The sequence below is a fragment of the Microbacterium jejuense genome (assembly GCF_019511665.1).
In the GTDB taxonomy this organism is placed as follows: domain Bacteria; phylum Actinomycetota; class Actinomycetes; order Actinomycetales; family Microbacteriaceae; genus Microbacterium; species Microbacterium jejuense_A.
On sequence record NZ_JAEUAW010000006.1, the window covers coordinates 1 to 55,435 of the forward strand.

General features: G+C 71.3%; 59 protein-coding genes and 1 tRNA gene (1 of these 60 cut by a window edge). 21 read left to right on the forward strand and 39 right to left on the reverse strand.

What is annotated here, in order from left to right:
• The coding region (locus tag JNB62_RS19180) for a DUF885 domain-containing protein (RefSeq protein ID WP_223231060.1) at positions 1-101 on the forward strand (101 nt) is incomplete at its 5' end.
• Positions 102-110: 9 nt separating this feature from the next.
• Here JNB62_RS19180 and JNB62_RS09185 read toward each other — a convergent pair.
• Positions 111-746, reverse strand: coding sequence for a phosphoribosyltransferase (locus tag JNB62_RS09185; protein WP_220300586.1), 636 nt, complete (start codon positions 744-746; stop codon positions 111-113).
• 61 nt (positions 747-807) lie between these two features.
• Here JNB62_RS09185 and JNB62_RS09190 point away from each other — a divergent pair, with 61 nt between their 5' ends.
• On the forward strand, positions 808-1,569 hold the full coding sequence (locus JNB62_RS09190; RefSeq protein ID WP_220300587.1) for an SGNH/GDSL hydrolase family protein: 762 nt from the start codon (positions 808-810) through the stop codon (positions 1,567-1,569).
• Between the two features lie 13 nt (positions 1,570-1,582).
• On the opposite strand, the gene JNB62_RS09195 is transcribed toward JNB62_RS09190, so the two are convergent.
• Positions 1,583-2,155 (reverse strand): dihydrofolate reductase family protein, encoded by a 573-nt coding sequence (locus tag JNB62_RS09195; protein WP_220300588.1) that lies wholly within the window; start codon positions 2,153-2,155, stop codon positions 1,583-1,585.
• Positions 2,156-2,256: 101 nt separating this feature from the next.
• Here JNB62_RS09195 and JNB62_RS09200 point away from each other — a divergent pair, with 101 nt between their 5' ends.
• Both JNB62_RS09200 and JNB62_RS09205 read left to right on the forward strand, forming a co-directional pair.
• A complete protein-coding gene (locus JNB62_RS09200) occupies positions 2,257-2,637 on the forward strand; it encodes an ArsR/SmtB family transcription factor (RefSeq protein ID WP_220300589.1) in 381 nt (126 codons plus the stop codon).
• Positions 2,630-3,073: an SRPBCC family protein gene (locus tag JNB62_RS09205; protein ID WP_220300590.1), complete on the forward strand. Its 444-nt coding sequence runs from the start codon at positions 2,630-2,632 to the stop codon at positions 3,071-3,073. The genes JNB62_RS09200 and JNB62_RS09205 overlap by 8 nt, the downstream gene beginning before the upstream one ends.
• 9 nt (positions 3,074-3,082) lie before the next feature.
• Here JNB62_RS09205 and JNB62_RS09210 read toward each other — a convergent pair whose 3' ends face one another.
• Genes JNB62_RS09210 through JNB62_RS09220 form a run of 3 tightly spaced genes read right to left on the reverse strand, consistent with a single transcriptional unit; the run spans position 3,083 to position 6,149 of the window.
• The gene (locus tag JNB62_RS09210; protein WP_220300591.1) at positions 3,083-3,919 is read right to left on the reverse strand and encodes a carbohydrate kinase family protein; all 837 of its coding nucleotides are present in this window, start codon (positions 3,917-3,919) and stop codon (positions 3,083-3,085) included.
• A complete protein-coding gene (locus JNB62_RS09215; RefSeq protein WP_220300592.1) occupies positions 3,919-4,830 on the reverse strand; it encodes a pseudouridine-5'-phosphate glycosidase in 912 nt (303 codons plus the stop codon). The genes JNB62_RS09210 and JNB62_RS09215 overlap by 1 nt, the downstream gene beginning before the upstream one ends.
• Before the next feature lie 17 nt (positions 4,831-4,847).
• Positions 4,848-6,149, reverse strand: a complete 1,302-nt coding sequence (locus JNB62_RS09220; RefSeq protein WP_220300593.1) for an MFS transporter — start codon at positions 6,147-6,149, stop codon at positions 4,848-4,850.
• Positions 6,150-6,340: 191 nt separating this feature from the next.
• On the opposite strand from JNB62_RS09220, the gene JNB62_RS09225 reads away from it, so the two are divergent.
• The gene (locus JNB62_RS09225; protein WP_141894593.1) at positions 6,341-6,604 is read left to right on the forward strand and encodes a DUF6458 family protein; all 264 of its coding nucleotides are present in this window, start codon (positions 6,341-6,343) and stop codon (positions 6,602-6,604) included.
• A gap of 50 nt (positions 6,605-6,654) precedes the next feature.
• Here JNB62_RS09225 and JNB62_RS09230 read toward each other — a convergent pair whose 3' ends face one another.
• Both JNB62_RS09230 and JNB62_RS09235 read right to left on the reverse strand, forming a co-directional pair.
• The gene (locus tag JNB62_RS09230) at positions 6,655-7,332 is read right to left on the reverse strand and encodes a GNAT family N-acetyltransferase (RefSeq protein WP_220300594.1); all 678 of its coding nucleotides are present in this window, start codon (positions 7,330-7,332) and stop codon (positions 6,655-6,657) included.
• A gap of 39 nt (positions 7,333-7,371) precedes the next feature.
• Positions 7,372-8,178 (reverse strand): class I SAM-dependent methyltransferase, encoded by an 807-nt coding sequence (locus JNB62_RS09235; RefSeq protein WP_220300595.1) that lies wholly within the window; start codon positions 8,176-8,178, stop codon positions 7,372-7,374.
• Between the two features lie 45 nt (positions 8,179-8,223).
• On the opposite strand from JNB62_RS09235, the gene JNB62_RS09240 reads away from it, so the two are divergent.
• From JNB62_RS09240 to JNB62_RS09250, 3 genes are read left to right on the forward strand one after another with little or no spacing between them, the layout of a single operon-like run.
• A complete protein-coding gene (locus tag JNB62_RS09240; protein ID WP_220300596.1) occupies positions 8,224-8,793 on the forward strand; it encodes a TetR/AcrR family transcriptional regulator in 570 nt (189 codons plus the stop codon).
• 25 nt (positions 8,794-8,818) lie between these two features.
• Positions 8,819-9,691, forward strand: a complete 873-nt coding sequence (locus JNB62_RS09245) for a serine hydrolase domain-containing protein (protein WP_308291766.1) — start codon at positions 8,819-8,821, stop codon at positions 9,689-9,691.
• An 11-nt stretch (positions 9,692-9,702) separates the two neighbouring features.
• Positions 9,703-10,308, forward strand: coding sequence for a class I SAM-dependent methyltransferase (locus JNB62_RS09250; RefSeq protein WP_220300598.1), 606 nt, complete (start codon positions 9,703-9,705; stop codon positions 10,306-10,308).
• A 134-nt stretch (positions 10,309-10,442) separates the two neighbouring features.
• Here the strand turns inward: JNB62_RS09250 and JNB62_RS09255 are convergent, their stop codons facing one another.
• From JNB62_RS09255 to JNB62_RS09275, 5 genes are all read right to left on the reverse strand, one after another.
• Positions 10,443-11,177, reverse strand: a complete 735-nt coding sequence (locus JNB62_RS09255) for a class I SAM-dependent methyltransferase (RefSeq protein ID WP_220300599.1) — start codon at positions 11,175-11,177, stop codon at positions 10,443-10,445.
• A 25-nt stretch (positions 11,178-11,202) separates the two neighbouring features.
• Positions 11,203-11,703 carry a 2'-5' RNA ligase family protein gene (locus JNB62_RS09260; protein WP_220300600.1) on the reverse strand — a complete coding sequence of 167 codons (501 nt, stop codon included), beginning with the start codon at positions 11,701-11,703 and terminating at the stop codon, positions 11,203-11,205.
• A gap of 20 nt (positions 11,704-11,723) precedes the next feature.
• Complete coding sequence (locus tag JNB62_RS09265) at positions 11,724-12,653, reverse strand: NAD-dependent epimerase/dehydratase family protein (RefSeq protein WP_220300601.1); 930 nt, start codon at positions 12,651-12,653, stop codon at positions 11,724-11,726.
• 84 nt (positions 12,654-12,737) lie between these two features.
• The gene (locus JNB62_RS09270) at positions 12,738-14,108 is read right to left on the reverse strand and encodes an HNH endonuclease signature motif containing protein (protein WP_220300602.1); all 1,371 of its coding nucleotides are present in this window, start codon (positions 14,106-14,108) and stop codon (positions 12,738-12,740) included.
• Positions 14,109-14,749: 641 nt separating this feature from the next.
• Positions 14,750-15,199 carry a pyridoxamine 5'-phosphate oxidase family protein gene (locus JNB62_RS09275; protein ID WP_220300603.1) on the reverse strand — a complete coding sequence of 150 codons (450 nt, stop codon included), beginning with the start codon at positions 15,197-15,199 and terminating at the stop codon, positions 14,750-14,752.
• A gap of 106 nt (positions 15,200-15,305) precedes the next feature.
• On the opposite strand from JNB62_RS09275, the gene JNB62_RS09280 reads away from it, so the two are divergent.
• Complete coding sequence (locus tag JNB62_RS09280; RefSeq protein ID WP_220300604.1) at positions 15,306-16,226, forward strand: AEC family transporter; 921 nt, start codon at positions 15,306-15,308, stop codon at positions 16,224-16,226.
• 15 nt (positions 16,227-16,241) lie between these two features.
• Here JNB62_RS09280 and JNB62_RS09285 read toward each other — a convergent pair whose 3' ends face one another.
• Genes JNB62_RS09285 through JNB62_RS09295 form a run of 3 tightly spaced genes read right to left on the reverse strand, consistent with a single transcriptional unit; the run spans position 16,242 to position 17,826 of the window.
• Positions 16,242-16,514, reverse strand: coding sequence for a DUF6510 family protein (locus tag JNB62_RS09285; protein WP_223231051.1), 273 nt, complete (start codon positions 16,512-16,514; stop codon positions 16,242-16,244).
• A complete protein-coding gene (locus tag JNB62_RS09290; RefSeq protein ID WP_220300605.1) occupies positions 16,511-17,236 on the reverse strand; it encodes a ferredoxin reductase in 726 nt (241 codons plus the stop codon). Before JNB62_RS09290 ends, JNB62_RS09285 begins: the two co-directional genes overlap by 4 nt.
• The gene (locus tag JNB62_RS09295) at positions 17,233-17,826 is read right to left on the reverse strand and encodes a sulfite oxidase-like oxidoreductase (RefSeq protein ID WP_220300606.1); all 594 of its coding nucleotides are present in this window, start codon (positions 17,824-17,826) and stop codon (positions 17,233-17,235) included. Before JNB62_RS09295 ends, JNB62_RS09290 begins: the two co-directional genes overlap by 4 nt.
• A 104-nt stretch (positions 17,827-17,930) precedes the next feature.
• Here JNB62_RS09295 and JNB62_RS09300 point away from each other — a divergent pair, with 104 nt between their 5' ends.
• The gene (locus tag JNB62_RS09300; RefSeq protein WP_220300607.1) at positions 17,931-18,488 is read left to right on the forward strand and encodes an HdeD family acid-resistance protein; all 558 of its coding nucleotides are present in this window, start codon (positions 17,931-17,933) and stop codon (positions 18,486-18,488) included.
• A 63-nt stretch (positions 18,489-18,551) separates the two neighbouring features.
• On the opposite strand, the gene JNB62_RS09305 is transcribed toward JNB62_RS09300, so the two are convergent.
• On the reverse strand, positions 18,552-20,531 hold the full coding sequence (locus tag JNB62_RS09305) for an alpha/beta hydrolase family protein (protein WP_220300608.1): 1,980 nt from the start codon (positions 20,529-20,531) through the stop codon (positions 18,552-18,554).
• A 3-nt stretch (positions 20,532-20,534) separates the two neighbouring features.
• A complete protein-coding gene (locus tag JNB62_RS09310; RefSeq protein WP_220300609.1) occupies positions 20,535-21,320 on the reverse strand; it encodes an SDR family oxidoreductase in 786 nt (261 codons plus the stop codon).
• A gap of 44 nt (positions 21,321-21,364) precedes the next feature.
• Here JNB62_RS09310 and JNB62_RS09315 point away from each other — a divergent pair, with 44 nt between their 5' ends.
• From JNB62_RS09315 to JNB62_RS09330, 4 genes are all read left to right on the forward strand, one after another.
• Positions 21,365-21,856, forward strand: a complete 492-nt coding sequence (locus JNB62_RS09315) for an NfeD family protein (protein ID WP_220300610.1) — start codon at positions 21,365-21,367, stop codon at positions 21,854-21,856.
• The gene (locus tag JNB62_RS09320) at positions 21,853-22,971 is read left to right on the forward strand and encodes an SPFH domain-containing protein (protein WP_220300611.1); all 1,119 of its coding nucleotides are present in this window, start codon (positions 21,853-21,855) and stop codon (positions 22,969-22,971) included. The genes JNB62_RS09315 and JNB62_RS09320 overlap by 4 nt, the downstream gene beginning before the upstream one ends.
• Entirely contained in the window at positions 22,968-23,744 is a 777-nt protein-coding gene (locus tag JNB62_RS09325) for a glycerophosphodiester phosphodiesterase family protein (RefSeq protein WP_220300612.1), read from the forward strand. Before JNB62_RS09320 ends, JNB62_RS09325 begins: the two co-directional genes overlap by 4 nt.
• A 126-nt stretch (positions 23,745-23,870) precedes the next feature.
• Complete coding sequence (locus JNB62_RS09330; RefSeq protein WP_220300613.1) at positions 23,871-24,245, forward strand: RNA polymerase-binding protein RbpA; 375 nt, start codon at positions 23,871-23,873, stop codon at positions 24,243-24,245.
• Positions 24,246-24,248: 3 nt separating this feature from the next.
• Here JNB62_RS09330 and lnt read toward each other — a convergent pair whose 3' ends face one another.
• From lnt to JNB62_RS09375, 9 genes are all read right to left on the reverse strand, one after another.
• The gene (lnt, locus tag JNB62_RS09335) at positions 24,249-25,832 is read right to left on the reverse strand and encodes an apolipoprotein N-acyltransferase (protein ID WP_220300614.1); all 1,584 of its coding nucleotides are present in this window, start codon (positions 25,830-25,832) and stop codon (positions 24,249-24,251) included.
• A 23-nt stretch (positions 25,833-25,855) separates the two neighbouring features.
• The gene (locus JNB62_RS09340; RefSeq protein ID WP_220300615.1) at positions 25,856-28,354 is read right to left on the reverse strand and encodes a DEAD/DEAH box helicase; all 2,499 of its coding nucleotides are present in this window, start codon (positions 28,352-28,354) and stop codon (positions 25,856-25,858) included.
• The gene (tatC, locus tag JNB62_RS09345; RefSeq protein ID WP_220300836.1) at positions 28,351-29,112 is read right to left on the reverse strand and encodes a twin-arginine translocase subunit TatC; all 762 of its coding nucleotides are present in this window, start codon (positions 29,110-29,112) and stop codon (positions 28,351-28,353) included. Before tatC ends, JNB62_RS09340 begins: the two co-directional genes overlap by 4 nt.
• A gap of 66 nt (positions 29,113-29,178) precedes the next feature.
• Positions 29,179-29,427, reverse strand: coding sequence for a Sec-independent protein translocase subunit TatA (tatA, locus tag JNB62_RS09350; RefSeq protein WP_220300616.1), 249 nt, complete (start codon positions 29,425-29,427; stop codon positions 29,179-29,181).
• Positions 29,428-29,494: 67 nt separating this feature from the next.
• On the reverse strand, positions 29,495-30,454 hold the full coding sequence (locus JNB62_RS09355) for a helix-turn-helix transcriptional regulator (RefSeq protein WP_220300617.1): 960 nt from the start codon (positions 30,452-30,454) through the stop codon (positions 29,495-29,497).
• A complete protein-coding gene (locus JNB62_RS09360; RefSeq protein WP_220300618.1) occupies positions 30,451-31,446 on the reverse strand; it encodes a helix-turn-helix transcriptional regulator in 996 nt (331 codons plus the stop codon). Before JNB62_RS09360 ends, JNB62_RS09355 begins: the two co-directional genes overlap by 4 nt.
• A gap of 47 nt (positions 31,447-31,493) precedes the next feature.
• A complete protein-coding gene (locus tag JNB62_RS09365) occupies positions 31,494-32,477 on the reverse strand; it encodes an FKBP-type peptidyl-prolyl cis-trans isomerase (RefSeq protein WP_220300619.1) in 984 nt (327 codons plus the stop codon).
• Positions 32,478-32,486: 9 nt separating this feature from the next.
• Complete coding sequence (locus tag JNB62_RS09370; RefSeq protein ID WP_223231052.1) at positions 32,487-33,539, reverse strand: tRNA (adenine-N1)-methyltransferase; 1,053 nt, start codon at positions 33,537-33,539, stop codon at positions 32,487-32,489.
• On the reverse strand, positions 33,536-34,249 hold the full coding sequence (locus JNB62_RS09375) for an HAD family hydrolase (RefSeq protein ID WP_220300620.1): 714 nt from the start codon (positions 34,247-34,249) through the stop codon (positions 33,536-33,538). The genes JNB62_RS09370 and JNB62_RS09375 overlap by 4 nt, the downstream gene beginning before the upstream one ends.
• Positions 34,250-34,343: 94 nt before the next feature.
• Here JNB62_RS09375 and JNB62_RS09380 point away from each other — a divergent pair, with 94 nt between their 5' ends.
• Positions 34,344-35,231 carry a PAC2 family protein gene (locus tag JNB62_RS09380; RefSeq protein WP_220300621.1) on the forward strand — a complete coding sequence of 296 codons (888 nt, stop codon included), beginning with the start codon at positions 34,344-34,346 and terminating at the stop codon, positions 35,229-35,231.
• A 30-nt stretch (positions 35,232-35,261) separates the two neighbouring features.
• Here the strand turns inward: JNB62_RS09380 and JNB62_RS09385 are convergent, their stop codons facing one another.
• From JNB62_RS09385 to JNB62_RS09405, 5 genes are all read right to left on the reverse strand, one after another.
• Complete coding sequence (locus JNB62_RS09385; RefSeq protein WP_220300622.1) at positions 35,262-36,083, reverse strand: undecaprenyl-diphosphate phosphatase; 822 nt, start codon at positions 36,081-36,083, stop codon at positions 35,262-35,264.
• Between the two features lie 68 nt (positions 36,084-36,151).
• Positions 36,152-37,447, reverse strand: coding sequence for a M20/M25/M40 family metallo-hydrolase (locus JNB62_RS09390; RefSeq protein ID WP_220300623.1), 1,296 nt, complete (start codon positions 37,445-37,447; stop codon positions 36,152-36,154).
• A 77-nt stretch (positions 37,448-37,524) separates the two neighbouring features.
• Positions 37,525-37,609 (reverse strand) — tRNA-Leu (locus JNB62_RS09395).
• Positions 37,610-37,690: 81 nt separating this feature from the next.
• Entirely contained in the window at positions 37,691-38,779 is a 1,089-nt protein-coding gene (locus JNB62_RS09400) for a VIT1/CCC1 transporter family protein (protein ID WP_220300624.1), read from the reverse strand.
• A 112-nt stretch (positions 38,780-38,891) separates the two neighbouring features.
• On the reverse strand, positions 38,892-40,736 hold the full coding sequence (locus JNB62_RS09405; RefSeq protein WP_222855935.1) for a DEAD/DEAH box helicase: 1,845 nt from the start codon (positions 40,734-40,736) through the stop codon (positions 38,892-38,894).
• Positions 40,737-40,916: 180 nt separating this feature from the next.
• Here JNB62_RS09405 and JNB62_RS09410 point away from each other — a divergent pair, with 180 nt between their 5' ends.
• On the forward strand, positions 40,917-41,777 hold the full coding sequence (locus tag JNB62_RS09410; RefSeq protein WP_220300625.1) for an SGNH/GDSL hydrolase family protein: 861 nt from the start codon (positions 40,917-40,919) through the stop codon (positions 41,775-41,777).
• Between the two features lie 3 nt (positions 41,778-41,780).
• Positions 41,781-42,470, forward strand: coding sequence for an SDR family oxidoreductase (locus JNB62_RS09415; protein WP_220300626.1), 690 nt, complete (start codon positions 41,781-41,783; stop codon positions 42,468-42,470).
• A gap of 21 nt (positions 42,471-42,491) precedes the next feature.
• On the opposite strand, the gene JNB62_RS09420 is transcribed toward JNB62_RS09415, so the two are convergent.
• Both JNB62_RS09420 and JNB62_RS09425 read right to left on the reverse strand, forming a co-directional pair.
• Positions 42,492-43,292, reverse strand: coding sequence for a TrmH family RNA methyltransferase (locus JNB62_RS09420; RefSeq protein WP_220300627.1), 801 nt, complete (start codon positions 43,290-43,292; stop codon positions 42,492-42,494).
• Positions 43,293-43,318: 26 nt separating this feature from the next.
• Positions 43,319-44,047, reverse strand: a complete 729-nt coding sequence (locus tag JNB62_RS09425; protein ID WP_220300628.1) for a class I SAM-dependent methyltransferase — start codon at positions 44,045-44,047, stop codon at positions 43,319-43,321.
• 128 nt (positions 44,048-44,175) lie between these two features.
• Between JNB62_RS09425 and JNB62_RS09430 the strand changes: the two genes are divergently transcribed.
• On the forward strand, positions 44,176-45,030 hold the full coding sequence (locus JNB62_RS09430; RefSeq protein ID WP_220300629.1) for a Sir2 family NAD-dependent protein deacetylase: 855 nt from the start codon (positions 44,176-44,178) through the stop codon (positions 45,028-45,030).
• Positions 45,031-45,074: 44 nt separating this feature from the next.
• Complete coding sequence (locus tag JNB62_RS09435) at positions 45,075-45,680, forward strand: histidine phosphatase family protein (RefSeq protein WP_220300630.1); 606 nt, start codon at positions 45,075-45,077, stop codon at positions 45,678-45,680.
• 26 nt (positions 45,681-45,706) lie between these two features.
• Here the strand turns inward: JNB62_RS09435 and JNB62_RS09440 are convergent, their stop codons facing one another.
• Genes JNB62_RS09440 through JNB62_RS09460 form a run of 5 tightly spaced genes read right to left on the reverse strand, consistent with a single transcriptional unit; the run spans position 45,707 to position 51,761 of the window.
• Positions 45,707-46,516 (reverse strand): HpcH/HpaI aldolase/citrate lyase family protein, encoded by an 810-nt coding sequence (locus tag JNB62_RS09440; RefSeq protein ID WP_220300631.1) that lies wholly within the window; start codon positions 46,514-46,516, stop codon positions 45,707-45,709.
• Positions 46,513-47,016, reverse strand: coding sequence for a MaoC family dehydratase (locus tag JNB62_RS09445; RefSeq protein WP_220300632.1), 504 nt, complete (start codon positions 47,014-47,016; stop codon positions 46,513-46,515). The genes JNB62_RS09440 and JNB62_RS09445 overlap by 4 nt, the downstream gene beginning before the upstream one ends.
• Positions 47,017-47,020: 4 nt before the next feature.
• Positions 47,021-48,178 (reverse strand): acyl-CoA dehydrogenase family protein, encoded by a 1,158-nt coding sequence (locus JNB62_RS09450; RefSeq protein ID WP_220300633.1) that lies wholly within the window; start codon positions 48,176-48,178, stop codon positions 47,021-47,023.
• Positions 48,178-50,151 (reverse strand): acetyl/propionyl/methylcrotonyl-CoA carboxylase subunit alpha, encoded by a 1,974-nt coding sequence (locus JNB62_RS09455; protein ID WP_220300634.1) that lies wholly within the window; start codon positions 50,149-50,151, stop codon positions 48,178-48,180. Before JNB62_RS09455 ends, JNB62_RS09450 begins: the two co-directional genes overlap by 1 nt.
• Before the next feature lie 5 nt (positions 50,152-50,156).
• Entirely contained in the window at positions 50,157-51,761 is a 1,605-nt protein-coding gene (locus JNB62_RS09460) for a carboxyl transferase domain-containing protein (protein ID WP_220300635.1), read from the reverse strand.
• A 148-nt stretch (positions 51,762-51,909) separates the two neighbouring features.
• On the opposite strand from JNB62_RS09460, the gene JNB62_RS09465 reads away from it, so the two are divergent.
• Positions 51,910-52,506, forward strand: coding sequence for an SACE_7040 family transcriptional regulator (locus tag JNB62_RS09465; RefSeq protein WP_220300636.1), 597 nt, complete (start codon positions 51,910-51,912; stop codon positions 52,504-52,506).
• A gap of 34 nt (positions 52,507-52,540) precedes the next feature.
• On the forward strand, positions 52,541-54,376 hold the full coding sequence (locus JNB62_RS09470; RefSeq protein ID WP_220300637.1) for an alkaline phosphatase family protein: 1,836 nt from the start codon (positions 52,541-52,543) through the stop codon (positions 54,374-54,376).
• Between the two features lie 46 nt (positions 54,377-54,422).
• On the opposite strand, the gene JNB62_RS09475 is transcribed toward JNB62_RS09470, so the two are convergent.
• Positions 54,423-55,435: the 3' portion of a dihydrolipoamide acetyltransferase family protein gene (locus tag JNB62_RS09475; protein ID WP_220300638.1), read on the reverse strand. The gene runs 418 nt beyond the window's last position; only the last 1,013 of its 1,431 coding nucleotides appear in the window; its start codon lies off the right edge, out of view — the gene reads right to left on this strand; its stop codon occupies positions 54,423-54,425.

Below are 55,435 nucleotides of genomic sequence, written 5' to 3' on the forward strand. Positions count from 1 at the left end.
AGCGTGAGGGCGACGCGTTCTCGATCAAGCAGTTCCACAAGCGCGCGCTCGACATCGGCGGCGTCGGCCTCGACACGCTGCGCTTCGCACTGTCGCGCTGACGCGTCCCTTCATCCGAGGAGGTCGTGGCGCTGCCGCAGCAGCGCCACGACCTCCTCGTCGCTCGTCTGCGTGAACGCGTCGTAGAACTGCCCGACCGCCCAGAAATCCGCCTCGCGGTGCGGACACACGTACTCGTCCGCGGCATCGGCCGGCGGCATCCATCGCTCCGGCGCGACCGGGACGGCCAACACGATGCGCGACGGTTCGTGGCGGCGCAGGGCGCGGCACGCCGCGACGGCGCTGGCACCCGTGGCCACGCCGTCGTCCACGACGATGGCGGTGCGCCCCGCGAGGGTGGCACGACCCGTGCCGTACGCATCGGTGCGTCGCCTCAGCTCGTCGCGCTCGGTGGATTCGACGCGTTCGACGTCGTGCTCGGTCATACCCGCCCAGCGCACGGCGTCCGCCGTCACGATGCGCACTCCCTCGGCGATCGCTCCGACCGCGAACTCCTCCTGGCCGGCGGCGCCGAGCTTGCGGACGACGACGGCGTCGAGTTCGAGGCCGAGAGCCCCGGCGACCTCGGCCGCGACGACCACTCCGCCGCGGGCGATTCCCAGCACGACGGCATCCGTTCCGCGCCACGGTTCCAGATGTGCGGCGAGCACGCGCCCCGCGGCCCGCCGGTCGGCGAACAGGGCCATGGCTCCACCGTACGCCGCCGGGGCGGCGAGGAGCACCCCGCCCCGGCCATAGGGTGGAGGGGTGGCATCCGTTCGATACGTCGCGATCGGCGACTCCTTCACCGAGGGCGTGGGGGACGAGCTGCCCGACGGACACGTTCGCGGGTGGGCGGACCTCGTCGCACAGGGATGGGCGGATGCACGGGGGGAGCCGGTCGAGTATGCCAACCTGGCCATCCGCGGCAAGCTCGTGTGGCCGATCGTCGAGCAGCAGCTCGAGCCGGCCCTGGCCCTGAAGCCCACGCACCTGTCCTTCAACGGCGGCGGCAACGACATGCTGCGCCCCCGCACGAGCGTCTCGGGCGTCGTCGACGCGTTCGAGACGGTGCTGCGCCGCTGCGACGAGGAGGGCGTGCAGCTCATCGTGCTGTCGGGTGCCAACCCGTCCGGTCAGCTGCCGATGCGGCGACTCATCCAGCGTCGCGGCGACCTGCTGTCGCACGCCGTCGAGGCGCACCTCGCGTCACGCCCGGACGTCGTGCGCGCGTACAACTGGTTCGATGCCGAACTGGCGACGCCGCCGTTCTGGTCCGAGGACCGACTGCACATGAACTCCAGAGGGCATCACCGCGTCGCGGCGCGCGTGCTCGACGCGCTGGGACTCGCCCCGCACCCGGAGTGGTGGTCCCTTCCGCCGCTGCCGCCCACGGGCACGCGAGGTGCGGCCTACTACCGTGAGCACGTCGGGCCGTGGGTGCGCCGGCGGCTCACCGGCACCTCTTCGGGCGACGGCCGGGAGCCGAAGTTCGGCGGCGGCTGGACCTCGATCGCCCCGTCGGTCTGACGCGTCGACGCGTTCAGTCCTGGGGCGCCGCGGTCACGCGGTAGGTGAGCTCGGCGAACGCACCGGCCTGTCGCACGGCCGTCAGCTCGAGGCGATCCGCGCCGAGCGCGCGGGGGAGCAGCGGCTTGCCGGATGCCAGCGTGGCGGGCGCGACGGACACGCGGATCTCGTCGAGCAGTCCGGCGTCAGCGAACTGGCCCGCGAGATCGCCGCCACCGACGACCCACACGTCCTTGCCGTCGGCGGCGTCACGGATCTGCGGCCACACCTCGGCCACGTCGCCCGATGCGAAGCGGATGTCGACGCCTGGGACGATCGGCTGATCCCGGCTGCTGAACACCCACGTCGGCCGATCACCGTAGTACGAAGGCCATTTCTCGGGATGCGCCACGAGGTCCTCGTGCTCGAGCACCCAGCGGTAGGTCGACGAGCCCTGGACCAGAACGCCGATGCCGGCGAGGAACTCGTGGAAGTCGGCATCGCCTCCTTCGCCGCCGGGGACCGAGAACAGCCAGTCCAGCGAGTCCTCGTCGTCGGCGAGGAAGCCATTGAGCGTGGTGGCGGTGTAGAAGATCACGCGAGCCATGCCGTCACCGTAACGCGACCCGCCGACACCGCTCCTCCCAGGGTGTTGACACGTATTCAACCAGGTAGTACTGTACTGATCAGTTGAATACGAGGTGAGTCATGACCGACACCCTGAGCCGCACCTTCGCGGCACTGGCGGATCCGACACGACGCGCCATCCTCGCCCGACTGAGCGAGGGTGAAGCGACCGTCGGCGAGCTCGCCGAGCCGTTCGACATGACCTTCGCGGCCGTGTCGAAGCACCTGCGCGTGCTGCAGGAGGCCGGGCTCGTCACGCGCGGCCGCACCGCCCAGTACCGCCCCGCCCAGCTCGACGCACGGCCGCTGGCGGCCGCATCCGCATGGATCGGCGACTACGCGAGATTCTGGGACGACAGCCTCACCGCGCTCGACCAGTACCTCAACGCCCTGCAGCAGCTGGGCGCCACCACACCTGAGAACGACCCCCGCACGAACGACAAGGAGAACGACCATGACTGAGTACTTCACGGTGACCCGCACCCTGCGGGCACCCCGCGAGCTGGTGTTCGAGACCCTCATCAAGCCCGAGCACTTCGCCGTGTGGTTCGGCACCGCCGCGGTCGAGGTGCCGCAAGAGACCCTCACGATGGACGTGCGACCCGGCGGCCAGTTCCGCGCCGTGATGCACCTGCCGGACGGCAACCGCATCGACTGGGCGGGCGAGTACAAGGTGGTGGAGCCGCCGTCGCACCTGTCCATGACGCTCACCGACCAGCCGGGCGACGACACGGGTCTTCCGGTGCTGTTCGACCTTGAAGAGACCACCGACGGCACCGTTCTGACGATCCGACAGGACCGGTCCGACTTCACCGACGAGCAGGTCGCCGCCACGATCGCCGGCTACAACGAGTTCATCGACGACATCGAGCGCGTGCTGGAGCGGCTGCAGGCCTGAGAGCCGTCGTCACAGGGCGCCCGGACGCCGCAGCGCGCTCATCGCGAGCACGCTGCCCGCCCGGGCGCTCTCGTACGCATCGGCGCCGGCCAGCGCCGCAGTGAGGCACCCGGCGGCGAACGCGTCACCCGCCCCGGTCGAGTCGATCACGCGGTCGACACCCTCGACGGGCACGTCGGACGAGACTCCGTCCACCGTGACGCGGACGGGACGCGGACCGCGCTTGACGACGTAGACGCCGGGGATCTCGATCCGGAGCTCGGCCGCGACCCGCGACTCGTCGTCGTTCGCGAACACGACGTCAGGGCGCACGTCGTCGAGGATCCTCTGGAGCACGACATCGCCGAGGCCGCGCATCGTCGCGACACTCGACAGATCGACGCTCACACGCGCACCGTCGGCAGCCGCCCGAGCCGCGGCATCCATCAGCGCGCGGCGTGAACGCGGCACCGCGAACCCGTACAGCGGCATGTGCACCCACTGTGCGCCGCGCAGCCATGCCGGGTCGATCGCATCGAGCTCGGCCGCGGCGCCGCGGTCGGTGATCATCGTGCGTTCGCCCACCGCATCGACGAGCACGACGATCGAACCGGTGCGACCAGCGCGCTGCACCCGCACCTCGACGCCGGCAGACTCCAGCTCGGCGACGAGCGCGTGGGCGAGGGTGTCGTCGCCGACGCGGCCGACGAAACGGACGGGATGCCGCGGCCCGGCCGCCGCGGCCACGTTCGCCGCGCTGCCGCCCCGCGTGAGGCGCACCTCGGCGGGATTGTCGGTGCCGCGCTCCAGGGCCGCTCCGCCGAGCACGATCAGATCGGCGACGAGGTCCCCGATGACGACGAGCATCAGACGGCCGACAGGGCGGCGGCGATGCGGGCGCCGAGGTCGACGTTGCCGCGGTACACCTCGACGTTGACGTCGAGACTGCGACCGGCCGTCTCGCGCTGGAAGTAGTCGAGAAGGAAGGGCGTGGTGTCGTGCCCGGCGATGCCGTCGGCCTCGGCGGCCGCGAGCGCTCGGCGCAGCACGCGGTCGTGCTCGCGCGGATCCAGCTGCCGCTCGACGGCGAGCGGGTTGGCGACGAGAAGGGTCGACGCGATACCCAGCTCGTCGCGCGTGCGCGCGATCGCGGCGATCTCGGCGGGGGAGTCGACCGCGTACTCGATGTCGTGACCCGAATCGGCCACGTAGAAGCCCGGGTAGTCGGTCGTGCGGTAGCCGACCACCGCAAGACCGAGCGTCTCGAGGCGCTCCAGGGTGAGCGGGATGTCGAGGATCGACTTCACTCCGGCGCTCACCACCACCAGCGGCAGCCCCGCGAGCGCGGGAAGGTCGGCGGACTCGTCGAACGTCTGGGCGGCACCACGATGCACGCCGCCCAGGCCGCCGGTCGCGAACACCCGCACGCCCGCGCGCGCCGCGAGAAAGGCCGTCGCCGCGACCGTGGTCCCCGCACTCAGCCCCTTCACCGCTGCCACCGGCACGTCGCGCACGCTCGCCTTGACCACGCCGTCAGCCGTGCCGAGCTGCTCGATCTCGTCGGGCGTCAGGCCGACAGTCGGCCTGCCGTCGACGAGGCCGATCGTCGCGGGCACGACGCCGAGCGCGCGGACGCGCGCCTCGGCTTCGAGCGCGACGTCGATGTTGCGCGGGCGCGGCAGCCCGTGGGTGAAGATCGTCGACTCCAGTGCGAGCACCGGTTCGCCGTTCGCGACGGCCGCCCGCACCTCGGGTGCGACGACGAGAGGATCGGACAAGTGAGTATCTTGGCGGATCAGCCGCGCTGTCGTCGCGGCGCGCGCGGCGGGTCGATGCCCAGCCGGATCCGTGTGCGCTTGCGCTCGATGACGATGAAGGTCCCCCCGAGCGCCCACAGCGGCACCTGCATGAGGAACGCGATGCGGAAAGCGTCCAGGCTGTACGTCGCGGGCGTGCCCGCGCCCTGCAGGTCGAGGGCGAGTCCGATGAGGAGGATCGCGACGAGCGCCGCCAGGAACCCTCCCGCGTTCGTCACCCCCGTGGCTGTGCTCAGGCGGTGCGAAGGGTTGTGCGTGCGGGCGTGATCGAAGGCGATCATGGATGCCGGACCGCCGGTCGCGAGGGCCACCGCGAGCACGAGCAACAGCCACAGCGGCGCCGGCCCCGGGTACGCGATGACCGCGAGCCATGCGAGCGCCTGGACCACGACCGTGGGCAGCACGAGGGCACGCGACCGCAGGTGCGGCACCCGGCGTGAGAGCTCGCCCATGATGGGGCCGAGCGCCATGCCGACCACGACGTACAGCGACATGATCGACGCGGCCTCTGCCGTGCTGCGCCCTTCGCCGGCGGTGAGGAACGGCATGCCCCACAGCAGCACGAACGCCGTACCCGCGAACGGCGTGGTGAAGTGCGACCAGAACGCCAGCCTCGTGCCGGGGTGCGCCCACGCGGCGCGGATGCCGACACCGGTGTCGACGGCCGAGGTGACGACCCGGATCGCACCGGTGTCGGTGTCGACGGATACGTCCTCGTCGCGGTCGGGCGGATGGTTGCGGATGAGCAGGAACACCAGCACGGCGAACAGCACGCCGAGCCCCGCGATGCTTCCGAACGTGATGGACCATGTCGTCGCGTGCAGCAGGGCAGCCAAGGGCACTAGGGCGACCAGCTGACCCGTCTGCCCGACGATGCCGGTGAGCTGCACCATGATGGGACCCCGCTGTGCGGGGAACCACGTCGCGATCAGGCGCAGCACGCCGGGGAAGACGGCCGCGTCACCCGCACCGAGCAGCATGCGTGCGAGGATCGCCACTCCGACGCTGGGCGAGACGGCCATGGTGAGCTGGCCCACCGCCATGAGCAGCATCCCGATCGTCATGATCGGCCGGGCGCCATACCGGTCCAGCAGCACGCCGATCGGGATCTGCATGCCGCCGTAGACGGCGAGCTGGACGACGGCGAACAGCGACAGCGTCGCGGCGTCGGCGTCGAACCGGGCCGCGGCGTCCACGCCGACGGCGCTGAGCGAAGAGCGGTTCGTGATCGCGAGCACGTACGCGGCGACCCCGACGGTCCAGATGATCCATGCCCGCATCCCCGGCCCCCTCGCGGCGGGGCGGGACAGGCTGTGCACCCTTAAAGCGTAGTCACCGGGCAGGAGGGGTCGCGGCATCCACTTGTCAAGCCCCTCCCGGCGGAACCGCGGGATCGACCAGCCTGGTACCCGGGACAACCCCGTCCCCAGGCCCGGGGAGGGCTGAGGAGCACTCCGGAAAGGAGCTTCGCATGAGTATCGGAGCAGGAATCGTACTGTTCGCGATCGGAGCCATCCTGGCGTTCGCGCTGAACGTTCAGGTGGACTGGGTCAACCTCGACATGATCGGCTACATCCTGATGGGCGCCGGCGTCGTGATCTTCCTTGTCGGCATCGTCCTGATGATGCGTCGCCGTCGGTCCGACGTGGTGACGCACACGGCAGTGGATCCCGCCGGAGACGAGCGAGTCGTGCGCCGTTCGACGCGCACGCCGGACGACACCGCCGGACTCTGACGCACAGCACGTGGGGCGGGCGCTCGGGGGCGCCCGCCCCACTTCTGCGTTCAGGCGTCGGTCGGGGTCCGGATAGCCTCGACCCCCTCGAGTTCGACAGGGGCGCCGAGGAGGGCCGCGTGCGAGGTGCGCAGCGACTCCCAGCGCTCCCGCGTCATGAGGTAGCGGTTGTGCCGCACGGCGACACCCTCCCGCGCCACGAGCTCCGATCCGTCGGCCTCATACCCGAGGCGGCGCGAGACCGCATTCGACGCCGCGTTGTCGGCGAACGCACCCGAGGTCGCCGCAACGGCGCCGAAGCCCTCGAAGGCCAGATGCAGCACCAGCGCCCGCATGCGCGACCCGATGCCATGGCCTTGATGCTCCCGGCCGAGCCACGAGCCGCTCTGCACCGTCCGCAGCACGGACCAGTCCTTGGCCGTCAGCCCCTGCACGCCCACGGGCGCGCCGCGGTGCATGACCGCGAACTCGAGCACGAACGCCTGCGGCGACACGTTGCCGCGCAGGCTCCATTGGTAGGTGAGCACGCTGCGCGCGACCTCGTCGGCGGTGCCGCGCGTCCACGGATGCTCGAACGGCATGGCCTCGGGAGAGTGGATGCCGCGCCCGGCGATCTCCGCGAGTTCGAGGAGCAGGTCGTCGTCGATCCAGCGCAGCTCCAGGTCTCCGGCGCGCGCTCGAACGGCGGAGGCGGGCCAGAGTCGCGCGAGGGTGTCACGGTGCGGCATCCCGGAAGTCTCTCAGAAGAGGATTGTCTGGGGAGGACGTCATTCGCGCGGTGCACGCTCGGCCAGCAGGCCGACGGTCGTATACGCCATCTCGAAGGCCCCGCCGGCCCGGTCGATCACCGAACCCATGCCCTGAAGCAGCCGCTCGAGCGACTCCGGCGGGATGCTGTCGTGTCCACCGGACGTCGGCACCTGATCGAGCCAGGCCTCCCGTGTGACGTGCGCCGACCATGTGATCCGCAGCGGCCGCGGGGTGCGGAAAGCGCCGGCCGCCCGGAGTCCCTCGGCCGCGGCATCCACGAACCTGCCATAGCCCTCCGCGGCCGAGGCGTCGCTCGCGAACGGTGTGAAGGGCAGTCCGGTCTCGACCGAGCGATAGACCTCGGCGAATCCGGCCGCGATCTCGCGGGGAGGGTCCCCCGCGTTCCAGAACAGCGCGATGCGTCCGCCGTCTACCAATGCAGCAGCGGCGCGCTGTGCGCCGACGACCGGTTCGATCCAGTGCCAGCTCTGACCTGAGATGACGGCGTCGAAGCGCCGACCGGGGGCGTCCCATTCCTCGAAACGAGCGATATCGACGGAGATGCCGCGAGCACGCGCGATCTCGGCCATCCTCTCGTCGGGTTCGACGCCGTGCACGTCGCAGCCCGCCCGCAGGAAAGGCAGGGCCGCGATGCCGGTGCCAATGCCCACATCCAGGACGCGGCGGCCCGACAACCCGTCGAGCACCTCGTCGGCGAGCGCCGTCGGGTACTGCGGGCGTGCACGGTCGTACCGTGCAGCATCGGAACCGAAGCCCTCGGCGATCGCACGGTGATCGTGAGGCTGTGAGGGTAAAGTGACCATGTGCCCACTCTAAATGGGCACGCGCCCACTTGAAAGGAACTTGTCGTGCCGACGGGGAGAGCACTCGAAGACGCGCGCAGCATGCTGCTGGAGACGGGTCGGCGCATCCTCGCCGCCGAAGGCACCGGTGGTCTCACAAGTCGGTCGGTGACCGACCGAGCCGGAGTGGCCAAGGGTGTGCTGCATCGGCACTTCGCAGACTTCGATGCCTACCTCGCGGCGCTGGTCACCGACGATGCAGCGCGCATCCGCTCGATCGAGCCCCGCTCCGCCGGATCGACGGTCGATGCCGTGACCGATGTCGTCGAGCAGGTCTTCACGCCGACGACCCGGGCGCTCGTCGCGCTCGTCATCAGCCGGGACGAGGTGCGTCGCCGTGTACGCTCGCCCGGCTCATACGGGATCCCGCTGCTGATGGACGCGACCGCGGTCGTCATGGACGTACTCGCGGCAGGACGCGAGGTCGGCTGGATCCGACGGGATGCCGATGTGGCTGCCCTTGCGCTCGCACTCATCGGTAGTGCGCACCTGCTCTACGCCGGAGAACTCGGGGCGTTCCCCGACCATTCGGCCACGCATGAGGTCGTGGAGTCGATCCTCGTCGGGTCTCTGTGAGCCGACGCTCTGCCAGACTGCTGGGGTGAGCGCCTCCGACGTCCTCGAGACCATCGTCCGCGACATCGACGCCGCGGACCTGGGCGCTTACGGCGTCCACGTCCGAGTGGGAGACGACGAGGCACAGCATCGCTGGCGCAGCGACGACCGCGTCAACATCTACTCGGCGTCGAAGGGCGTCTGCGCCCTGGCCGTCGGGATGGCCGTGGATGCCGGCATCCTCTCTCTCGAGACGACCGTCGGTGAGCTGCTGCCGACGTTCGAGCTCGGCGAGAACGTGGATCGCGTGACGGTGCGGCACCTGCTGACGATGACCAGCGGCATCGACTTCGAATGGTTCGGCGACCAGCCCGTGCCATGGCCGGACCTCGCCCAGGAGATGCTGCGACGCCCCTCCTCGGGCGCGGGCACGACGTTCCAGTACAGCGACGCGAGCACGTACACCGCGATGCGGCTGCTGGGCGTTCTCGTCGGCGATGTGCGCGACTGGCTCATGCCGCGGCTGTTCGACCCTCTCGGCATCCACAATCCGCAGTGGCATCGCTGCCCGCAGGGCTGGATCGTCGGCGGCAGCGGGCTGGAGCTGCGCACCGAGGAGCTCGCCCGGATCGGCCGCGTGCTGCGCGACCGCGGGCGATGGGGCGTCACGCAGCTGGTCAGCGCCGAGTGGGTCGATCGCATGCACGACGACTGGGTCGCGACACCCTACGGCGGCTCGTCGTCGCATTACGCGCTCGCCGTCTGGCAGGGCCCCGCCGCCTGCTGGCGCCTCGACGGCAAGTACGGTCAGTACGTCGTGATCGACGACGCCGCCACGTCGGTCGTCACGATCACGGCGCACGAGGAGTCGCGGGATCACCTGCTGGCCTCGATCGCCGCGGCGGCGATCACCGGCTGAGGAGAGAGTGGATGCCTCGTCCCGATGCGCCTCGGTGGAACCACAACATCCACTTCCACCGCGTCGTGCTCGACGCGATCCCGGCCGGGGCGACGTCGGCGCTCGACGTGGGGACCGGGAACGGCATGCTCGCGCGAGACCTCCGGGATCGCCTGCCCGATGTCACGGGCGTCGACGTCGACGCGACGGTCCTGTCCGAAGCGGCCGCGGAGCACGGCGACGACATCGCGTGGACGTGTGCTGACGTGATGTCGCATGACTTCGGCCGGAGCTTCGATGTCGTGGCATCCATCGCGACCCTCCACCACTTCAGCGACCTCCACGGCGCGCTCCGACGGCTGCGCGAGCTCACGGCGCCCGGCGGCGTCCTTGTCGTGATCGGGCTCGCCGCGGATGCGTCGCTCGGCGACCGGCTGCGCGGCCTGGCCGGTGTGGCGCAGCATCAGTACTACGTCCGGACCCGCAACCTGTGGGAGCACTCAGCGCCCACGGTCTGGCCACCACCGCACACCTATGCCGAGGTTCGCGAGAGCGCGGCCAGGGTGCTGCCGGGTGTGCGCTGGCGACAGTACGCGCTGTGGCGCTATTCGCTCACGTGGCACCGACCGCCGGGGTAACCATCGCCGCGATGCGGCTGGTGGTGCGCCCATCTGCCGAACGGCCGTCGGCTGAAGCGACTGCGGCAGCTCGGGCCAAGCACGACGCCGCGCCGCGGTCCCGGCCGTCCGGTCGAGCCGGGGCGCCAGCCTGCTCAGGCCGGGCGCGCGACGATGAGCCAGGAGGTGTAGTGCTCGGTGACTGCGCCGCCGAGAGCCGCGGCCGCGGACGCCGCCTCACCTGCCTCTTCCTGCGTCCAGTCGCTGAACGTGGCGAACAGTGCGCGGATCTGCTCCTCGGTCAGTTCGATCGACCAGCGGTATCGGTGCACGGGGTCGACGGCGAACAGCCCGGAATCGGCGATCCGCTGCGCCGCCGCGTCGGCGTCTTCCGCGTTGCCGGGACGCGTGGTGGTGCGCCGCGCCACGATCGCCTGCACCGCTCGGCGGAACGGCGTCACCGGTGCCTCGGCGTCGCCGAACACGTTGCGCCACACCATCAATCGCCCGTCCGGCTTCAGCGCGCGTCGCACCAGCGGCAGGACGACATCCAGATCCATCCAGTGGATCGCGGTCGCCGCGACCACCAGATCGAACGTCGCGGGGGCCAAGCTGAGTTCCTCCGCCCGTGACCGCACGACCGTCACCTCCGGAAGCCGGCGCGCGAGGACCGCTGCGAGGTTCGCCCCCGGCTCGACCGCCGTCACCTCCATGCCGGCCGCGCCGAGCACGCGGGTCGCCTCGCCGCTCCCCGCACCGAGGTCCAGCGCGCGTCGCCCCGGACGCAGGAGCCCGCTGGCCCGCACGTCCCGCCACAGCGCGTCAGGATAGGGCGGGCGCGCCGCGCCGTAGGCGTCGGCCATGCCGTCGAAGTGCATCGGGTCGACCACGCCGCGAGCCTAGCCCGCCGCGCAGTCAGGTGCCGCCGGCATCCTTCCCCAACTCGAGCGCCGAGATGACGGTGGCGCTCCTCCCGGTCATGCTCGCGATGGCGATGAACGGCAGCCGCACGCTCGTGCCGGACGCTGTCGACACGCCGGGAACGTGCGTCATGTGCGGGCGGTACCCGTCGCGCCAGTACGCGGGAGCATCGACGGCGAACCCCGCGAGTCCGTGGAGCGCATCAGCCAGGCGCTCGTGCAAGGCGACGATCTGCGGCGACTCCACGAGCTGCACAGGGATGTCGTGCAGCGGGCCGAACCAGGCGCGATCGCCGAAGCGCAGCACCAGTGGCGGCTCGACGGCGCATGCGCGCGTCACGACTCGCACCACCACCTCGCTCGGTTCCGAAACCACGAAGTTCGAGGCGAGGGTGACGTGCGCCGGCCACGCACGGCGGTCGACGGTCTGTCCTACGGCGAGCGGCTCGGGCAGCGCGAGGACGACGAGCAGCGTGCGGGAGTCGTTCTCGGCCATCTCCACAATGTCACCGATCGTCACAGCGTCGAGACCACCCAGTGAGCCTCGGCGGCGATCAGGTCGACGCCACGGCCGACGGGTCGATAGCCGAGCTGCTCCGACGCCGACGTGTCCAGCACGATCGGGTGCAGAGCCGCCCACGGATTCGCACCGCGCTCATCGTCGCCGGACAGGAGTTCGATCTGGCCGTGCCAGTCGAGCGCATCTCCGATCGAGCGCACGATCTCGGCGGCGGTCGGGACGTCCGGATCCGCACTGTTGAGCACGCGCGCGGCGGGCGCTCCGGCGACGGTCTCGATCAGCGAGGCCGTGTTGTCGGCGGCGGTGAGGTGATCGACGGACTCCCCGAGCCGGGCGAGCGGAATGACGTCGTCGCCGCGCAGCATCCTCTCGACGAAGGTGCGCGTACGGGCGTTGCGCGCCCACCGGCCGTGGACCTTCGATGGGCGGATGACGGTGACCGGCAGCCCGCTGTCGAGCAGGACGCGTTCGACGGCGACCTTGGAGGGCGCGTAGCCTTCGCGGGTGTACGGATCGACGTCGTCTTCGGCCGGCGGCAGGGTCGGGTTCGATTCCGCCAGGGGAACGACGAAGCGCGGGGCCTCGTCGCCGTTGATGTGCCGGCCCTGCGCGTCGACGTAGACGGCACGCGACGAGATCACGATGGGGGAGCGGATCGCCGTCAGTACGGGGAGCAGCGCCCGCGCGTCGGCGGCGCGATAGGCGAGGAGGTCGACCAGAAGCTCCGCACCGGCGCCGACGAGCCGCTCGATCGCCGCGGTGTCGCTGCGGTCGATCGCGTGGAACCGCACGCCCGCACGGATGAGTTCGTCCGGCATCGACCCGGGGGAGCGCCCGGTGACGTCGACCGTCCATCCCGCGCCGGCCAGCCGGGCAGCCGTCGCAGCGCCGATCGCACCTGTTCCGCCGAGTATGACCGCACGCATCCGTCCAGCCTGACACAGGCTCCTGCTGCAGCTCTCTGGGGAGAGACGGTGGAGGGCCGATCCCCGCGCGCGGTCGACGACTGGTCAGAACGGTGGAGTGTCGGCCGGGTCGGGCAGATTGTCGAGAATGGCGCGGACGCGCTCAGTCAGCCCGGCGAAGGGATGCCGCGTCCGGTGGCCGCTTGGAAACTCCACCTCGACGGTGCCGTCGTTGCGTCGGTGATGCCGGAGCATGGTGGTGTCTTTGAGTGCATGGTCGGGGTCGCACAGCGGATCGAGATTGCCGATGTCGGTCTCGCCGCGGCCGGGGCCGTGGTACGGGCAGTGGTGGTCGATGTCGGCGTCGAGCGCGAGGCGTTCGCACCCGTCGCGGGCGCAGGTGCCGTGAACGAGCGCGAGCCACTCGCGCTGCGCACGCGTCGCGATGCGGGCGCGACGGTCCATGTCGAGGATCACGCCGGTCACGGGATCCGTGATCACGCGGGTGAACGCCCCCGCGTCCAGCAGCAGCTGACGGGCGGTCGCGTCATCTATCGGCCCGACACCGGGGATCATGCACTCGCTGTTCAGGTCCAGCCCCACCACGCCTGGGCGTGCGCCCGCGCCGCGGACGCTGGAGCGTGCGACGGGGGAGAGCCGGTCGAGCGGCACGGTGACCAGCACCTTGGCCTTCACCGTCGTCGCCTCTCCACCGGCAAGAAGGTCCGCGAAGAGGTCCGCACGGATCTGCTCCGTTGTGCGCCCGTCGCGCTCCACCACGGGCAGATGCTTGGCCGTCAGTGTGAGTTCGCGGTCGATCGCGTGCGCACGTTCGGTGGCGACCAGTCCATACACCCACGACATCCCGTCGGCGACGTCCTCGACGTAGACGGTGCGCCTCGCGAACGCATCCGCATGGCGCTGCGTGCGCGTTCGAGCCGTGAGCCGATCGGCGACCACCCGCGCCTGCCGGCGCGTTGCCGCGACCGTCGCAGAAACAGCGACCTCGCGCAGCAGCTCGTCGAACGCGGCGACTTCAGCCGGGCATTCTGCGAACGCCGGCAGCTGCGCCACCACCGCCTTCACGTGAGGAATCGAGATCAGCCCGTCCCGAGCCGCCTGCCACACGCGTGGCAGCTCGTCTCGCGCCTGCGCGGCTATCGCGGCCGACGATCGAACCTCGCCTTCGGTGAGCCGCAGCCGCGAAGACGCCTCCAGCACAGCGCATCGCTCAGCCAGAGCCGCGTCGCCACCCAACGGGGCCATCTCACGGTCAGCGCGGCGCGGAACGAAGTCCGCATTCACGTAGAGCGCGGGGTGGACGCGTACGAACTCCAGCACGTCTGCGAGGTGCTCGCATTGCCGCGCCGCACGCCGATTCGCCTCGAACTGCTCGGCCTCCGCATCCAGGAACATCTCCCGCAGCACGAACACGTCAGCGACCCGCTCCATGGGGCGAGACGTGGCGCTCTGCATACTGGCAGTTTAGTATATATGTACGATAGATGGGTAGCGTATTTCGCTGTTGCAGCCGAATCATCACCGTCGGCCAACCCAAGGGCGTGTGTCGCAGTCGAACAGAATTCGCAGTCTCAGCGAGCCGAAGCGAACGTGTGACGCGTCCAGAGCGGGGGAGTCACCTGATCGGTCGGGCACGCCGCAGTGACCTCGCGGAGCGGTCGAGGCAGGACGGCTGATGAGCCGCGTGCGGCAGAGAGAGAGGTGGGCACGGTGTCCGCGGGCTCGGATGCCGCTCAATTGGATCCGGTTCATCCTGTTGTCGGCGACGATGCGGCGCGACAGCCGTACGCAACCGGGCTGTGGGATCCGCAGGCGCGCCACGACTGCGTCCGACGAACGAGGATTCGACAACGCCGGCGCGGAAGCTCGCCGTACGGCGGAGAGGAGGTTCGCACCGCGCCGTGAAACGACGCCTCACGCGAGTTGACATAATGTGCATTATCGGCGATTCCCAATCAACCTTGCCGCCCCTTCTGAAGGCCCCTCTCAGCGCAACATTCCAGTAGGGCCCGGCCGCCGGCATCCACCAACTCAGCGCACACTGCACCGCACCGGCGTCACGAACTGCGCCACAGCGACGCAGAATCACGCGGTCGTCAGACGACCCACGAACCGTCGCGCATCAGCACGCGACCGGCGAGCTCGTTCGACTCGCGCCACGCCTGGATGCGCGTCGGCCGCAGCACGAGGTACACATAACCGTCGAGCCTGCGCGGATCCCAGTCCGCCTGAGCGGCGTACGCCTCGCCGAGCGCCGCGTCCTCATCGACGCCCACGGAGCGCTCCAGCTCGACGTCGAGCAGCGCGACGTCACGCGTGGGCCCGACGGCGAGGCGCGCCACACCAGCCGCGCCGAGATTGCGCGCCGTGACGGAGGACGCAGCCAGCGCGATCACTGCGCGCTCGTCGATCCATGCCAATGACAGCGGCACCAGGTACGGTCCGCCGTCGACGGACGCCGTCGCCACCCACACGTCTGCGGCGGGCGCCGTCAGCGCGGCGACGAGATCGGCCTTGCGGGTCGCACGATCACGTGGTTCAGGCATCGGACTCTCCTGTCTGTTCACCACGGGCCTGTCTGCCCGGCGAGCCAGTCTGACAGACGCCGACGCACGATTCACGCCCAGGGAACGGTTTCTCTAGGCTCGAAGAATGCTGGAGTCGCTCACCGGGTTCGTCGTGGTGGGCGTCGCGATCCTGGTGGGCTGGATCCTCGGCCGCATCGACCTGCTCGGCGAGCACGCGCGACCGGTCCTGGCGCGGCTGACGTTCTTCGTGCTGTCGCCGTTCCTGCTGTTCACGGTGCTGTCGCAGGCGGACGTTCACACGCTGTTCTCGTCGCTGCTGCCGGTGTCGGCGATCGCCGCGGTGGCCGTCATCGTCGCGTATGCGCTCATCGCACGATTCGCGTTCCGGCGGTCCGTCGGAGAGACGGTCATCGGCGCCCTCAGTGCCGGCCAGGTCAACTCCAACAACATCGGCATCCCGCTGTCGCTGTATCTGCTGGGCAGCGCGGCGTATCCGGCGCCCGTGATCCTCCTGCAGCTGCTGGTGTTCACGCCCGTCACGATGGCGATCCTGGATGCCGTCACGACAGCCCGCACGTCGCTCTGGCGCTCCGTCGTGCGGGTGGCCACCAATCCCCTCGTGCTCGGCTCGGCACTGGGCGCGCTCGTCTCGGTCCTCGGGATCGACCTGCCGCCGGTCGTGCTGCAGCCGGCACTGCTCATCGCCAACGCGTGCGTGCCGGTGCTGCTGATCGCGTATGGGATCTCACTGCACGGGCAGCGGGTGCTCGGCCCGTCGGGGCGTCGGCGCGACATCGTGCTCGCCACCACGCTGAAGCTCGTCGCGATGCCGCTCATCGCATGGGCGGTCGCCGAGTTCGTCTTCAGTCTGAGCGCGCACGACGTGCTGGTGGTCACGGTGCTCGCGGCGCTGCCGACGGCGCAGAACGTCTTCAACTACTCGCAGCGCTACGACATCGGCGAGACCATCTCGCGCGACACCGTCTTCCTCACCACGATCGGGTGCGTGCCGGTGCTCATCATCGTCACCCTGCTGCTCGGGTGACTCCCCCGGCGCCGCTCAGTCCCGCACGACCTCGTGCAGCGCACCCAGGATCAGCCGCGTTCCGCCGTCGTCACGCAGCACCGTGAAGAGCGTGTGCGTGCACGAGCGGCAGCGGACGATCGCCGCCGACTCGTCGAGCTCGACGACCGTCTCGGCGAACGGCGCCGCTGCGCCGCATCCGCCGCACACCCCGACGAGGGCCGTGACGTCCGCCCCGAACACGTCCCACAGCATCCCGGCAGCGGCGTTGCCGTCCACCGTGCTCGTCGCGTTGTCTGCCCGCATCATGCGCCTCCGAACCGCTCGGTCTTGATCCGCTCCGGTGCGTGGCCGAGTTCAACCAGCGCGTCGGCGACGTGCTCGACGAACCCCGTCGGACCGCACACGTACACGATCGGCCGCTGCTCGGGCGGCCACACGGCTGCGCGCAGGGCGTCGGCGTCGATCCGGCCGACGCTCCCCTGCCAGCCGTCAGGCGCGGCACGCGTATAGCGCCAGGTGACCGCCACTCCCCCGTCGGCCGCGTCCCGTTCCAGCTCGTCGCGATATATCGCGTCCTCCTGGGTGCGCACGGAGTACAGCAGACGAAGGGATGCCGCAGCCCCGGCATCCTTCGCCGCCCGCGCGATCGCGACCAGCGGGACCACGCCCGAGCCGCCTGCGATGAGCTGAACGGGCTCCGCTCCCCCGGGCCGCCACACGAAGTAGCCGCCGAGCGGGCCCTTCACCTCCAGCTCGTCGCCCGGGAGCACGTCCCGCACGAGATACGGCGACACCTCGCCCTCGGGGATCTCGTCGACGGCGAGCTCGATCGTGTCGGACGCCCCGTACGAACCGAGCGAGTACGACCGCACGGCCTGGTAGCCGTCCTCGGCGGTGAGCCGGATGTCGACGTGCTGGCCCGCATCGCTTCCCGGCCAGCCGGGCACGGTGACGCGCAGGATGCGGGCCGACGGGGTGACGTCAGCGACCTCGGCGACCCGCGCGGACCGCCAGCCGCCGACCGTCACCAATATCGCTCCTCGGTCCAGGGATCGCCGTGCATGTTGTAGCCGTTCTGCTCCCAGAACCCCGGCTCATCCTGGTCCATGAGCGTGAGGCCGCGCACCCACTTCGCGCTCTTCCAGAAGTAGAGGTGCGGCACCAGCAGACGCGCCGGCCCGCCGTGCTCGGGGTCGAGCGGCTCGCCGTCGAACTCGAACGCCACCCACGCCTGCCCGTCTCGCAGCTCGTCGAGCGGGACGTTCGTCGTGTAGCCGCCGTACGAGTGCGCCATCGCGTACGAGGCATCGGTGTCGACGGCATCGAGCAGCGTATCGAGCGACACCCCGCGCCACGACGTGCCGAGCTTCGACCACCGGGTCACGCAGTGGATGTCTGTGTGGACGTCCTCGATGGGCAGGGAGAGGAACTCGTCCCACGTCCACGACACCTCCGTCCCGGCCTCGGTGCGGATCCCGAAGCGCCAGTCGGCGGTGTCGATGCGCGGCGTCGGTCCGGCCGACAGCACGGGGAAATCCTCGGTCAGATACTGCCCCGGAGGCAGGTGCGGGTCGGTGTCGCGGCGCCGTGCGCCGAATCCCCTGGAGATGACGGCCATGCTCGATGTTTTACACCCCGCGGCCCGTCGAAGCCCACATGTTCGATGCGGGGTCTAAGCTTTAGCCGCATTCCATTCAGGAAACTCTCAGAAAGGCACCTCTCATGTCCACCGCATCCGAGGCCGAGAAGTCGGCCGTCAACGGAATCCGCACGGCGCTCGGCATCGGCGGCGTCCTCGCACTCATCGTCGGCATCCTGATCCTGGTGTGGCCGGGCAAGACCTTCGCGGTCGTCACCGCCATCATCGCGATCTACGCCATCGCCGCGGGTCTCGTCTACGCCGGACTCGGCATCTTCTCCAAGACCAAGGGCGGGTGGGCCCGTGTCGGCCACATCGTCCTGGGCGTGCTGTTCATCATCGCCGGTGTCATCGCCCTCTTCAACCTGACCGCGTCGAGCGCCTACCTGCTGCTGTTCATCGGCATCCTGGTCGGCATCCTGTGGATCGTCGAGGGCATCGTCGCGCTGTCGACGCTGGGTGACGCCGCGTCGAAGGGCTGGTCGATCTTCTTCGCCATCCTGAGCATCATCGCCGGTATCATCGTCCTCTTCTCGCCCGTCTGGGGCACGATCGTCCTGTGGTGGATCCTGGGCATCTCGCTCGTGGTCCTCGGCATCATCAACATCGTGCGCGCCTTCACCTTCAAGGGCGACCTCTGATCAGGGACTGAACGCGAGAGGCCCCGGGAGCGCGAGCTCCCGGGGCCTCTCGCGTTCGCGGCGTCAGCCGACCGGCAGGTGCCGCGCCCACCAGTCGAGCACGGCGTCGAAGCGCTCGACGCGATGCCGCGGCTGTCCGGACCGGGTCAGCTCATGGTTCTCGCCCGGGAACACCAGCATCTCGGCCTCGGTGCCCTGGCGCCTGAGCGCGGTGTAGTAGCGGGTCGCCTGCTCGAGCGGGCAGCGGAAGTCGAGCTCGGAGTGCATCACGAGCGTCGGCGTCTTCACCTGCCCCACCACAGCCATCGGGCTCTGGCGGGCGATATCGTCGGCCGACACGCCGACGTACTCGTCGCCGAAGAACGACCCGATGTCGCTGGTCCCCTGGAACGACACGGGCTCGAGGAAGCCGCGCTCGACGATCGCGCCGGCGAACCGGTGGTCGTGCGCGATCACCCAGGCCGTCAGGTAGCCGCCGTACGAGCCGCCCTGCACGCCGACGCGCTCGCCGTCGAGCCGCTCGTCGGACGCGATCGCGCCCTCGAAGAAGTCGATGACGTCGGCGAAGTCGACGGTGCCCATCTGCTGGCGGATGCTGCGGCCGTGCGCGGGGCCGTAGCCCGCGGAACCGCGGGGGTTCGAGTAGACGACGGCGTACCCGGCATCGACGAGCACCTGTGTCTCGTCGAACAGGTGCACGCCGTACGAGGCGAACGGCCCGCCGTGGATCTGCAGGATCACGGGGAACGGCCCCTCGCCCTCGGGCGCGGCCACCCAGCCGTGCACGGGGTAGCCGTCGCGACCGGTCACGGTGAGCTCGCGTGGGATCGCGATGCCGGATGCCGCGGCCCCGGCTCCGAAGTCGGTCAGGGTGCGCGTCGTCCCGCCGTCGACGAGCATCAGCTCGCCGAACGAGTCGGGCCGGGCCACGGCGGCCACCACGCGCTCGCCGGCCGCGGCGTGCCCGCTGACCTCGAGGTCGCCGCCCAGCACCTCCGCTACGGCGCCGTCCCGCGACACCCGCAGCAGGCGCACACGGCCGCGCGTGCTGTCGTGGACGAGGAAGTCGTCGCCGGAAGCGCTCAGGTGCCCCTCGCCGAGGTACACCTCGTCGACGTCGGTGAGTCGACGCGGCCCCTCGGGTCCGAGGAGGAACAGGCCGACGCCGGGTGCGATGAAGTCGCGCCCGTCGCCGACCTCGTGCCCCAGCAACGCGACGGTGCCGTCGTCGGCGACCGCGATGTCGAACACCGACAGCCCGGCGTCGAAGGCGAGCACCTCGCGCTCGCCCGATCCGTCGACCGCGACGGCGACGACGCGCGTGCGCAGGTCGCGCACCGCCGATTCGATGTCGTCCGTCGCGGTGAGCAGCTCGGAGCCGTCCGCAGAGAACACGAGTCCCCCGTGCGAGGTCGTGCCGTCGGTGAGCTGTCGCGCCTCTGCGGCCACGACGGTCTTCTTCGGCACCGGAGCGTCGTCCGGGCGCACGGCGGCCGCCGGCTCGTAGAACGGCTCGGCGTCCACATCCGGCGCGGCGACGACGAACACGTGCGACGGACGGTCGCCGATGTACCCGAGCCCGTTGGCGTGCCAGCGGATGCCCGTGATGCGACGCGGCGATTCGGCTGCGGCATCCAATCCCTCCACGCTGCCGTACCGACCCTTCTCGGGCACGCGCGCGAGGAAGGCGAGGGAGGCGCCGTCGGGCGACCATGCGTACTCCTCGACCCCGAGGCTCGCGTCTGTCGCCTGCACCGGCTCGCCGCCGGCGGCGGGGATCACGTGCACCTGGGGCTTGCCCTTCGCATCGCCGCGCACGAACGCCAGGCGTGTGCCGTCGGGCGACAGCTTCGGTGAGCCGTCCGCGGTGCCGCGGGTGAGGCGGCGCGGCGCGCCGTCCGGAAGGTCCACGCGCCACACCTGCCCCACGCCGCGGTTCGCGGCGATGTCGGGGCGTGAGGTGGCGAAGACCGCGAACGACCCGTCGGGCGCGATGTCGGGCCGCGAGACCGCGATGAGCGTCTCGATGTCAGTGGCGCGCATCGGTCACGCCTCTCCGAACGACGACACGTCGCCGATCAGCCGCGTGTTGTCGGCGGGCACCGGCTCGTAGGCGGCCGCAGCCACCTCGGCCGCGAACTCCGACACGTTGTAGAGCTTGCCGGCGTCCTCACGACGGGCGGCGATGGCGCCGGGGTTGGCGCGCTCGAGGAGAGTCGCGGTGATCGTGCCCTCGATCATGTCGCCCGACACCACGACGAACTCGACGCCGCGCTCGGTGAGAGCGGGGATGCGCTCGCGCAGGGCGTCCTCGCCGGCGCGCTTCGACAGAGCGACGGGCTCGTACTCGGGCATCGTCGGGGTGGTGCGGATGAAGTGGGCCTGGTGGCTGGTGACGAACACCACGCGCGAGCCCTCGCCCAGCAGCGGCAGCGCCGTCTCGAGCACGCGCACCTGGGCGTCGCGATTCAGCTGCAGCGCGTAGTCCTCGGCCATTCCGGACTCCATGCCGCCGGACGCGTTGAGCACGAGGACGTCGAGCCCCCCGAAGGTGTCGCGGACCTGTTCGAACATCGCCTGGACGGATGCCTCGTCGGTGAGATCCGCGCCCACCACGAGCGTCTGCACCCCGAGCTCGCGCAGCTCCGCAGCGAGCTTCTCGGCCCGCGGCGCCTTGTTGCGGTAGTTGATGACGACGTTCGCGCCGGCCTCGGCGAGGTAGCGCGCGGTGTCGGCGCCGATGCCTCGTGACGAGCCGGTGACGAGGGCGGTCTTGCCGCTCAGCGAACCAGCAGGGATCGGGGTGGAAGTCGGGTGGGTTGACTCAGTCACGCAACGACCCTACCTGCTAGGTTCGAGGCAAGAGGAGGCGCACCGTGGAGCTCATCCAGACCATCGAGCAATGGGCGTGGATCGGCTGGCTCGTCCTGATCCTGGTCTTTCTCGTCATCGAGATGCTCACGCTCGATTTCACGTTCCTGATGCTGTCGATCGGCGGACTCGCCGGCCTGGCCGCCGACCTGCTCGGCGCCCCCGTGTGGCTGCAGGTCATCATCGCCGCGGTCGCGGGAGCCCTGCTCATCCTGTTCCTGCGTCCGCCGCTGCTGCGACGCCTGCGTCGCGGCGAGGATCCGACGCCGTCGAACGTCGACGCCCTCATCGGCATCGGCGGACTCGTCGTCTCGACGGTCGGCGCCCACTCCGGGCAGGTCAAGCTCGCCAACGGCGACGTCTGGACAGCCCGCGCCGAAGGCGGCGAACTCGAACCCGGCACGCGCGTGCTGGTCAGCCGCATCGACGGGGCGACTGCGGTCGTGCGCGTCGCCGAAGCGATCACTCCCCCACACCCCGAGGAGCCCCGCCTGTGAACGACTCCGTCATCCCCACCACGATCGGGTGGATCCTCGCGATCGCGGTCTTCATCTTCGTGCTGGTCGTGATCTTCCGCTCGATCCGCATCGTTCCGCAGGCCACCGCCGGCGTCGTCGAGCGTCTCGGCCGCTACCACAAGACCCTCACGCCCGGTCTGAACCTGCTGGTGCCGTTCATCGACCGGCTGCGGCCCCTCATCGACATGCGCGAGCAGGTCGTCTCGTTCCCGCCGCAGCCCGTCATCACCGAAGACAACCTCGTCGTCTCGATCGACACCGTCGTCTACTTCCAGGTCACCGACGCCCGGGCGGCGACGTACGAGATCGCCAACTACCTGGGCGCCGTCGAGCAGCTGACCACCACGACGCTCCGCAATGTCGTCGGCGGCCTGAACCTCGAAGAGGCGCTCACCAGCCGCGACGAGATCAACGGCCAGCTGCGCGTCGTGCTCGACGAGGCGACCGGCAAGTGGGGCATCCGCGTGTCCCGTGTCGAGCTCAAGGCGATCGACCCGCCCATCTCGATCCAGGACTCGATGGAGAAGCAGATGCGCGCCGAGCGCGACCGCCGCGCCGCGATCCTCACGGCCGAAGGCTCGAAGCAGTCGCAGATCCTCGAGGCCGAGGGCCGCCGGCAGGCCGAGATCCTCCGCGCCGAGGGCGACAAGCAGGCCGCGGTGCTGCGCGCACAGGGTGAGGCGCAGGCCATCGAGATGGTGTTCAACGCGATCCACGTCGGCGACCCCGACGAGAAGCTGCTGGCCTACCAGTACCTGCAGACCCTGCCGAAGATCTCCGAGAGCCCGTCGAGCAAGCTGTGGATCATCCCGAGCGAGCTGACCGAGGCGCTCAAGGGCATCGGCGAGGCGTTCGGCGGCCGGGTGCCCGCCGGTCCGCGAAGCACCACGACGGCGTCCTCGCTCGGCACACCGGCCTCTGCGGCGCGCACCGGCACCACCGCCGACGAAGCGGTGGCGGCCGCGCGCGAGGCGGCGACGGCCGCCGACGACATCGCGACCGCGGCGCAGCAGACGGCCACGCCCGGACTCGGCGCACCGCCCGCGCCGCCGGCATCCGACGATCCCGACGCGGGAACCGCTCCCTCTTCGTGACCCACCCGTGGTTCCGCGGCATCACCCCGCCGCGCGTGCTCGCGCATCGCGGTCTGGTGATGCCGGAGGCGGCGGCGGAGGGCATCGCCGAGAACTCGTTCGCGGCCGTCGCCGCCGCACACTCCGCGGGAGCGCCGTATGTGGAGTCCGACTGCCACCTGACCGCGGACGGCGTCGTCGTGCTGTTCCACGACGAGGACCTCTCGCGCGTGACCGGCGACCCCCGCCGGATCGCCGACGTCACGCTGACCGAGCTCGAGCAGCTGATGGCCGAGCGTGGCGGTCTCATCACCCTCCAGCAGGCGCTCGACGCGTTCCCGACGGTGCGCTTCAACCTCGACGTGAAGGCGGAGGATGCCGCCGTCCCGGTCGGCACGGCGGTCGCGCCGTTCGCCGACCGGGTGCTCGTGACCAGCTTCTCCGACGACCGCCGGCGCCGAGCCCTCGACGCGGCCGCGGCGAAGGGCGGCGGCATCCGTCCCGCCACCTCCGGCGGAACCCGCACGATCGCTCGGGTCCTCGCTGCCGTCACAGCGCGCTCCGACCGTCTCGTCGCCCGGGCGCTCGCGGGCGTGGACGCGCTCCAGGTGCCTGAGCGTCGCGGACGCATCCGGGTGGTCACGCCGCGGCTGATCGCGGCGGCGCATCGCCACGACGTCGAGGTGCACGTGTGGACCGTGAACGCCCCCGACGACATGCGCCGGCTCATCGGGATGGGCGTCGACGGCATCGTCACCGACCGCGCCGACATCGCACTCGACGCGCTGTCTTAGCACACGAGGGTGACGGGTGGCCGGCCCCGCTGTGCATCCACTGTGAAAGGTCGACGAACCCCCCTCCTTCGGATGATCCGCACAGGTCGCTTCGTTATACCTGTACAGCGACGAGAGGACCACAAAATGGCAGACCGCAGCCTGCGCGGCATCCGACTCGGCGCCCAGAGCCTACAGAGCGAAGAGGGCGTCGTTTTCCATGAGCGTGCACAGCACATCTACACGTGTTCGTCCTGCGGACGTGACACGACCCTGACTTTCGCGGCCGACGCCGAGGTGCCCCCGGCCTGGGAGTGCCGCACGTGCGGTGCCGAGGCGCTTCTGCGCGTCGGCGACGGCACGGCCACCGTCGACCACTCGGGCGACAAGACCCCTCGCAGCCACTGGGACATGCTCCTGGAGCGCCGCACCATCCCCGAGCTCGAAGAGCTCCTCGAAGAGCGCCTCGCGTACCTGCGGGCACGCCGCGGCGGCGAAGACGCCGCGAAGCTCACCGCCTGACGCTCAGTCGATCTCTGCGACGCCGGTCCCCTCGGGGGCCGGCGCTTTCGCGTTGCGCCGGCGACCCAGGACGCCCACCGCCACGAGCCCGATGACCCCGCCCCACACGAGCAGCAGCTGGATGGCGCCGCCCGCGAAGACCGCCGGAGTGAGGCCGGTGCGCAGCGGCACGTCTTCGAGCATGCGCCCCGCGGTGTCGGCGGGGAGGCCGGCGATCTCTGAGCCGTCCGGCGCGATGATCTGACTCGTGCCGACGGTCGAGATGTTCACCACCGAGCGTCCGGTCTCGACCGCGCGCATGCGCGCGAAGGCGAGCTGCTGGAGGTTCTCGTCGGTGCCGCGGAAGTCCGCGTTGTTGGTCTGGAACATGAACACCTCGGCGCCGTCCTGCGCGCCATCCCAGATCACGTCGTCGTAGATGACGTCGAAGCAGATGGCGAGCCCCACTCCCACGCCGTCGACGTCGAAGTACGGGCGCGCTCCGCCGGGCGTGTACTCGCGCTGGATCAGGTCGATGAGGTCCGGCGCGAACAGCCGGTAGAACGCACGGTCGGGAACCCATTCCCCGAACGGCACGGGATGCCGCTTGTCGTACACGTCGACCGGGTTGTCGGCATCCTCCTCCCACAGCAGCGACGAGTTGAAGTACTCGTCGCCTCGCTGCGTCACCGCTGCGACGATGAGCGGCGCGTCCATGCGGGCAGCGAGGTTGTCGAGCGTGCGAGCCGTGCCCTCGTTCATCGTCGGGTCGGAGTCCACGCCGCCCTCGGGCCACAGCAGGACGTCCACGTCCTCGCCGAACAGCGGCGCCGTCGCCTGCAGCTGAGCGTTCAGCACGTCGTTGCGGCCGCGCTGGTCGAAGTACCCTGCGGGGCCGTTGCCCTGGACCGCGGCGACGCGCAGGGTGCCGGCATCCGTCGTCGGGAACTGCGGGAGGGCGAACAGCACCACGACGACGAGCATCGCCGGCAGCGGCGTGCGCCAGTCGCGCAGTCGTCCGAGGCGTGCCCACTCGACCGCCGATGCGCAGGCCATCACGATCAGGAACGACAAGCCCGCCACGCCCACCCACGACGCGACCGACGCCAGCGGGCTGTCGGCCTGCGTGATGCCCACGCGTCCCCACGGGAAGCCGCCGTACGGCCACGTTCCCAAGAGCTGCTCACGGAGCACCCACAGCGCCGCCACGAGGGCCGGGAGCGCCACCAGGCGGGCCCAGGCCCCGTTGCGCACGCGGGGCAGCCATCGGTAGGCGAGGGCGATGGGCACCGCCGCAGCGGCCGTCAGCGCCGCTTCGAAGATCGACAGGGCGAGCCACGGCACGGGGCCCAGGTAGCGGGCGGTGAACGACACGTTCACGAGAAAGAACGCCAGGCCGAAGACGAAGCCGACGAGCACCGCGCTCCACGCTCGGCGGCCGATCAGGCTCACGAGCGTCAGCGGGATCGCGACGAACACCATCGGCCACCAGGCCAGCCCGGGGAACGCCGTCGTCAGCGCCAGACCGCCGGCCGCCGCCGCGATGACCGCGGCCCACAGGGGAAGCAGCGGGCGCGGAAGGGCGGGGCGGGATCGCGCGTCGGGCACGGCTCCCAGCCTAAGCGAGCCGCCTACACGCCGGAGTACGCGACGATGCCGCGGCGCACGGCGTCCAGCGCCTTGCGGGCCGTGCCGGCGATCGGCTGATCCGCCACGAGCGAGAGCTGGTCGAGAAGGTCGATGGTCTGCTTGGCCCACCGGACGAAGTCGCCCGCCGCCATGTCGGCCTCCATCAGCACGCGGTCCAGCGACCCGCCGCGCGCCCAGGTGTGCATCGCGGTCGACAGTCCAGCGGCGACCGGCTCAGAACCGGGCAGCCGGTGCTCCTGCTCCAGGTCGTCGAGCTCCAGCCACAGCGTCAGCGTCGCGTCGAACGCCGCGCGGAACGCGCCGCGCGGGAGTCCGCGCTCCCCAGGGCCGCCGTCGTCGCGCCGCGGCTCGTAGACCAGCGCGCACGCCAGCGCGGCCAGCGAGGCGGCATCCAGATCCTTCCAGATGCCGCGCCGCAGCGACTCCGCCACGAGAAGGTCGCGTTCGCCGTAGATACGGCGCATCGTGCGACCCGACGGGGTCAGCGCGGTCACGCCGTCATCCGACACGGTCACGTACTTCAGGGCGGCGAGCACGTCGACGACGCGGTCGAAGATGCGCGCGACGGTCCCCGTGCGCGTCTCGATCTGGCGACGCAGCTTGTCGACGTCGCGCTTCATGCGCCAGTAGCGCTCGGCCCAGCGCGCGTGGTGCTCGCGGTCGGGGCACGAGTGACAGGGGTGCCGCTGCATCTGCGTGCGCAGGCTCGCGATGTGCCGCTGTCGCTCGTCCCGTGTGCGCCGGGAGGCGCCGGCGTCCTTGCGGTTGGTCTTCTCGAGGTCGCTGAGCTCGCGGCGGATGCGCGAGTACTCGGCGAAGTCGCCGCGGTCGCACGACATCGCCTTCGCGTACCCGGCGAGCGACTCCTCCTGTTCGCGCACCTGCCGGGCGATCCCGACGACGGCACGGTCGGCCTGGAACTGGGCGAACGACGATTCCAGGATCTCGCGCGCCTTCGCGCGCCCGAACTGGTCGATGAGGTTGACGGCCATGTTGTAGGTGGGCCGGAAGCTGGAGTTCAGCGGGTACGTGCGCCGCGATGCCAGCGCGGCGACGGCCTGCGGGTCGAGGCCCTCGGTCCACTGGATGACCGCGTGCCCCTCGACGTCGATGCCGCGGCGCCCGGCGCGTCCGGTGAGCTGCGTGTACTCCCCCGAAGTGATGGCGACGCGGGCCTCGCCGTTGAACTTCTCGAGCTTCTCCAGCACCACCGTGCGGGCGGGCATGTTGATGCCGAGCGCCAGCGTCTCGGTCGCGAACACGACCTTCACGAGCTTGCGCTGGAACAGCTCCTCGACCACCTCTTTGAACGCCGGCAGCAGTCCCGCGTGGTGCGACGCAACGCCGCGCTCGAGGTTGTCGCGCCACTCCCAGAAGCCGAGGACGGCGAGGTCCTCCTCCTGCAGCGTGCGCGTGCGCTCCTCGATCACCTCGCGGATCTCGCGTCGCTCGTCGGGGTTCGTGAGCCGCACGCCCGAGCGGCGCACCTGCTGCACGGCCGCATCGCAGCCCGCACGGCTGAAGATGAAGAAGATCGCCGGCAGCAGGTTCGCGCGCCGCAGCAGCTCCACGACCTCCGGCCGGTCGAGGCGCTCGATGCGCTGCACGTTCGCGGAGCGCACCGGTCGCTTCATGCCGCGGTTCGGACGGCGACGGGATGCCTCGTACCCGGCGTGCCGGGCGCTGTTCGAGGCCTGCACGCGACGGTTGTTGTCGAAGTTCGAGCCCTTGAACGAGCGGATGCGCATGAGCTCTTGATTCACCTGGGCGGTCGCGACGCCGGCGCGGTCGTCGAACAGCGGCAGCAGATCGCCGCGGACGAGCACGTGCTGTTCGAGGGGCACCGGACGCGTCTCGGACACGATGACTTCGGTGTCTCCCCTGACGGTGTCGAGCCAGTCGCCGAACTCCTCGGCGTTCGACACCGTCGCCGAGAGCGACACGAGCTTGACGCTCGGCGCGAGGTGGATGATGACCTCCTCCCACACCGCGCCGCGGAAGCGGTCGGCGAGGTAGTGCACCTCGTCCATCACGACGTAGCGCAGGCCGCGCAGCGCCGGCGAATCGGCGTACAGCATGTTGCGCAGCACCTCGGTCGTCATGACGACCACCCGCGCGTTGCCGTTGATGTTCGTGTCGCCCGTGAGCAGGCCCACCTCGTCCGGCCCGTACACGTCCTGCAGCTCGCGGAACTTCTGGTTCGACAGTGCCTTCATCGGCGTCGTGTAGAACGCCTTGTCACCCGGTTCGCGCATCGCGAGGTGCACGGCGAACTCTCCCACGATCGTCTTGCCCGCGCCCGTCGGCGCCGCGACCAGGACGCTGCGCCCTTCTTCGAGGGCGCGGCACCCCTCCACCTGGAACGGGTCGAGCTCGAACGGCTGGGATGCCGCGAACGCGGCCGTGAGGGGATGGCTGCGGTCGAGGCGCGCCGCGTCGCTCGCGCGTGCGTAGCGCTCGGCAGGACCGGGATCGCTCACGAGACCTCGGGCGGCAGCAGCGTCGACGTGCGCCTCGCCTTGCGGCGGTCGAACAGCATCGACAGACCGACTGCGGCGAAATAGAGGACGCACAGGATGCCGGCCAGCAGCAGCATCGAGGTGACGTCGGCCGCGGGCGTCGCCGCGGCCGCGAAGACCGTGATCACGATGACGGCGATGCGCCACCCCTTGAGGATGTCCCGGCCCGACACGACGCCGGCGAGGTTCAGCGCCACGAGGAACACCGGCGTCACGAACGAGACCCCAATCACCAGCAGCAGCTTGAAGACGAAGTCGTAGTACGTCGCGTAGTCGTAGAACTGGGCGATGCCCTGACCGTTGGGCACGAAGTTCGCCATGATCACCACCATGTGCGGCATGATCAGCCAGCCGACGTACAGCCCCGCGATGAACAGCGGAATGGCCGAGGCCATGAAGCCCACGGTGTACCGCACCTCTTTGCGCGTCAGGCCCGGCATCACGAACGCCCAGATCTGCCACAGCCACACCGGCGCCGAGATGAGCAGGCCGATCGCGAACGCGATGCGCATGTGCAGGTCGAAACCGCTCGACACCGTCGTGAAGTTGAGGGCGGTGTACTCGCGGCCGGCCTCGCTCGCGATCTGCTCGATGGGCTGCGACAGCAGGTCGATCACCCAGCCGCTGATCACGAAGGCGATGACCATCCCGACGATCAGGCCGGCGGCGGCGATGAAGAGCCGCTTGCGCAGCTCGAGGAGATGCTGCTTGAGCGACATGCGCTTGTCGCGCCGAGGCTGCTCGGGCTCCTCGATGCGCGGTGGATCCGTGGTGACCACGGCAGGTCAGGAGGTGGTGTCTGAGGTGCTGCTCGAGCTCGCGGGAGTGTCTGCTGCGGGGGTCTCGGGCGCCACGCTGTCGGCCTTGCCCGACTTGGCGGTGGCGTCGTCGTCCTTCATGGCCTTCATCTCGCCCTTGAACACCCGCGCGGACTGCCCGAGGCTCTTGGCGAGGGCCGGAAGCTTCGCAGCCCCGAACAGGAGCAGGATCACCGCGAGGATGATCAGAAGATGCGGCCATCCGAATGCGCCCATGCGGAATCTCCTTGTCGGTGCGGATGTGCGTCCAGTGTAACCCGATGCCGTCGACGCGATGCCGACTTCACCGGTACTGCGCGAGTCCGGCTTCGGCCCACTCCGCGACCGCGCGGCGGGCCGCCGGAGGCTCGAGCACCTCGACGACGCCGCTGCGGCGTGCCGCGAGCCGTCGCAGGCTGAGTTCGTCCGCCACGCGCATGGTCGCGACCGTCATGCCGTCGGCGGTGTCGAGCACGGCACGGTCGAGGTAGTCGCCCAGCAGGGGCGCCGCCGCCTCGGGGAACCGCACACGGGCGACGACCTCGCCGGCGTCGGTGTCGAACCACGCCGGGGCGGGCTCCTCGGAATGCGTGCTGCGGATGCCGGTCAGCTCGAGGTCGCTCACACGGTCCAGGTGGAACGTCCGCATCGCCTCACGCAGGTGGCACCAGCCCTGCAGGTACCACTGGCCGCTCGCGATGTGCACCTTCACCGGATCGACGGTGCGGGTCGTGGGAGCGGCATCCGGAGCCTTGTAGGTGAACGAGACGGCGACGTGCCGCCGCAGGGCGTCGGCGACGAGGTCGCGCACCGCGTCGACGGGCTCCGGAGCGAGGATGACCTCCGCGGGAGCGGCCGAGGCGCCGCGCGCGAGCTTGGCGAGCAGGCCGGCGTACAGCTCGGTGTCGCCGACGCCGGGGATCGAGCGCGCGAGCTGCAGCCCGGCGAGCAGCGCGGCGGCCTCGCGCGCGGTGAGCTTGGGGGCGCGCTCCAGACCGACGGCGTTCGTGATGACGATGAGGTCCCGCTCGTCGAGGAGGTCCCAGTCGATGTCGAACAGGTCGTTCGCCATCTGCCAGTACCCGCGGTCGCCGGGCAGTCCGATGACCGTCAGCTTCTCGACCATCGATCGCATCTGCGCGGGTGTGACGTCGAACTCGGCCGCGGCCTCCTCCAGCGACACCTCGCCCTTGCCGATCAGGTACGGCACGAGCTGGAGCATCAGGGCGGCGCGATCGGTCGCCACCAGCGGGCGGGGGCTCATGCGGCACCTCCATGGGCGTCGCGCGTGGCGGCGAGCCGGTCGATCACGCGGTCGCGCAGGTCGGCGGGTTCGACGACGCGGACCTCGGGGCCGTACGAGGCGAGCTCGTCCGCGAAGATGTGGACGTCGACGTACGGGACGCGGATGCCCTGCTCGGCCGGCGTCGCCCGGCGGGCGAGACGCAGGGCCGCCTCGGTGCCCGGATTGACCTCGAGCAGCGCGCTGTTGCGCGCCGCGACGGCTTCGAGACCCGCGAGCGCCCGCTCGCCGGCGCCCTCGCGCAGAGCGGGGTCGAAGGTGCCGCGACCGGTCACGACCGGGCCGACGATGCGCGACAGCAGGAACGTGCGGTCGGCCTGCGCGTCGAGGTCGATGCCGAACACGTGCCAGCGGGCCTCGTACTCGACGAGCGCGAGCGGCTGGATGCGGCGGGTGCGGGGCGCGCTCTCGCCCGGCTTCAGGTAGGGGAAGGTGACCACGCGGCTGGCGTCGATCGCCTGGTGCAGCGCCGGGAACGCCGGGTCGCGCGGGTTGAGCTGCGGCGAGAAGCCGATGATCGGCTCGTCGACGAGATCGCCGAGCGCCCGGATCTTGCGCAGCCCGCTGCGGGCGTCGGCCGACATCGAGCCCTCGCTCCACACTCCCCCGGCCAGCGTCAGGAGCGCGAGCTCGGCAGGCGTGAAGTCGATGTCTTCGGGGAGCTCGTACTCGGCGCTCGGCACGCGGTAGCGCGCCTCGCGCAGGTCGTCGGGATCGGCCCAGTCGCCGATGGTCTCGATCGGCACTCCCAGACCGCGCAGCGACTCCTTGTCGCGCTCGAACATCTTCTCGAGCGCGTCCTTCGATGCACCGGCCTCGCTCTGCTCGCGGTAGCCCGCGACGGAGGTCAGGATCGTGTCCTTGGTCAGGCCCTGATCGGTCGCGATGAGGGCCACCACGAGGTTGAGCAGGCGCTCCTCGGGCGGGATCTTCGCGGCGGCGGTGGCAGGCACCCGCCTATCCTATGGCCGGGCCGGAGCCCGGTCTCGGATGCGCGCGGTCAGCCTTCGTCGGTCGTGGGCGCCTCGGCGTCCAGGCCGAGGATGTCGATCACGAACACGAGCGTCGAGTTCGCCGGGATCGACGCCTGCTCCTTGTCGCCGTAGCCCTGGTCGGGCGGGATCACGACCATCACCTGCGAGCCGACGGTCTGCCCCTCGAGGGCCTTGGCGAAGCCGGGCACGACGCCGTCGAGCGTCACCGAGGCCCCGGAGGCGTCCCACGTCGTGTCGAAGGGCTCGTCGGCCCCCCACACCACGCCGGTGTAGTGCACGCGCACCGGCTGGTCGCCCGTGACCTTCTCGCCGTCGCCCTTGATGAGCGTCTGGACCACGAGGTCCTTCGGCGCGGGCGTGCCGCTCGGGATCGTGATGCCGGGTCGCCCGTCGGGCGCGCGCACGACGCTGGGCAGGCCGAAGCCGCTGTTGAACTGCAGCTGGCCGGCGGCGGAGGGCAGGTAGACCTTGTGGATGTCGAGCACCGCCACGACCGAGTCGCCCTCGTCGAGCTTGAAGCTCGCCGCGATGCCCTCGGCCATGTCGTCGGGCGACAGCGCCACCGCCACGCGCGACCCAGCGGTCGCGCAGTGCAGCGCCTTCTCGAAGCCCGGGAAGTTCGTCGCCCACTGCGACGGCGATGTCACGCGCGACATGTCGCCGTCGTACGCGGTGGAGACGATCGGGTCGCCGGTCGCACCGCTGAAGAGCGCGACGTCCATCACCATCAGCTGATCGTTCGAGCTGATGGCTGTGCCGTCGCCGGTCACGAGGTCCTGGTAGCCGAGCTTCGACGCGTGCAGCGGCGTGTACACGTCCACGTTCGGCTCGCTGTCGGTGTCTCCCGTGACGTCGATGAGCTTCATCACGTCGGGGTTCGACTCCGCGGGCCGGGAGCAGTCCGCGGCGGACACGTTCTGCAACGAGCATCCGGTGAGGCCGACGGTCACCAGGCCCAGGACGACGAGGGCAACGGGGATCTTGCGCACCGCAACAGTCTAGGTGGTGCGCCCGGCGTCTTCCGTCCCGTGGGGGTCGTGCGGCGAGGTCGTCCCCTGCGAGCCGGCGGCAGCCAGGCGGGCGCCCTCGGCGGCGCGCTCGGCCTCGCGCACCCGCTTGCGCAGGTTCTTGTCGGTGATCTGCCGGTCTCCGACGGCGCCGGGGGTCCAGAGCTCGACGTCCTCGTCGCCGTAGCTCGACTTCGACGCGCGGCGCTTGACCTCGGGCGGAACGGCACCGGGAGCGAGCCGGCGCGCCCACACCAGGAACCCGGTGTGCGCCACCATGCGGTGGTCGGGCCGCACCGCGAGCCCCTCGACGTGCCAGCCGCGCACCATCGTCTCGTTCGCGTCGGGCTCGGTGAACAGCCCCGTGGCGCGGATGTACTCGGCGACCCGGCTGAGCTGCGTGGCCGTCGCGACGTAGCACACCACGACGCCGCCGGGCGTGAGGGCGTCGGCGACGACGTCGATGCACTCCCACGGCGCCAGCATGTCGAGCACGACGCGATCGACGGATGCCGCGGCCACCGCCTGCGGCAGTTCCGTGGCCAGATCGCCCACGACGACGTCCCAGTTGGCCGGTGCGGCGCCCGTGAAGGTCTCGACGTTGGCCTTCGCGACCGCGGCGAAGTCGTCGCGGCGCTCGAACGACAACAGGCGCCCCTCGGCGCCGATCGCGCGCAGCAGCCACAGCGACAGCGCGCCCGACCCGACCCCGGCCTCGACGACCGTGGCGCCCGGGAAGATGTCGGCCTCGGCCAGGATCTGCGCGGCATCCTTCGGGTACACGATCGCCGCGCCGCGCGGCATCGACATGACGAAGTCGCGCAGCAGCGGCCGCAGCGCGAGGTATTCGTGGCCGCCGCTGTTGGCGACGACGGAGCCGTCGGGCTGCCCCACGAGCTGCTCGTGCTTGAGCACGCCGTGGTGCGTGTGCAGTTCGCCACCCTCCCGCAGCGTGATGGTGTGGAGGCGCGCCTTGGGCCCGGTCAGCTGCACGCGGTCGCCGAAGCGGAACGGCCCACTCGGACGGGTGGTCTCGTCGCTCATCGCGCGGTCTCCTCGACGGGTGCGGTCTCTTCCGCGCGCAGGCGGGCGCGGTGGGTCTGGTGGAAGGCGGCGACGTCGTCGGCGGTGCGGCCGGCGAGCGAGTCCCACAGCACATGCGCTCCGGCACCCGTGAGCGACACCATGAGCGGCACGCCGATGACCGACGCGCCGGAGGCCACCGCCGAACGCAGCCCATTGGGCGAGTCCTCGATGGCCACGGTCTCGTCGGGCGTCACGCCGAGCGCCTCGCACGCCTGCAGGTACGGGTCCGGGAAGGGCTTCGGGCGCGTCGCGTCGTCGCCCGCGACGATCACGTCGAACGCGTCGAAGTCGATGAGGTCGACGACCGTGTCGGCCATGCGACGCATCGACATCGTCACGAGTCCGGTCTTGATGCCCGCTGCGCGCAGGTCCGCGAGCAGCTCGCGCGCGCCGGGGCGGAACGGGATGCCGGTCTCGGCGAGCTGGCGCATGACCTCGGCGGTCAGGTGGTCGATGATCGCATCCGTGCTCATCCGCACGCCGACGCCCTGCAGGATGCGGGCGGAGTCCTCCAGACCGAGGCCGACGAGCCCCAGCGCCTGCTCGTGCGACCAGGTGCCGCCGTAGCTCTCGATGAGCGGCGTCTCGGCGGCCATCCAGTAGGGCTCGGTGTCGACGAGTGTTCCGTCCATGTCCCACAGGACCGCGGCGAGAGGAGGTGCGTTCACCGACCCATCCTCCCATAGCGGCCTCGGCCCCCTCCGGCGGCCCCGGGCCTATCCTGGAGGGAACCCCGCAGCCGCTGCGGGTGGAAGGGGTCTCGTGGACGGACTGGGTCGCCGGGTGCTCGTCGCCGCGTTCGACGGGTGGAACGACGCGGGCGAAGCCGCATCGTCCGCCGTCTCGCACCTGCGGGAGGGCGGATCCTACGAACCCGTGTTCTCGGTCGACCCCGAGCTGTACTTCGACTACCAGTACACGCGCCCGACCGTCGAGACCGACGGCGAGGGACGCCGGTCGCTCCGCTGGCCCGAGGCCACGCTGCTGCGCCCGGCTCGCACGACGCGCGGCGGCACGCAGCTGTGGCTGCTGACCGGCGTCGAGCCCGCGCGTGCGTGGCAGGCGTTCTCGTCCGAGCTCATCGACGTCGCGCTGCGCGAGGACATCACCGGCATGGTCGCGATCGGGTCGATGATGTCGGACGTGCCGCACACGCGACCGATCTCGGTGTTCGCGGGCAGCGACAACGAGGCGCTGCGCGGCGCCCTGGAGCTCGAGCGCAGCACGTACGAGGGCCCCGTCGGCATCCTGAGCGTGCTGGGCGATGCGGCAGAGCGCGCCGGCATCCCGACAGCGAGCCTGTGGGCCAGCGTCCCCCACTACGTGGCCGGGCACACCCCGTCGCCCAAGGCGACGCTCGCCCTGCTCGACAAGCTCGAAGACCTCACGGGCGCCTCGGTGCCGCGCGGCGACCTCGCGACCGAGGCGGCGACGTGGGAGGCGACGATCGATGCGGCCGCTGCGGACGACGAGGAGATGACGGAGTACATCCGCCAGCTCGAACGCACCCGCGACACGTGGGACTCCCCCGAGGCCTCCGGCGACGCGATCGCGCAGGAGTTCGAGCGCTACCTGCGCCGCACCGACGGCCGCTCCGGCGACGGCCCGCAGAAGCCGGGTCGCGACGACCCGCGCTCCCCCGGGCGCTGAGCCGTCGGCAGGCTCAGGGACCGGTCGCGCCTACGCGCTGATCACGCCCATGCTCAGCAGCACGAGCAGCAGCGAGCCGACGAACACGCGGTAGACCACGAACGGCAAGAAGCTGTGCTTCGAGATCCAGTTCATGAAGAACGCGATCACGCCCAGCGCCACCACGAAGGCCACGCCGGTCGCGACGGCCGTCTCGCCCAGCGTGAACACGCCCGGCTCGTCGAGGCTCTTGAACAGCTGGAAGAACCCGCTGCCGAACACGGCGGGGATCGCGAGCAGGAACGCGTAACGCGCGGCCGCGGCACGCTCGTACCCCATGAAGAGGCCGGCCGTGATGGTGCCGCCCGAGCGCGACACGCCCGGGATGAGCGCGAGGGCCTGCGCGAACCCGTAGATCACGCCGTGGCCGACCGTGATGTCTTCGAGCTTGCGCCTCTTGGCACCGTAGTGGTCGGCGATGCCCAGCAGCACGCCGAAGAAGATGAGCATGCCGGCCGTGATCCACAGTGACCGCAGCACGGTCTCGATCTGGTCCTGGAAGAGGATGCCGAGCACCACGATCGGGATCGAGCCGATGATGATGAGCCAGCCCATCCGCGCGTCGGGGTCGTTGCGCGGGATCTTTCCGAACAGTGCGCGGAACCAGTGCCCGATGATGCGCACGATGTCACGCCAGAAGAACACCACGACGGCCGCCTCCGTGCCGATCTGCGTGATGGCGGTGAACGCCGCTCCGGGGTCCTGCGCGCCGGGCAGGAACTCGCCCAGGATGCGCAGGTGCGCGCTCGATGAGATCGGGAGGAACTCGGTCAGACCCTGGACGAGGCCCAGGATGATCGCCTCGAGAAGCATGGGCGCCTTTCAGCCGTGCGGTGACAGTGGGGCGGAGGGGATGCCGCGGCCGGCGGCATCCCTCGGTTTCAGTAGGTGCGCAGAAGGTCGGTGAGCACGGCCTGCCCGAACACGAGCGCGTCGATGGGGACGCGCTCGTCGACGCCGTGGAACATGCCGGTGAAGTCGAGGTCGGACGGCAGCCGCAGGGGCGCGAACCCGTAGCCGGCGATGCCGAGCGCCGCGAGCGCCTTGTTGTCGGTGCCGCCGCCCATGAGGTACGGGATGACCGGAACACCCGGGTCGTGGCGGCCCAGCGCGCCGACCATGGCATCGACCAGATCGCCCGAGAACGGCACCTCGAGACCGATGTCCTGGTGGACGATCTCGACCTCGACGTCGTCGCCGACGATGCGGCGGATGTCGGCGAGGGCCGCCGCTTCGGTGCCCGGCAGCACGCGCACGTCGACGAGCGCCTCGGCGCGGTCGGGGATCACGTTGTGCTTGTAGCCGGCGACGAGGCCGGTCGGGTTGGTCGTGGTGCGCAGCGTCGAGCGGAGGAATCCGGATGCCGCACCCGTCGCCGCGGCGATCGCGTCGGGGTCGTCCGCAGTCTGTCCCGTGAGCTCGGCGAGACGCTCGGTCATCTCGCGCGTCGCGTCGGTGAGCGTCACCGGCCAGGCGGTGCGGCCGAGCGCGGCGACGGCCTCGGCGAGACGGGTCACGGCGTTGGCCGCGTGGAAGCTGGAGCCGTGCGCGGCGCGGCCTCGCGCGACGAGGCGGATCCAGATGAGCGCCTTCTCGCCGACCTGCAGGAGGTAGGCGTGGCGGTCGCCGATCGGGATCGAATAGCCTCCGACCTCGCTGATCGCCTCGGTGGCGCCGGCGAACCACTCCGGGTGGTTCTCGACGACGAGCGCGGATCCTTCGACGCCGCCGTTCTCCTCGTCGGCGAAGAACGCGACCACGAGGTCCCGCTCGGGCTGCTCGCCCGCGCGCAGCAGGTCGGCCACCGACGTGAGGATCATGGCGTCCATGTCCTTCATGTCGACGGCGCCACGGCCCCACAGCAGGCCGTCCTTCACGACGCCCTCGAACGGGTCGACGCTCCAGTCCTCGGCCATCGCGGGGACCACGTCAAGGTGGCCGTGCAGCACGAGCGCGGGCTTGTCGCGGTTGCGTCCCGGCACACGCGCCATCACGTTCGTTCGGCGCGGGATCGGCTCGTAGAACTCGGGCGTGAGGCCCAGGCGTTCGAGGTAGGCGCCGACGTACTCGGCGGCCTCGCGCTCGCCGGCCGACCGGCCGCCCCCGTGGTTCGTGGTGTCGAAGCGGATGAGATCCCTCGCGACAGCGGCGACTTCGGGCAGTTCGGCTTCGGGCATGCCTGCAAACCTATCTGGTGGAGCAAGGAAGGTCGTGTGGACGAAAGAAGGCCCCCTTTCGGGGGCCTTCTTCACTGTGCGCGAGGGGGGACTTGAACCCCCACGCCCTATACGGGCACTAGCACCTCAAGCTAGCGCGTCTACCTATTCCGCCACCCGCGCAGGTGGTTTCTGGTTTCGCAACCGAGGAATGACATTACCACGTCACCACACGTTCAACGAATCGCGCGCACCCCGGGCGCGTCAGCCCATCGACACGCCGAACAGCAGGCCGAGCACGTACGTGACGGCCGCGGCCCCGAAGCCGATCGCGAGCTGACGAAGCGCTCGACGCAGCGGAGGGGCGCCCGAGAGCAGCCCTACGGCCGCGCCCGTCGAGAGGAGGGCGACGCCGACCAGTGCGAGCGCCAGGACGATCGCGGCGAGACCCGACAGACCGAAGATCCACGGCAGCACCGGGATGATCGCGCCGGACGCGAAGAACAGGAAGCTCGACAGGGCCGCTCCCCACGAGCTTCCGACGACCTCGCCGTGGTCGACGAGGTCGATCGGACCGCTGTCGGCCCGCCCGCGGCCGAGCGCCTGCGCCTGTTCCACGACACGGCGGGCGCGCGCGGCGGCCTCGGCCTCGGGCATCCCCCGGGTCCGGTAGACCAGCGCGAGCTCGTTCGCGTCGATGTCGAGGTGCGGCAGCGCGCTGTCGGCGAAGTCGCTGGGCTCGGTCGCCGCGAGCAGCTCGCGCTGCGAACGGACCGACACGAACTCGCCCGCGCCCATCGACAGAGCGCCCGCGAGTAGGCCTGCGATGCCGCTGAACAGCACGAACTGGCTGCTGACGCCGGTCGCGCCGATGCCCATGACGAGCGCGAGGTTGGACACCAGACCGTCGTTGGCGCCGAACACCGCGGCGCGGAAGGTGCCCGAGAGGCGGCGGCGACCCCGTGCCGCCAGCCCGCGCACCACCTCGTGGTGCACCTTCTCGTCGGCGGCCATCCCCTGCGTCGCGAACGGCTCGTCGTCGTACGGCGAACGTGCCTCGGCGTTCTGCGCGAGCGCGAGCACGAAGATCGACCCGAAGCTCTTCGCCATCGTGCCCAGCAGGCTCGTGCGCACATCGGGCCGTGGGAGTCTGGCCGGCTCGCCGCCCAGCAGCTCCAGCCAGTGGGCTTCGTGCCGGCCCTCGGCCTCGGCGAGCGCCAGCAGGATCTGCCGCTCCTCCCCCTCGCGGCGGCCGGCGAGCTCGCGGTACACGCGCGCCTCCGCGCGCTCGTTCACGAGGTACTGCGCCCAGCGGCGGCGATCACGTTCGGTCGGTGCGGCGGGCGCGCTCACTCGGGCCTCCAGGTCAGGATTCGGGACCCGTCAACGGTAGTCAGTGCGCGCAGCCGAACCCGCCCCACAACCGAGGATTGCCAGCATTTCGGGGTTCCGAACCGGCCGTCCGTCACGAGTGGACGCGCTTGCGCAGCACCTCGATGCGGGCCTGCAGCTGCGCGACCGTCGCGTGCGACACCGCCGGCCCGCCGCAGATGCGGCGTAGCTCGGCGTGGACGAGACCGTGCGGCTCGCCGGACTGGCGCGCGTACAGCCCCACGAGGCTGTTGAGGAGCTGGCGCTGCTCTTTCAGCGTGCGGTGCAGCGCCTGCGGGAGGGCGGGCTCCGCATCGGGCGCCTTCGCGCGCTCCTGCGCCTCGCGGGCTGACCGATGGCGCGACTGCCGAGACACGCGCGACATCAGCACCTCGTGCACCTGGTCGGGCTCGAGGAGGCCCGGGATGCCGAGGAACTCCTCCTCCTCGGGCGTGCCGGGCACGGCGAGCTGCCCGAACTCCTTGCCGTCGAACAGCACGCGGTCGAAATGGGCGAGCGAGCCGAGCGCCTGGTAGGTGAACTCCTGCTCGAGCGCATCGGACGCCTTGTCCTCGCGCTCGGCGGCGTCCATGAGGTCTTCTTCGGCGTTCCACTCGTCGTCGCCGTCTGAGTCGCGGTCCAGCGCGTGGTCGCGCTGCACCTCCATCTCGTTCGCCAGGGCGAGCAGCTGCGGCACGTTCGGCAGGAAGACGCTCGCCGTCTCGCCGCGTCGGCGTGCTCGCACGAAGCGGCCGATGGCCTGCGCGAAGAACAGGGGCGTCGACGCGCTCGTGGCGTACACGCCGACCGCGAGGCGGGGGACGTCGACGCCCTCCGACACCATGCGCACCGCGACCATCCACCGCGTCGTCGCCTTCGAGAACTCCTCGATGCGGCTGGAGGCCTCGGCCTCATCCGAGAGGACGACCGTCGGCGCCTCCCCCGTCACCTCGTGCAGGATCGCGGCATAGGCGCGCGCGGCGGTCTGGTCGGTGGCGATCACCAGGCCGCCGGCATCCGGAACGTGCTCGCGCACCTCGGTGAGGCGCCGGTCCGCCGAGCGCAGCACCGCGGGAATCCAGTCGCCCTCGGGGTCGAGGGCGGTGCGCCACGCCTGCGCCGTGATGTCCTTCGTGTTGTCCTGCCCGAGCTGGGCCTCCATCTCGTCGCCGGTCTTGGTGCGCCAGCGCATCTGGCCGGCGTAGACCATGAACAGCACCGGCCGCACCACGCCGTCCTCGAGCGCACGCCGGTAGCCGTAGGCGTAATCGGTGCGCGAGACCCGGATGCCCTTGGCATCAGGGTGGTACTCGACGAACGGGATGGGCGCGGTGTCGCTGCGGAAGGGCGTGCCGCTCAGCAGCAGGCGGCGCGTCGCGCGGGAGTAGGCCTCGCGCAGCGCGTCGCCCCAGCTGAGCGCGTCGCCGCCGTGGTGCACCTCGTCGAGGATCACGAGCGTCTTCGCATCCATCGTGAGGCGCTGGTGCACGGAGGCCTTCACCGCGACCTGCGCGTACGTCACCGCGACCCCGTGGTACTGCCGTGCGGGGGCGTAGTGCCGGTTGCTGAAGGCGGGATCGAGACGGATGCCGACACGCGCCGCGGCATCGGCCCACTGGATCTTCAGATGCTCGGTGGGCGCCACCACCACGATCCGGTTGACGATGCGGCGGCGCAGCAGCTCGCTCGCCAGGCGCAGGGCGAAGGTCGTCTTGCCGGCGCCGGGCGTGGCGGCCGCGAGGAAGTCGCGGGGGCCACCGCCGGGGCCGTCCGGCCCGTCGAGCGAGAAGTACAGGTCGAGCGCCTCGGCCTGCCAGGCACGCAGGCGCTGGGCGGTGCCCCACGGCGCGCGCTGCGGATACGTCGGGCTCAGGTGCTCGGCGGCGAAGGAGCCGATGTGGGGCTCGCCCGCCGTGGCGTCCGGCCGGTCTTCGAGCAGGGGTGCGGCGGCGGTTTCGTCGGTCACCGAACACCCCTTCCCCCGTTGACAACGAGTCACCACGATAAACGACGTGGACGACATCGAGGGTCCGGACGCCCCGGGTCGCGGCATCCGATCGCCACCCGCCCGGCCCGCGATAGCCTGACTGTCGGTCACAAGCCGAGGAGGACGCGAAACATGCCCGCACGCGAGGATCACCGGAGTCCCTACGTCCCGAACGCCGAGCCGCACCCCTGGCGCCGGTACGTCGCCCTGGGCGACTCCTTCACCGAGGGCGTCGGCGACCCGGAGCCCTCAGCGCCGAACGGGCTGCGCGGCTGGGCCGACCGCGTCGCCGAGGTGCTGTCGGAGCAGGTCGAGGACTTCGCGTACGCGAACCTCGCGATCCGCGGGCGCCTCATCGCCCAGATCGTCGAGGAGCAGGTCGAGCCGGCGATCGCGCTGAAGCCCGACCTCGTGACCTTCTCGGCCGGCGGCAACGACGTGATCCGCCCGAACGGCGACCCCGACAACGTCGCGCAGCTCTTCGAGGACGCCGTCGTGCGCCTGTCGCGGGGCGGGGCGACCGTCGTCGTGTTCACCGGCATCGACACCGCGTTCACCCCGGTGTTCCGCGGCATCCGCGGCAAGGTCGCGATCTACAACGAGAACATCCGGGCCATCGCCGACAAGTACGACTGCATCGTGGCCGACCAGTGGGCGCTCAAAGAGGTGCAGGACATGCGCTTCTTCGACGACGACCGGCTGCACTACAACGCCCTCGGGCACCACGAGGTGGCCCGGATGGTGCTGCGCGCGCTCAACGTGCCCAACGACCTGCAGCCGATGCAGCCCGATCCGCTTCCGATGCGCACGTGGCGCGAGGCGCGCGCCGTCGACCTGGTGTGGGCGCGCGAGTACCTGGTGCCGTGGGTGCTGCGGCGCCTGCGCCACCAGTCGTCGGGCGACGCCATATCGCCCAAGCGTCCCGACCCGCTCCCGGTCACGACGCTGGCGCCGGGACGCGATGCCACGGCCCAGCGCGGAGAGCAGGTCTGACCCGTGGCGACGCACCTCATCACCGGCGCCGGCTCGGGCATCGGTGCGGCGCTGGCCGAGAAGCTCTCCGAGCGCGGCGACGACCTCTGGCTGCTCGTGCGCGACGCGGGACGGGCGGCGCAGCTGCGCGAGCGGTTCCCCGGCGCCCAGACGCTCGTGGGCGACCTGGCCGACCCCGCCCGGCTGTCGTGGGCGTTCAGCCACCAGAGCCTGCCCGCACAGCTTGACTCGGTCGTGCACGTCGCCGGCATCGTCGAGCTCGGCCCCGTGGCCGAGACGCCGGTCGCCACGTGGCAGCAGCAGCTCAACGTCAACGCCGTCGCGCCCGCAGAGCTCACGCGGCTCATGCTGCCCGCGCTGCGGACGGCGCGCGGGCACGTCGTGTTCGTGAACTCGGGCGCCGGGCTGCGCGTGAGTCCGGAATGGGGCTCGTACGCGGCGAGCAAGTTCGCCGTCCGGGCGATCGCCGACGCGCTGCGCGAGGAGGAGCGCGCGCACGGGGTGCGGGTGACGACCGTCTACCCCGGCCGCACCGCCACTCCCATGCAGGAGAAGGTGCACCAGCAGGAGGGCGCAGCGTACGACGCGGCACGCTGGATCGACCCCGCCTCCGTCGCGACGACCATCCTCGCCGCGCTCGACCTGCCGCGCGACGCGGAGCTCACCGAGCTGACCGTCCGCCCGGGCGCCTGAGCACGCACGCCCACGGCAGTGTCAACGGCTGCGCAGCTCCCACAGCGCGACGGCGCTCGCCGCGGCGACGTTGAGCGAATCGACGCCGCCGGCCATCGGGATCGTCACCACCGCGTCGGCGGCTGCGAGCGCCCGTCGCGAGAGGCCGTCGCCCTCGGCGCCGAGCATGAGCGCGACGCGCTCGGGTCGCCGGGCGCTGAACACGTCGAGCGGAACCGCACCCTCCGCGAGCGCGAGCGCCGCCAGCTGGAAGCCCGACTCGTGCAGCACGCCGCGCGCCTGCGACCACTCCGGCAGCCGCGTCCAGGGCACCTGGAACACCGTCCCCATGCTCACGCGCACGCTGCGGCGGTACAGCGGGTCGGCGCAGCGCGGGCTGACCAGCACGGCATCGGCGCCGAGCCCGGCGGCGGCACGGAAGATGGCGCCCACGTTGGTGTGATCGACGATGTCTTCGAGCACGACCACCAGCCGCGCATCTGCGACGACATCGGCCACCGACGGCAGGGCGGGCCGGTGCATCGCCGCGAGCGCGCCCCGGTGCACGGCGTACCCGGTGAGCGACTCGGCGATCTCCGGCGTCACCACGTACACCGGCGTGGCGGCATCCACGAGGCCCTCGATGTCGGCCAGCCACTTCTGCTGCACGAGGACCGACCGCGGGCGGTGGCCCGCGGCGAGCGCGCGGGCGATCACCTTCGCCGACTCGGCGATGTACAGCCCGCCCTCGGGCTCGAGCACTCTTCGCAGCGCGACGTCCGTGAGGTCTCGGTAGTCGGACAGGCGTTCGTCTGAGGCGTCGGTGATCTGCAGGACGGGCACGCCCCATGGTCCCACGCCGGTGGAGGTCAGCCCGCGAGTCCGACGACGGCCCAGGCGCGCGCGGTGATCGAGAACGCCCCGTCGCCCAGGTCGTCGCGCAGCGCCCGCTCCAGGCGCGCGACCGCCGGCTCGTCGAGCGTCGCGACGTACCGTCCCGCAGGTCCGACGCCGCCGAGGAACGGCCGCCACCAGTCGTCGAAGTCGCGGAAGGCGACGGTGCATCCGACGACCGCCTGCGTCACGTCATGAAGCCCGGCCCGCTCGAAGATGTCGACGAGCTGGCCCTCGGAGGCGCCGTTCAGCCCCGACTCGGTGCGCACGTCGGGGTCGAGAGCACTCGCCACCCGCCAGAACGACGACAGCGGACCGCTCCCCCCGCCGTGATCCCACACGCACGCGCTCACGCGACCGCCCGGCGTCGTGACACGCGCCATCTCGGCGACGCCGCGCACGGGATCCGACATGAAGTGCACGACGAGCTGCGCGAGCGCCGCGCCGAACGCGGCGTCCGCGAACGGCAGATCCTCCGCGCCCGCCACGCGCACATCCGCCCCGGGGCAGGCCTCGGCTGTCGCCGCGACGAACACCGGCTCGGGGTCGACCGCGGCGAGCATCGCGGCGCCGCGCCGGCGGGCGAGCTCGAGCGTCAGCATCCCCGGTCCGCAGCCCACGTCCAGCACGCGCGCCGTCTGCGGCACGCCGTCGAGACCGAGGTCGGCGAACTCCACCGCCAACGGTGTCGAGAACCGTCCCATGAACGCTGCGTAGCCTTGTGCGCTCACCCCGCCGAAGCCGCCCACGGGCCCATCCTGGCACGCACGGGCCCCCGCCGTAACATGCCCGAAAACCGCGGGGCCTACACTCGACCCGAAGGGGGTGCACCGTGACCACGATCGCGACCGATCTCGACGCGAAGACGACGGATGCCGTCGCCGCCGCGGTCTCGGAGCTGGCCGGCCGTCGCCTCGCGGTGCTGACCGGGGCAGGCGTCTCGACCGACTCGGGCATCCCCGACTACCGCGGAGAGGGCGCGCCCGTGCGCACGCCGATGACCGCCGAGCAGTTCATGTCGAGCGAGAGCGCGCGCCGCCGCTACTGGGTGGGCAGCCACCTCGGCTGGAAGGCGTTCGCCGCCGCCGATCCCAACCCGGGTCACCGCGCCATCGCAGCCCTGGAGGAGCGCGGGCTCGCGACGGGCGTCGTGACCCAGAACGTCGACGGCCTGCACGTGCGCGCCGGCAGCCGCCGGGTCGTCGAACTCCACGGCACGATGCGTCGCGTGTTCTGCACGCACTGCGGCCAGGTGTTCGACCGGCGCGATCTGGCGCGTCGCGTCGAGGCCGACAATCCGTGGATCCGCATCCCCGCCGACGTGCCGCTCGGTCCGGACGGCGACGTCCTGCCCGAGACCACCGAGGGCTTCGTGATCCCCGAGTGCACGGTGTGCGGCGGCGTGCTCAAGCCCGACGTCGTGTTCTTCGGCGAGTTCATCCCGGCGGCGAAGTTCCGCGAGGCCGAGCAGCTCGTGCACACGAGCCAGGCGCTCGTGATCGCGGGGTCGTCCCTCGTGGTCAACTCCGGAATCCGCCTCCTGGAGCGCGCGCGGCGACGGCGCCTGCCGGTCGTGATCGTCAACCGCGGCGCGACGCGCGCCGACTCGCGTGCCACCGTCAAGATCGACGCCGGCACGAGCGAGGTGCTGCAGGCGTTCGCCGACGCTCTTCCGCCGCTCGCCTGACCGGTTCGGAGCGTGCGTTCACCCCACGCCGGTAGGGTCGAACGGTGACCGCACTGACCCTGATCCGCCACGGCGAGACCGATTGGAACCTCGAACGACGCATCCAGGGTTCGACGGACATCCCGCTGAACGACACCGGCCGGGCGCAGGCCCGCGCGGCCGCCGACGAGCTCGCCGTCGAGTTCGAGCGCCTCGGCGTCACGCCGATCGTGGTGTCGAGCGATCTGGCGCGGGCACACGAGACGGCGCGGATCATCGCCGCCGTCCTCGACGCCGACGCTCCGATCCTGTACCCGCAGCTGCGCGAACGCCGCTACGGCGCGGCCGAGGGGATGCTGGTCGCGGACTACCGCGCACGCCACGGCGATCCCGGGCTGCCGGCCGAGGGCGAGGAGGAGCGCGCCCTGCTGCGGGCGCGCGGCGTCGACGCGCTGCGCCGCATCGCCCGCGACGTGCGCCGCGCGACGGCTCCGACCGGCGTGCCTGTCATCGCCGTGTCGCACGGAGGCTTCATCGGCGAGCTCATCCGGCACGCGAGCGGCGACACGCTGCCCCTCGTCGGCGAGCGGATCGGCAACGCGTCGGCTCACCGCTTCGTCGTCGAGCGCGACAGCCTGCGTCTGCTGTCGTACACGGCCATCGCGGCCTAGCCCTCACGGCGGCGGGTGGAGACCCGTCAGCCGCTGGCGCGCGACAGCACGCGCCGCGCATGGCGCAGCACCGGCTCGTCCACCATCACGCCGTCGTACGAGAACACCCCGCGCTCGCCTGCCGCCGCGGCCAGCACGGCATGCGCCCACGACACCGACTTCTCGTCGGGCCGGTAGGCGGCACGGATGACCGGCACCTGCGACGGGTGGATGCAGGCGGTGGCGCGAAAGCCGGATGCCGCGGCATCCGCCGCCTCGACGGCCAGGCGCTTCGTGTCGTCGATGTCGAGGTGGACGGCGTCGATGGCCGCCTTGTCGCGGGCGCCGGCGGCCAGGAGCACGCGCGAGCGCGCGTAGCGCGCGATGTCGCGGTACCGGCCGTTCGGCTTGCGGCTGGAGGTGCCGCCGAGCGAGGCGACCAGGTCCTCGGCCCCCCACATGAGCGCGACGACGTTGTCGAGCGCCGCCAGGCGATCGGCCTGCGCCACGCCCTTGGCGGTCTCGCACAGCGCGATCACCTCGAACCGGGGATCGAGCCGCCCGATGCGCTTGGGCGACTGCGCCTTGGCGACCATGATGCGCCGGTAGTCGGTCTGCGACAGGGTCGACAGGTCGGCCGCGAACGCCTCGGTCTCGGGCGGGTTGACCCGCACGATGACGCGGTCCGGGTCGAGCTCGGACTCGATGAGATGCCCGCGCGCGGCGGCCTTGTGCGCGGGGGCCACGGCGTCTTCGAGGTCGAGGATGACGGCATCCGCCCTCTCCATCGCCTTCGCGTACCGCTCGGGACGGTCCGCGGGGCAGAACAGCAGCGCGGGGCCGAGGTCGAAGCTCACGGCGTCTCCTCCGGGGTGTCGGGGGTGCACCACATGAGCGCGGTGCGGGTGGCGAGCGCGACGACCTCGCCGTGCTGGTTGCGTCCGGTGTGCCGCAGCGTCACGATGCCCTGGCCCGGCCGCGACGACGACAGGCGCTTGGCCGTCACCTCGGTCTCGGTGTAGAGCGTGTCTCCGTGGAACAGCGGGGCGGGGAACGAGACGTCGGTGAGGCCGAGCTGGGCGACGAGGGTGCCCTGCGTGATCTGCGACACCGAGGCGCCGACCATCGTGGCGAGCGTCCACATCGAGTTCATGAGGCGCTGGCCGAACGGCTGCCCGGCGGCGAACGCCGCGTCCAGGTGCAGTGCCTGCGTGTTCATCGTCAGCGACGAGAACAGCACGTTGTCGGCCTCCGTCGCCGTGCGCCCGGGACGATGGAGGTAGCGCGCGCCCACCTCCAGCTCGTCGTAGTACAGCCCTCTCTGGACGTGCTCGCTGGGGCGGTCGGGGTCGGTCACGGTGTCACGCTACCCCGAGGGCCCGGGCGATCACGAGCAGCTGCACCTCGCTCGTGCCCTCGCCGATCTCGAGGATCTTCGAGTCGCGGTAGTGGCGGGCCACCGGGTACTCGTTCATGAAGCCGTTGCCGCCGAACACCTGCGTCGCGTCGCGCGCGTTGTCCATCGCCGCGTCGCTCGCGGTCAGCTTCGCCATCGCCGCCTGCGTCTTGAAGGGCTTGCCCGCATCGCGCAGACGCGCGGCGTGGTGCCACGCGAGCCGCGCCACGTGCACGCGCTGCTGCATGCGTGCCAGGAGGAACTGGATGCCCTGCCGCGTCGCCAGCGGCTCGCCGAACACCGTGCGCTTGCGTGCGTAGTCGACGGCGGCTTCGAGGCATCCTTCCGCCGCACCGGTCGACAGCGCCGCGATCGCGATGCGGCCCTCGTCGAGGATGTGGAGGAAGTTCGCGAAGCCGCGGCCCCGCTCGCCGAGGAGGTTCCCCTCGGGGACGCGCGCGTCCTGGAACGTCAGCGGGTGCGTGTCGGACGCGTGCCATCCGACCTTGTCGTACGCGGGCTCGACGGTGAAGCCGGGCGTTCCGTTCGGCACGACGATCGTCGAGATCTCTTTGCGTCCGCCGGACTCGCCGGTCACGGCCGTCACGGTGACGAAGCGTGTGATGTCGGTGCCGGAGTTGGTGATGAACTGCTTCGACCCGTTGATCACCCATTCCCCGCCGTCCAGGCGCGCGGTCGTGCGCGTGGCGCCGGCGTCCGAGCCCGCCTCGGGCTCCGTGAGCCCGAACCCCGCGAGCGCCTCTCCCGCCAGCAGCGGCGGCAGCAGCTCGTGCTTCTGGTCCTCGCTGCCGAAGCGGAACACCGGCATCGCGCCCAGGCTGACCCCAGCCTCGAGTGTGATCGCCAGAGACTGGTCGACGCGGCCGAGCGCCTCGATCGCGAGGCACAGCGCGAAGTAGTCGCCGCCCTGGCCGCCGTACTCCTCGGGGAACGGCAGGCCGAACAGCCCCAGCTCGCCCATCTGCGCCACCACGTCCAGCGGCAGCGTGTGGGTGCGGTCGGCCTCGTACGAGCGCGGTGCGACGACCTCGTCGGCGAACTGGCGCACCAGGCCGGCGAGCTCGCGCTCGTCGTCGGTGATGTCGTAGTCGTAATCGGGCATCAGTCGTCCTCCTTGACGTGTGCGAGCACCTGGTCGCGGCGCACCTGGTCGCCCACGGCGACGTCGACGCGCACGGTCCCGGCGTGGGGCGCGGTCACGGGGTGCTCCATCTTCATCGCCTCGATCGTCGCGATGCGCTCGCCGGCGGCGACCGTCGCGCCGTCCGCCACGTGGACCGCGACGACAGCGCCCGGCATGGGAGCGCGCAGTTCGGGATCGGATGCCGCCGCCCCGCGCTCTCGGGCAGCGCGGCGCAGCTCGGCGGCGGCGCGGCGGCTGAGCGGGCGCAGCGCGGTGGTCACGCCGTCGGCGTGGACCCACAGGATGCCGTCGTCCGCGGTCGCGGCGACGACGCCGTCCGACAGGGCGCGCCCGACCGTGCGCGCGCTCCCCCGCCGTGCGCCGACCGACACGATGGGTCCGGGCTCGGCCGCCGCCGCCACGACGATGCGGCCGTCGCCGCTCTCGAACGCCGCCGTGACCGGCGCGGCCGGGCCGCCCGCGCGCCAGCCCGAGCGCGCCGACCACAGGCCGGACGCGTGCGACGGACGCGCGGCGGCGGTGGCGGCATCCCGATCCGTCACCACACGCGCCGCGGCCGCGAGGGCCGCCGCGGGCGGCTCCGGCGCCGTGTACGGCGGCAGCCGCTCGATGAGGCCGGTGTCCATGTCGCCGCCGCGCACACCGTCGTCGGCGAGGAGCGTGCGCAGGAACCCGATGTTGGTGTCGACCCCCAGGACGACGGTGTCGGCGAGCGCGGCGTCCAGCCGCTGCAGCGCGGCGGTGCGGTCCGGAGCATGAGCGATGACCTTCGCGATCATCGGGTCGTAGTCGGCGGTGACGGTGCTTCCGGTCTCGACCGCGCCGTCCGTGCGCACGCCCTCGGCGGCGCGCCACACCAGCACCTCGCCGGTCGCCGGGAGGAACCCCCGCTCGGGCGACTCGGCGTAGACGCGGGCCTCGATCGCGTGGCCCGCGAGCCGCACGTCGCTCTGGGCGATCGAGAGCGGCTCGGCGGCGGCGATGCGCAGCTGCTGCTCGACGAGGTCGATGCCGGTCACCAGCTCGGTCACCGGGTGCTCGACCTGCAGGCGCGTGTTCATCTCGATGAAGAAGAACTCGTCGGGCCGGTCGGCGGCGACGAGGAACTCCACGGTGCCTGCCCCGCGGTAGTCGACGGAGGCCGCCGCCGCGCACGCGGCCGCTCCCAGGCGCTCACGCGTGGCGGCGTCGACGACCGGCGACGGCGCCTCTTCGACCACCTTCTGGTGCCGCCGCTGCAGCGTGCACTCGCGCTCGCCGAGGTGGATGACCCCGCCGTGGGCGTCGGCCAGCACCTGCACCTCGATGTGCCGCGGACGTTCGATGAGCCGCTCCAGCAGCAGCGTGTCGTCGCCGAACGCCGCCGCCGCCACGCGCCGGGCCGTGGTGAGCGCGTCAGGCAGCTCCGCGGCGGACCTCACGACCTGCATGCCCTTGCCGCCGCCGCCCGCCGAGGGCTTCACCAGGAGCGGGTAGCCGGTGGCCTCGGCCGACGCCGCGATGTCGGCATCCGTCATCCCGGCCGCGCTGAAACCGGGCACGGTCGGCACGCCGTGACCGCCGACGTGGTCCTTCGCACGGATCTTGTCGCCCATCACCTCGAGCGCGCGTTCCCCGGGTCCGATGAACACGATGCCGGCGGCGGCGCACGCCCGCGCGAACGCGACGTTCTCGGAGAGGAACCCGTAGCCGGGATGCACGGCCTGCGCGCCGGTCTCGACCGCCGCGGCGACGACCGCGTCTATGTCGAGGTACGAGTGCGCCGCGGCGGCGGGTCCGATGCGCACGGCGACGTCGGCCTCGCGCACGTGCGGAGCGGACGCGTCGGCGTCGCTGTAGACGGCGACCGAGCGGATGCCGAGGCGCCGGAGCGTCCGGATCACGCGGCGTGCGATCTCGCCGCGGTTGGCGACGAGGACGGTGTCGAACATCTCGCTCACATCCGGAAGACGCCGAAGCGGGGTTCGGGGAGCGGCGTGCGCGACACGACGTCCAGGGCGAGGCCCAGGAGGTCGCGCGTGTCGAGCGGGTCGACGATGCCGTCGTCCCACAGCCGCGCCGTGGCGTAATAGGGGTTGCCCTGCTCTTCGTACTGCGCGCGGATCGGCGCCTCGAAGGCCGACTGGTCGTCGGCGGACCACTCCTCGCCACGGGCTTCGAGCTGGTCGCGCTTGACGGTCGACAGCACGGACGCGGCCTGAGGACCGCCCATCACCGAGATGCGCGACGCGGGCCAGGTCCACAGGAACCGCGGCGAGTACGCGCGACCGCACATCGAGTAGTTGCCGGCGCCGAACGAGCCGCCGATGACGACGGTGAGCTTCGGCACGCGCGTCGTGGCGACGGCGGTCACCATCTTGGCGCCGTCCTTCGCGATGCCGCCCGCCTCGGCGTCGCGCCCGACCATGAAGCCCGAGATGTTCTGCAGGAACAGCAGCGGGATGCCGCGCTGATCGCACAGTTCGATGAAGTGGGCGCCCTTCAGCGCCGACTCGCCGAACAGCACGCCGTTGTTGGCGACGATCCCCACCGGGTGCCCGTGGATGCGGGCGAATCCCGTGACGAGCGTCGTGCCGTACTCGCGCTTGAACTCGTGCAGCTCGCTGCCGTCGACGAGACGGGCGATCACCTCGCGCACATCGTACGGCTGGTTGACGTCGACGGGCACGACCCCGTACAGCTGTGAGGGGTCGACCGCCGGGTCCACCGTGGGTGCGATCTCCCACGCCGGAGCGGCGGGCGGCGGCAGCGTCGCGACGATGTCGCGCACGATCTCCAGCGCGTGCTCGTCGTCGTCGGCGAGGTGGTCGACGACGCCGGAGCGCCGTGCGTGCAACTCTCCCCCGCCGAGCTCCTCGGCCGTCACGACCTCGCCGATCGCCGCCTTCACGAGCGGCGGTCCGCCCAGGAAGATCGTGCCCTGGTTGCGCACGATCACCGTCTCGTCGCTCATCGCGGGAACGTAGGCGCCGCCCGCCGTGCACGAGCCGAGCACGGCGGCGATCTGCGGGATGCCGGCGGCCGAGAGCCGCGCCTGGTTGAAGAAGATGCGGCCGAAGTGGTCGCGGTCGGGGAACACCTCGTCCTGCATCGGGAGGAACGCGCCGCCGGAGTCGACGAGGTAGACGCAGGGCAGCCGGTTCTCCAGCGCGATCTCCTGCGCGCGCAGGTGCTTCTTCACGGTCATCGGGTAGTACGTGCCGCCCTTGACGGTCGCGTCGTTGCACACGACCATCACGTGCCGCCCGTGCACGAGGCCGATCCCGGCGATCACCCCGGCGGCCGGCGCTTCGCCGCCGTACAGGCCTTCCGCGGCGAGCGGCGCGATCTCGACGAACGGGCTCCCCTCGTCGAGCAGGCGCGTCACACGGTCGCGGGGCAGCAGCTTGCCGCGTGCGACGTGGCGTTCGCGCGACGCGGGCGGACCCCCGAGGGATGCCGCGGCCAGCCGTTCGCGCAGGGCTTCGGCCAGCGCGCGCTGTGCCTGAGAGGTGCGGCCGAAATCCTCGTCGGTCACCGCCTGGGTGGTCAGCACGCTCATGGCTCCGCTCTCCGTGTCATCGTCGTCGACGTCACGATCGGGTCACACCGGTTGTCCCGGCACGACCTCATTGGTTAGTGTTCACTAACTGAGGTTTAGGTTAGCGAGCATTAACTGAGTTCGCAAGCCCTCATCACCCGGAGCACAGATGACAAACGGTGTCACCGATCGCAACCGCGCGAAGGCCGACCGCCACGCGGCGATCCTGCAGCAGGCCGCCGCGCTGTTCGCCGAGCGCGGCTTCAGCGGTGTCAGCCTCGAAGACATCGGCGGCGCTGTGGGCATCAGCGGCCCCGCCCTGTACCGTCACTTCGCCGGCAAGCAGGCGCTCCTGGGCGCCATCCTCGTCGAGGTGAGCGAGCGGCTGCTCGCGGGCGGGCGCACCGTCGTCTCGACGCACGAGGGCGCCGACGCCCAGCTGGACGCGCTGATCCAGTTCCATGTCGCCTTCGCGCTGCGCGACGCCGATGTCATCCGCGTGCAGGACCGCGACATGGCGAGCCTCAGCGACGAGGACCGTCACACCGTGCGCCGTCTGCAGCGCGAGTACGTCGAGGTCTGGATCGGCATCCTCTCGGCCCTCCATCCCCACCGCGACGACGACGAGCTGCGGGTTCGCGCCCACGCGTGCTTCGGCCTCATCAACTCCACGCCGCACACGGTGCGGGTGGCACGCTCGCGGTCGGCGGACCCCGACGTCCGCGGCATCCTGCACTCGATGGCGCGCGCCGCGCTGACCGCCTGAGCGCTCCTGCGCCGCGTCGGCATAGTCTGACGGGATGGCGGGGGCGAGCCACGAAGGCGACACGGCACCGGCCGAAGACGGCCGGCCCGCCGATGTCGTGCGCCCGAGTGGGCCTTCGCGTCCGGACGCGACGCCCCAGCTGGACGAGACCTCACGCCGGGACTTCCTGAAGCTCGGCGGCATCGCCACCGCGGGTGCCGTGGTCGGCGGCGCGATCGGGGCGGCGGCCGGAGCGACCATCGGTCATGAGCTGGGCGTCCGCGAAGGCTCGGCCGACCTCGGCACCGTGCCGGCGCGGTCCGAGCCCGGGTTCGACCACATCGTGGTGCTCATGGGCGAGAACCGCTCATTCGACAATCTGCTGGGCCGCCTCTACAGCCCCGAGACGCTGCCGCCGGGCGCGACCTTCGACGGGCTGGAGTTCGGCGACTACGCCAACACCGCACCGTCGGGCGAACGCATCGCCGCCCACGTCTACGAGGGCTCCACCGACGTCATCATGGGCAGCCCCGACCCGGACCCCGGCGAGGAGTACCCGCACGTCAACACGCAGCTGTTCGGCGTGGTCGATCCTCCCGGCAACGCGGCGGCCGAGATCGCCGACATGCGCGCGCCGTTCAACGCGCCGCCGCACGGCGCGGCGCCCACGATGGACGGGTTCGCGACGGACTACCGCAACAACCTGCTGCGGCTGCGGCGCGGCAGCGAGCCGAGCCTCGACGACGTGTCGCGCATCATGGGCGGCTTCTCGCCCGCGCAGCTGCCGGTGCTGTCGACGCTGGCACAGCAGTTCGCGGTGTTCGACGCGTGGCACTGCGCGGTGCCGTCGCAGACCTACTGCAACCGCTCGTTCTTCCACGCCTCGACGTCGCACGGCTTCGTCACCAATCGCGACCACGGCGGCTACCGCAAGTGGCTGGAGGCGGATGCCGCGCCCACCGTGTTCGACCGCCTCGAAGACGCCGGGCTCAGCTGGAAGGTGTACTTCGACGAGCTGCAGCTCGTCTCGCTGACCGGGATCCTCCACTCCCCGACCCTGGAGAGGTACTGGCGCACCGACCACTTCGTCTACATGTCGGAGTTCTACGAGGACGCGAAGAACGGCACGCTCCCGGCCTACGCGTTCATCGAGCCGCGGCTGGTCTACAACCACAACGACTTCCACCCGCCGGTCGGAGTGCTCCGCGAGAGCGACGTCGCCGGCGAGCCGGTGATCGACTCCGCCGTCTCGGACGTGCGGGCGGGCGAGAAGCTCGTCGCCGACGTCTACGACGCGATCCGCACCAGCGCCACGCCGGACGGCTCCAACGCGGTCAACACCCTGCTGCTCATCACGTTCGACGAGCACGGCGGCACGTACGACCACGTCGTGCCGCCCGCTGCGACCCCGCCCCACGCCGACGAGTCTCCCGGAGAGATGGGCTTCGGCTTCGACCGTCTCGGCGTACGCGTGCCCGCCATCGCCGTGTCGGCCTATACGCGCGCGGGCACCATCGTGCACGACGAGATGCACCACGGCGCGCTGGCCGCGACGCTCGCGAAGCGCCACGGGCTGCGCCCTCTCACCCGCCGCGACGCCGAGGCACGCGACATGTACGCCGTCGTCAATCTCGACACGCCGCGCGACCCCGCCACGTGGCCGCTCGTGCACCCGCTGTACCTGCCGCCCAACACGGCCGAGGACGAGCGCATCGACCTCAAGAACGGCCCTCACAGCGACAAGCCGCTGAGCCCGCCGGGCAAGGGGCTGCTCGGGCTGCTGCTGGCCAAGTACGGCAGCTCGGACGACGAGGATCCGCAGACCTACGCGGACGCGTACCGCATCCTGCAGGCCAGAGGTCTCGGGCTGTTCTACCCCAAGAAGAGCTGATCGGCCGGCCCCGCAGGACCGGCCGATCGAGGGCACGGCGGCCGCCTCAGCGCAGCAGCATCGCCCTCCCTGGCTCGCGCAGCACGTCGGCGACCTCGACCAGGAACCGCGACCCCTGCTCGCCGTCCACCAGCCGGTGATCGAACGACAGCGCGAGCGTCATGACGTCACGCAGCGCGATCTCGCCGTGGTGCTCCCACGGCTGGCGCCGCACCGCGCCGAGCGCGAGGATGCCCGCCTCGCCCGGATTGATGATCGGTGTGCCGGCGTCTACCCCGAACACCCCGACGTTCGTGATCGAGAACGTGCCGCCCATCATGTCGGCCGGCGCCGTCTTGCCCGCCCGCGCCGTCTCGGCGAGCGCGCGGATCGCATCGGCGAGCTCGACGAGGGTGAGCTCTTGCGCGTCGCGGATGTTGGGGACCACGAGCCCGCGCCCGGTGGCAGCCGCGATCCCGAGGTTCACATAGTGGTGCTCGACGATCTCGCCCGCTTCGTCGTCCCACTTCGAGTTGAGCCCCGGGTGGCGGCCGAGAGCCAGGCAGACCGCCTTCGCGGCGACGGCCATGACGCCGATGCGGTGATCCTGCAGCGCGCGGTCGGCCTTGAGCGAGGCGATGAGCTCGCTGGTGGCCGTCACGTCGACCGTGAGGAACGTCGTCACGTGCGGGGCCGTGAAGGCGCTGCGGACCATCGCGTCCGCCGTCATGCGCCGCACGCCGCGGATCGGCGTGCGGGTGGTCCGCTCCCCCGGCGTGCGCGCGGGCGCGAGCGCCTCTGCGGTGTCGGGGATGCCGGCTGTCTCGGCCGGCGTCGCGACCGCAGCGCCTGCGAGCCCGACGCGCTCGGCGTACGCCTCGACGTCGGCGCGTGTGATGATCCCGGACGCACCGCCGGCCTCGACGAGCGCCAGGTCGATGCCGAGCTGCTTCGCGAACGCCCGCACGGGCGGCGTGGAGCGCGGACGCTCGACGCGCGCCTCCGCGACGTCCATCGCGTCCACCGAGATCGCGTCGTGCGGCGCGGCCTCGAGCACGGCCGTGTCGGAGCGGGTTCGCG

What these genes read in the sequence shown, in the direction of transcription:
- JNB62_RS09465 (WP_220300636.1), top strand. Translation starts at nt 51,910, where the DNA reads ATGACAAACGGTGTCACCGATCGCAACCGCGCGAAGGCCGACCGCCAC.
- JNB62_RS09355 (WP_220300617.1), bottom strand. Translation starts at nt 30,454, where the DNA reads ATGAGCCCCCGCCCGCTGGTGGCGACCGATCGCGCCGCCCTGATGCTC.
- JNB62_RS09330 (WP_220300613.1), top strand. Translation starts at nt 23,871, where the DNA reads ATGGCAGACCGCAGCCTGCGCGGCATCCGACTCGGCGCCCAGAGCCTA.
- JNB62_RS09260 (WP_220300600.1), bottom strand. Translation starts at nt 11,703, where the DNA reads ATGGCCGAGAACGACTCCCGCACGCTGCTCGTCGTCCTCGCGCTGCCC.
- JNB62_RS09210 (WP_220300591.1), bottom strand. Translation starts at nt 3,919, where the DNA reads ATGCTCGTCGTCATCGGGGACCTCGTCGCCGATCTGATCGTGCTCGGC.
- JNB62_RS09220 (WP_220300593.1), bottom strand. Translation starts at nt 6,149, where the DNA reads ATGCGGGCATGGATCATCTGGACCGTCGGGGTCGCCGCGTACGTGCTC.
- JNB62_RS09370 (WP_223231052.1), bottom strand. Translation starts at nt 33,539, where the DNA reads ATGAGCGACGAGACCACCCGTCCGAGTGGGCCGTTCCGCTTCGGCGAC.
- JNB62_RS09205 (WP_220300590.1), top strand. Translation starts at nt 2,630, where the DNA reads ATGACTGAGTACTTCACGGTGACCCGCACCCTGCGGGCACCCCGCGAG.
- JNB62_RS09450 (WP_220300633.1), bottom strand. Translation starts at nt 48,178, where the DNA reads ATGCCCGATTACGACTACGACATCACCGACGACGAGCGCGAGCTCGCC.
- JNB62_RS09270 (WP_220300602.1), bottom strand. Translation starts at nt 14,108, where the DNA reads ATGCAGAGCGCCACGTCTCGCCCCATGGAGCGGGTCGCTGACGTGTTC.
- JNB62_RS09455 (WP_220300634.1), bottom strand. Translation starts at nt 50,151, where the DNA reads ATGTTCGACACCGTCCTCGTCGCCAACCGCGGCGAGATCGCACGCCGC.
- tatC (WP_220300836.1), bottom strand. Translation starts at nt 29,112, where the DNA reads ATGTCGCTCAAGCAGCATCTCCTCGAGCTGCGCAAGCGGCTCTTCATC.
- JNB62_RS09470 (WP_220300637.1), top strand. Translation starts at nt 52,541, where the DNA reads ATGGCGGGGGCGAGCCACGAAGGCGACACGGCACCGGCCGAAGACGGC.
- JNB62_RS09300 (WP_220300607.1), top strand. Translation starts at nt 17,931, where the DNA reads ATGTCCACCGCATCCGAGGCCGAGAAGTCGGCCGTCAACGGAATCCGC.
- JNB62_RS09235 (WP_220300595.1), bottom strand. Translation starts at nt 8,178, where the DNA reads ATGGTCACTTTACCCTCACAGCCTCACGATCACCGTGCGATCGCCGAG.
- JNB62_RS09385 (WP_220300622.1), bottom strand. Translation starts at nt 36,083, where the DNA reads ATGCTTCTCGAGGCGATCATCCTGGGCCTCGTCCAGGGTCTGACCGAG.
- JNB62_RS09185 (WP_220300586.1), bottom strand. Translation starts at nt 746, where the DNA reads ATGGCCCTGTTCGCCGACCGGCGGGCCGCGGGGCGCGTGCTCGCCGCA.
- tatA (WP_220300616.1), bottom strand. Translation starts at nt 29,427, where the DNA reads ATGGGCGCATTCGGATGGCCGCATCTTCTGATCATCCTCGCGGTGATC.
- JNB62_RS09460 (WP_220300635.1), bottom strand. Translation starts at nt 51,761, where the DNA reads ATGAGCGTGCTGACCACCCAGGCGGTGACCGACGAGGATTTCGGCCGC.
- JNB62_RS09285 (WP_223231051.1), bottom strand. Translation starts at nt 16,514, where the DNA reads ATGATGCGGGCAGACAACGCGACGAGCACGGTGGACGGCAACGCCGCT.
- JNB62_RS09280 (WP_220300604.1), top strand. Translation starts at nt 15,306, where the DNA reads ATGCTGGAGTCGCTCACCGGGTTCGTCGTGGTGGGCGTCGCGATCCTG.
- JNB62_RS09425 (WP_220300628.1), bottom strand. Translation starts at nt 44,047, where the DNA reads ATGGGACGGTTCTCGACACCGTTGGCGGTGGAGTTCGCCGACCTCGGT.
- JNB62_RS09250 (WP_220300598.1), top strand. Translation starts at nt 9,703, where the DNA reads ATGCCTCGTCCCGATGCGCCTCGGTGGAACCACAACATCCACTTCCAC.
- JNB62_RS09390 (WP_220300623.1), bottom strand. Translation starts at nt 37,447, where the DNA reads ATGCCCGAAGCCGAACTGCCCGAAGTCGCCGCTGTCGCGAGGGATCTC.
- JNB62_RS09225 (WP_141894593.1), top strand. Translation starts at nt 6,341, where the DNA reads ATGAGTATCGGAGCAGGAATCGTACTGTTCGCGATCGGAGCCATCCTG.
- JNB62_RS09200 (WP_220300589.1), top strand. Translation starts at nt 2,257, where the DNA reads ATGACCGACACCCTGAGCCGCACCTTCGCGGCACTGGCGGATCCGACA.
- JNB62_RS09230 (WP_220300594.1), bottom strand. Translation starts at nt 7,332, where the DNA reads ATGCCGCACCGTGACACCCTCGCGCGACTCTGGCCCGCCTCCGCCGTT.
- JNB62_RS09195 (WP_220300588.1), bottom strand. Translation starts at nt 2,155, where the DNA reads ATGGCTCGCGTGATCTTCTACACCGCCACCACGCTCAATGGCTTCCTC.
- JNB62_RS09265 (WP_220300601.1), bottom strand. Translation starts at nt 12,653, where the DNA reads ATGCGTGCGGTCATACTCGGCGGAACAGGTGCGATCGGCGCTGCGACG.
- JNB62_RS09410 (WP_220300625.1), top strand. Translation starts at nt 40,917, where the DNA reads ATGCCCGCACGCGAGGATCACCGGAGTCCCTACGTCCCGAACGCCGAG.
- JNB62_RS09295 (WP_220300606.1), bottom strand. Translation starts at nt 17,826, where the DNA reads ATGGCCGTCATCTCCAGGGGATTCGGCGCACGGCGCCGCGACACCGAC.
- JNB62_RS09305 (WP_220300608.1), bottom strand. Translation starts at nt 20,531, where the DNA reads ATGCGCGCCACTGACATCGAGACGCTCATCGCGGTCTCGCGGCCCGAC.
- JNB62_RS09275 (WP_220300603.1), bottom strand. Translation starts at nt 15,199, where the DNA reads ATGCCTGAACCACGTGATCGTGCGACCCGCAAGGCCGATCTCGTCGCC.